Source organism: Helicobacter cetorum (assembly GCF_900198405.1).
Lineage (GTDB): Bacteria > Campylobacterota > Campylobacteria > Campylobacterales > Helicobacteraceae > Helicobacter > Helicobacter cetorum_C.
This window is the reverse complement of sequence record NZ_FZMR01000021.1, coordinates 1-57,671: the sequence shown is the minus strand read 5'-3', so window position 1 is coordinate 57,671 and position 57,671 is coordinate 1. Positions and strand designations below refer to the sequence as shown.

At 35.1% G+C, this 57,671-nt stretch carries 54 protein-coding genes, 1 tRNA gene and 1 pseudogene (1 of these 56 running past the window's edge); 32 read left to right on the top strand and 24 right to left on the bottom strand.

Features of this window, described 5'->3' with window-relative positions; all coding sequences use genetic code 11:
• The 5 genes in view from C6H25_RS06590 to C6H25_RS06570 are tightly spaced (at most 13 nt apart) and all read right to left on the bottom strand, a layout consistent with a single transcriptional unit that may run on beyond the window.
• Window positions 1–397 carry the beginning of an FtsX-like permease family protein gene (locus tag C6H25_RS06590; RefSeq protein ID WP_104748646.1) on the bottom strand. It extends 410 nt beyond the left edge of the window, so 397 of the gene's 807 nt are visible here — the first part of the coding sequence; its start codon is at window positions 395–397; its stop codon lies beyond the left edge, outside the window.
• 13 nt (window positions 398–410) lie between these two features.
• Window positions 411–1,091, bottom strand: a complete 681-nt coding sequence (locus C6H25_RS06585) for an ABC transporter ATP-binding protein (protein ID WP_104748645.1) — start codon at window positions 1,089–1,091, stop codon at window positions 411–413.
• Window positions 1,092–2,279, bottom strand: a complete 1,188-nt coding sequence (trmB, locus tag C6H25_RS06580; RefSeq protein ID WP_104748644.1) for a tRNA (guanosine(46)-N7)-methyltransferase TrmB — start codon at window positions 2,277–2,279, stop codon at window positions 1,092–1,094.
• Window position 2,280: 1 nt separating this feature from the next.
• On the bottom strand, window positions 2,281–3,540 hold the full coding sequence (locus C6H25_RS06575) for a fibronectin type III domain-containing protein (RefSeq protein ID WP_104748643.1): 1,260 nt from the start codon (window positions 3,538–3,540) through the stop codon (window positions 2,281–2,283).
• Window positions 3,491–4,483 carry an RluA family pseudouridine synthase gene (locus tag C6H25_RS06570; protein WP_104748642.1) on the bottom strand — a complete coding sequence of 331 codons (993 nt, stop codon included), beginning with the start codon at window positions 4,481–4,483 and terminating at the stop codon, window positions 3,491–3,493. The genes C6H25_RS06575 and C6H25_RS06570 overlap by 50 nt, the downstream gene beginning before the upstream one ends.
• Before the next feature lie 89 nt (window positions 4,484–4,572).
• Here C6H25_RS06570 and C6H25_RS06565 point away from each other — a divergent pair, with 89 nt between their 5' ends.
• Window positions 4,573–5,718, top strand: a complete 1,146-nt coding sequence (locus C6H25_RS06565) for an FtsW/RodA/SpoVE family cell cycle protein (protein ID WP_104748670.1) — start codon at window positions 4,573–4,575, stop codon at window positions 5,716–5,718.
• Window positions 5,680–5,756 (top strand) — tRNA-Ile (locus C6H25_RS06560). Before C6H25_RS06565 ends, C6H25_RS06560 begins: the two co-directional genes overlap by 39 nt.
• A 39-nt stretch (window positions 5,757–5,795) precedes the next feature.
• Here the strand turns inward: C6H25_RS06560 and C6H25_RS06555 are convergent.
• The 6 genes from C6H25_RS06555 to C6H25_RS06530 form a co-directional block, all read right to left on the bottom strand.
• The gene (locus tag C6H25_RS06555; protein WP_104748669.1) at window positions 5,796–6,725 is read right to left on the bottom strand and encodes a ribose-phosphate pyrophosphokinase; all 930 of its coding nucleotides are present in this window, start codon (window positions 6,723–6,725) and stop codon (window positions 5,796–5,798) included.
• 79 nt (window positions 6,726–6,804) lie between these two features.
• Window positions 6,805–7,296 (bottom strand): HIT family protein, encoded by a 492-nt coding sequence (locus tag C6H25_RS06550; RefSeq protein WP_104748641.1) that lies wholly within the window; start codon window positions 7,294–7,296, stop codon window positions 6,805–6,807.
• A gap of 9 nt (window positions 7,297–7,305) precedes the next feature.
• Window positions 7,306–8,787 (bottom strand): Mur ligase family protein, encoded by a 1,482-nt coding sequence (locus tag C6H25_RS06545; protein ID WP_104748668.1) that lies wholly within the window; start codon window positions 8,785–8,787, stop codon window positions 7,306–7,308.
• Complete coding sequence (locus C6H25_RS06540; RefSeq protein ID WP_104748640.1) at window positions 8,774–9,499, bottom strand: alpha/beta fold hydrolase; 726 nt, start codon at window positions 9,497–9,499, stop codon at window positions 8,774–8,776. Before C6H25_RS06540 ends, C6H25_RS06545 begins: the two co-directional genes overlap by 14 nt.
• Window positions 9,500–10,549 carry a D-alanine--D-alanine ligase gene (locus tag C6H25_RS06535; RefSeq protein ID WP_104748639.1) on the bottom strand — a complete coding sequence of 350 codons (1,050 nt, stop codon included), beginning with the start codon at window positions 10,547–10,549 and terminating at the stop codon, window positions 9,500–9,502.
• Window positions 10,550–10,628: 79 nt separating this feature from the next.
• A complete protein-coding gene (locus tag C6H25_RS06530) occupies window positions 10,629–11,105 on the bottom strand; it encodes a phosphatidylglycerophosphatase A (protein WP_104748638.1) in 477 nt (158 codons plus the stop codon).
• Between the two features lie 192 nt (window positions 11,106–11,297).
• Here C6H25_RS06530 and C6H25_RS06525 point away from each other — a divergent pair, with 192 nt between their 5' ends.
• The 12 genes from C6H25_RS06525 to C6H25_RS06470 all read left to right on the top strand — a co-directional run bounded on the left by C6H25_RS06525 (window position 11,298) and on the right by C6H25_RS06470 (window position 23,213).
• Window positions 11,298–12,407, top strand: coding sequence for a pyridoxal-phosphate-dependent aminotransferase family protein (locus C6H25_RS06525; RefSeq protein ID WP_104748637.1), 1,110 nt, complete (start codon window positions 11,298–11,300; stop codon window positions 12,405–12,407).
• An 8-nt stretch (window positions 12,408–12,415) separates the two neighbouring features.
• Window positions 12,416–12,877 (top strand): phosphoribosyltransferase, encoded by a 462-nt coding sequence (locus tag C6H25_RS06520; protein WP_104748636.1) that lies wholly within the window; start codon window positions 12,416–12,418, stop codon window positions 12,875–12,877.
• 1 nt (window position 12,878) lies between these two features.
• Window positions 12,879–14,198 carry a 30S ribosomal protein S12 methylthiotransferase RimO gene (rimO, locus tag C6H25_RS06515; protein ID WP_104748635.1) on the top strand — a complete coding sequence of 440 codons (1,320 nt, stop codon included), beginning with the start codon at window positions 12,879–12,881 and terminating at the stop codon, window positions 14,196–14,198.
• A gap of 14 nt (window positions 14,199–14,212) precedes the next feature.
• Window positions 14,213–15,244, top strand: a complete 1,032-nt coding sequence (gene tilS / locus C6H25_RS06510; RefSeq protein WP_104748634.1) for a tRNA lysidine(34) synthetase TilS — start codon at window positions 14,213–14,215, stop codon at window positions 15,242–15,244.
• A 60-nt stretch (window positions 15,245–15,304) separates the two neighbouring features.
• A complete protein-coding gene (gene gltX / locus C6H25_RS06505; protein ID WP_104748633.1) occupies window positions 15,305–16,624 on the top strand; it encodes a glutamate--tRNA ligase in 1,320 nt (439 codons plus the stop codon).
• Window positions 16,621–16,914 (top strand): YggT family protein, encoded by a 294-nt coding sequence (locus C6H25_RS06500; RefSeq protein ID WP_104748632.1) that lies wholly within the window; start codon window positions 16,621–16,623, stop codon window positions 16,912–16,914. The genes gltX and C6H25_RS06500 overlap by 4 nt, the downstream gene beginning before the upstream one ends.
• Window positions 16,915–16,924: 10 nt before the next feature.
• A complete protein-coding gene (locus C6H25_RS06495) occupies window positions 16,925–18,592 on the top strand; it encodes a lytic transglycosylase domain-containing protein (protein ID WP_104748631.1) in 1,668 nt (555 codons plus the stop codon).
• Window positions 18,589–19,410: a UTP--glucose-1-phosphate uridylyltransferase GalU gene (gene galU / locus C6H25_RS06490; protein ID WP_104748630.1), complete on the top strand. Its 822-nt coding sequence runs from the start codon at window positions 18,589–18,591 to the stop codon at window positions 19,408–19,410. The genes C6H25_RS06495 and galU overlap by 4 nt, the downstream gene beginning before the upstream one ends.
• A 3-nt stretch (window positions 19,411–19,413) precedes the next feature.
• Window positions 19,414–19,824: a hypothetical protein gene (locus tag C6H25_RS06485; RefSeq protein WP_104748629.1), complete on the top strand. Its 411-nt coding sequence runs from the start codon at window positions 19,414–19,416 to the stop codon at window positions 19,822–19,824.
• Between the two features lie 2 nt (window positions 19,825–19,826).
• On the top strand, window positions 19,827–21,095 hold the full coding sequence (gene murA, locus C6H25_RS06480; protein ID WP_104748628.1) for a UDP-N-acetylglucosamine 1-carboxyvinyltransferase: 1,269 nt from the start codon (window positions 19,827–19,829) through the stop codon (window positions 21,093–21,095).
• Window positions 21,096–21,164: 69 nt separating this feature from the next.
• Window positions 21,165–22,577, top strand: coding sequence for an aspartate ammonia-lyase (gene aspA / locus C6H25_RS06475; RefSeq protein WP_104748627.1), 1,413 nt, complete (start codon window positions 21,165–21,167; stop codon window positions 22,575–22,577).
• A gap of 6 nt (window positions 22,578–22,583) precedes the next feature.
• A complete protein-coding gene (locus tag C6H25_RS06470) occupies window positions 22,584–23,213 on the top strand; it encodes a uracil-DNA glycosylase family protein (protein WP_104748626.1) in 630 nt (209 codons plus the stop codon).
• On the opposite strand, the gene C6H25_RS06465 is transcribed toward C6H25_RS06470, so the two are convergent.
• Complete coding sequence (locus C6H25_RS06465; RefSeq protein WP_233707352.1) at window positions 23,210–24,727, bottom strand: HDIG domain-containing metalloprotein; 1,518 nt, start codon at window positions 24,725–24,727, stop codon at window positions 23,210–23,212. The genes C6H25_RS06470 and C6H25_RS06465 overlap by 4 nt on opposite strands.
• Complete coding sequence (locus C6H25_RS06460) at window positions 24,705–25,340, bottom strand: 5-formyltetrahydrofolate cyclo-ligase (RefSeq protein ID WP_104748624.1); 636 nt, start codon at window positions 25,338–25,340, stop codon at window positions 24,705–24,707. The genes C6H25_RS06465 and C6H25_RS06460 overlap by 23 nt, the downstream gene beginning before the upstream one ends.
• 128 nt (window positions 25,341–25,468) lie before the next feature.
• Here C6H25_RS06460 and C6H25_RS06455 point away from each other — a divergent pair, with 128 nt between their 5' ends.
• Both C6H25_RS06455 and ftsY read left to right on the top strand, forming a co-directional pair.
• Window positions 25,469–26,032 (top strand): hypothetical protein, encoded by a 564-nt coding sequence (locus tag C6H25_RS06455; protein ID WP_104748623.1) that lies wholly within the window; start codon window positions 25,469–25,471, stop codon window positions 26,030–26,032.
• Window positions 26,033–26,038: 6 nt separating this feature from the next.
• Window positions 26,039–26,926 (top strand): signal recognition particle-docking protein FtsY, encoded by an 888-nt coding sequence (gene ftsY / locus C6H25_RS06450; protein ID WP_104748622.1) that lies wholly within the window; start codon window positions 26,039–26,041, stop codon window positions 26,924–26,926.
• A 75-nt stretch (window positions 26,927–27,001) separates the two neighbouring features.
• Here the strand turns inward: ftsY and C6H25_RS06445 are convergent, their stop codons facing one another.
• Entirely contained in the window at window positions 27,002–27,829 is an 828-nt protein-coding gene (locus tag C6H25_RS06445) for a glycosyltransferase family 4 protein (protein WP_158653898.1), read from the bottom strand.
• A 612-nt stretch (window positions 27,830–28,441) separates the two neighbouring features.
• On the opposite strand from C6H25_RS06445, the gene prfB reads away from it, so the two are divergent.
• The 4 genes from prfB (at window position 28,442) to C6H25_RS06425 (ending at window position 33,513) form a co-directional block, all read left to right on the top strand.
• Window positions 28,442–29,533 (top strand): peptide chain release factor 2, encoded by a 1,092-nt coding sequence (gene prfB / locus C6H25_RS06440; protein WP_104748620.1) that lies wholly within the window; start codon window positions 28,442–28,444, stop codon window positions 29,531–29,533.
• Between the two features lie 80 nt (window positions 29,534–29,613).
• The gene (gene cheZ / locus C6H25_RS06435) at window positions 29,614–30,339 is read left to right on the top strand and encodes a protein phosphatase CheZ (protein WP_104748619.1); all 726 of its coding nucleotides are present in this window, start codon (window positions 29,614–29,616) and stop codon (window positions 30,337–30,339) included.
• A gap of 2 nt (window positions 30,340–30,341) precedes the next feature.
• Window positions 30,342–31,616, top strand: coding sequence for a peptidase U32 family protein (locus tag C6H25_RS06430; protein WP_418904554.1), 1,275 nt, complete (start codon window positions 30,342–30,344; stop codon window positions 31,614–31,616).
• Window positions 31,617–31,983: 367 nt separating this feature from the next.
• Window positions 31,984–33,513, top strand: a complete 1,530-nt coding sequence (locus C6H25_RS06425; protein ID WP_104748617.1) for an outer membrane family protein — start codon at window positions 31,984–31,986, stop codon at window positions 33,511–33,513.
• 41 nt (window positions 33,514–33,554) lie between these two features.
• Here the strand turns inward: C6H25_RS06425 and C6H25_RS08630 are convergent, their stop codons facing one another.
• A complete protein-coding gene (locus tag C6H25_RS08630) occupies window positions 33,555–33,698 on the bottom strand; it encodes a hypothetical protein (protein WP_158653897.1) in 144 nt (47 codons plus the stop codon).
• A gap of 163 nt (window positions 33,699–33,861) precedes the next feature.
• Between C6H25_RS08630 and C6H25_RS09095 the strand changes: the two are divergent.
• The 4 genes and pseudogenes from C6H25_RS09095 (at window position 33,862) to C6H25_RS06405 (ending at window position 39,311) form a co-directional block, all read left to right on the top strand.
• Window positions 33,862–35,330: pseudogene (locus tag C6H25_RS09095) on the top strand (outer membrane family protein).
• A 119-nt stretch (window positions 35,331–35,449) separates the two neighbouring features.
• Window positions 35,450–37,105 (top strand): outer membrane family protein, encoded by a 1,656-nt coding sequence (locus C6H25_RS06415; protein ID WP_104748616.1) that lies wholly within the window; start codon window positions 35,450–35,452, stop codon window positions 37,103–37,105.
• 22 nt (window positions 37,106–37,127) lie between these two features.
• The gene (locus tag C6H25_RS06410) at window positions 37,128–38,552 is read left to right on the top strand and encodes an outer membrane family protein (RefSeq protein ID WP_418904553.1); all 1,425 of its coding nucleotides are present in this window, start codon (window positions 37,128–37,130) and stop codon (window positions 38,550–38,552) included.
• Window positions 38,553–38,582: 30 nt separating this feature from the next.
• On the top strand, window positions 38,583–39,311 hold the full coding sequence (locus C6H25_RS06405) for a Fic family protein (RefSeq protein ID WP_104748615.1): 729 nt from the start codon (window positions 38,583–38,585) through the stop codon (window positions 39,309–39,311).
• Between the two features lie 79 nt (window positions 39,312–39,390).
• Here the strand turns inward: C6H25_RS06405 and C6H25_RS06400 are convergent, their stop codons facing one another.
• Complete coding sequence (locus tag C6H25_RS06400; protein WP_104748614.1) at window positions 39,391–40,395, bottom strand: SAM-dependent methyltransferase; 1,005 nt, start codon at window positions 40,393–40,395, stop codon at window positions 39,391–39,393.
• Between the two features lie 133 nt (window positions 40,396–40,528).
• Between C6H25_RS06400 and C6H25_RS06395 the strand changes: the two genes are divergently transcribed.
• The 5 genes from C6H25_RS06395 to C6H25_RS06375 are packed head-to-tail and all read left to right on the top strand — an operon-like array spanning window position 40,529 to window position 43,908.
• The gene (locus tag C6H25_RS06395; RefSeq protein WP_104748613.1) at window positions 40,529–41,146 is read left to right on the top strand and encodes an MBL fold metallo-hydrolase; all 618 of its coding nucleotides are present in this window, start codon (window positions 40,529–40,531) and stop codon (window positions 41,144–41,146) included.
• A gap of 4 nt (window positions 41,147–41,150) precedes the next feature.
• Complete coding sequence (locus C6H25_RS06390) at window positions 41,151–41,927, top strand: HesA/MoeB/ThiF family protein (RefSeq protein ID WP_104748612.1); 777 nt, start codon at window positions 41,151–41,153, stop codon at window positions 41,925–41,927.
• A gap of 12 nt (window positions 41,928–41,939) precedes the next feature.
• Window positions 41,940–42,713, top strand: a complete 774-nt coding sequence (gene motA, locus C6H25_RS06385) for a flagellar motor stator protein MotA (protein WP_104748611.1) — start codon at window positions 41,940–41,942, stop codon at window positions 42,711–42,713.
• Window positions 42,714–42,715: 2 nt separating this feature from the next.
• The gene (gene motB, locus C6H25_RS06380) at window positions 42,716–43,477 is read left to right on the top strand and encodes a flagellar motor protein MotB (protein ID WP_104748610.1); all 762 of its coding nucleotides are present in this window, start codon (window positions 42,716–42,718) and stop codon (window positions 43,475–43,477) included.
• Complete coding sequence (locus C6H25_RS06375) at window positions 43,474–43,908, top strand: hypothetical protein (RefSeq protein WP_104748609.1); 435 nt, start codon at window positions 43,474–43,476, stop codon at window positions 43,906–43,908. Before motB ends, C6H25_RS06375 begins: the two co-directional genes overlap by 4 nt.
• Window positions 43,909–44,597: 689 nt before the next feature.
• Here C6H25_RS06375 and C6H25_RS06370 read toward each other — a convergent pair.
• From C6H25_RS06370 to moaA, 7 genes are all read right to left on the bottom strand, one after another.
• Window positions 44,598–45,080 (bottom strand): ubiquinol-cytochrome C chaperone family protein, encoded by a 483-nt coding sequence (locus tag C6H25_RS06370; RefSeq protein WP_104748608.1) that lies wholly within the window; start codon window positions 45,078–45,080, stop codon window positions 44,598–44,600.
• A 28-nt stretch (window positions 45,081–45,108) separates the two neighbouring features.
• Window positions 45,109–45,174 (bottom strand): DUF3944 domain-containing protein, encoded by a 66-nt coding sequence (locus C6H25_RS09090; protein ID WP_104748666.1) that lies wholly within the window; start codon window positions 45,172–45,174, stop codon window positions 45,109–45,111.
• Window positions 45,175–45,184: 10 nt separating this feature from the next.
• Window positions 45,185–46,180: a hypothetical protein gene (locus C6H25_RS06360; protein ID WP_104748607.1), complete on the bottom strand. Its 996-nt coding sequence runs from the start codon at window positions 46,178–46,180 to the stop codon at window positions 45,185–45,187.
• Window positions 46,164–46,961, bottom strand: a complete 798-nt coding sequence (locus C6H25_RS06355) for a hypothetical protein (protein WP_158653896.1) — start codon at window positions 46,959–46,961, stop codon at window positions 46,164–46,166. Before C6H25_RS06355 ends, C6H25_RS06360 begins: the two co-directional genes overlap by 17 nt.
• Window positions 46,962–47,500: 539 nt before the next feature.
• Window positions 47,501–47,644 (bottom strand): hypothetical protein, encoded by a 144-nt coding sequence (locus C6H25_RS08625; protein WP_158653895.1) that lies wholly within the window; start codon window positions 47,642–47,644, stop codon window positions 47,501–47,503.
• A gap of 151 nt (window positions 47,645–47,795) precedes the next feature.
• Complete coding sequence (locus C6H25_RS06350; RefSeq protein WP_104748605.1) at window positions 47,796–51,389, bottom strand: hypothetical protein; 3,594 nt, start codon at window positions 51,387–51,389, stop codon at window positions 47,796–47,798.
• A gap of 14 nt (window positions 51,390–51,403) precedes the next feature.
• Window positions 51,404–52,369: a GTP 3',8-cyclase MoaA gene (gene moaA / locus C6H25_RS06345; protein ID WP_104748604.1), complete on the bottom strand. Its 966-nt coding sequence runs from the start codon at window positions 52,367–52,369 to the stop codon at window positions 51,404–51,406.
• 95 nt (window positions 52,370–52,464) lie between these two features.
• On the opposite strand from moaA, the gene mobA reads away from it, so the two are divergent.
• Together mobA and flhB are read left to right on the top strand one after the other, a co-directional pair.
• Window positions 52,465–53,070, top strand: a complete 606-nt coding sequence (gene mobA / locus C6H25_RS06340) for a molybdenum cofactor guanylyltransferase MobA (RefSeq protein ID WP_104748603.1) — start codon at window positions 52,465–52,467, stop codon at window positions 53,068–53,070.
• Window positions 53,063–54,139, top strand: a complete 1,077-nt coding sequence (gene flhB / locus C6H25_RS06335) for a flagellar biosynthesis protein FlhB (protein WP_104748602.1) — start codon at window positions 53,063–53,065, stop codon at window positions 54,137–54,139. The genes mobA and flhB overlap by 8 nt, the downstream gene beginning before the upstream one ends.
• A 76-nt stretch (window positions 54,140–54,215) precedes the next feature.
• Here the strand turns inward: flhB and acnB are convergent, their stop codons facing one another.
• Window positions 54,216–56,777, bottom strand: coding sequence for a bifunctional aconitate hydratase 2/2-methylisocitrate dehydratase (gene acnB, locus C6H25_RS06330; protein ID WP_104748601.1), 2,562 nt, complete (start codon window positions 56,775–56,777; stop codon window positions 54,216–54,218).
• Between the two features lie 128 nt (window positions 56,778–56,905).
• Between acnB and C6H25_RS06325 the strand changes: the two genes are divergently transcribed.
• Window positions 56,906–57,589: an MqnA/MqnD/SBP family protein gene (locus tag C6H25_RS06325; protein WP_104748600.1), complete on the top strand. Its 684-nt coding sequence runs from the start codon at window positions 56,906–56,908 to the stop codon at window positions 57,587–57,589.
• Window positions 57,590–57,671: the final 82 nt, after the last annotated feature.

Genomic DNA, 57,671 nt, shown 5'->3' with positions numbered 1-57,671 from the left:
TAGCAAAGACCTCAACTTTTTGAACTCCCGGAATTTTAAGTAATTTTGAGCGTATCGCCTCCAAACGCTCTTGACTAGGAAAGGTAGAAAACTGCAAGGAATAAAAAAAGGGCAAATTCTTTTTTAATTCTCTAAACTCCTCAACACCCAATGTCTTTTTAAGAGGTTCTAAAGATTCATTAGGATTAATCTCTTTTAAAGCAATCACTTCGCTAAAATTTTGAGTTAAAAATTCTAAATCTAATTTTTGTGTGCTTGCCAACACAACTGAATAATTTTCAATCAAGCTCTTTTCTTTTTGGGCTACTGACCTATCCATAAGCATAATACATTGCAGACCAAATAATAAAGCCACAAGTGGAACAACAAATGCCAAATGCTTTTTTAACGCTTTCATCTAAATACCCCCTCTAATATTCATAGGCTTCTTCATAGACTTCCCCATCTTCAATAAGTATTTTTCTATGATGAGCACCAAAAAATGTAGGAGTTCTATGTGTAACAACCACAACTGTAGCGTTTAATTGTGTGTTCATACCCTTTAATAAACTCCAAATTTTGTCGCTAGAATAAGGGTCTAAATTTCCTGTAGGCTCATCAGCTAAAATGAGTTCAGGGCAGTTTGCCATAGCCCTAGCCATTGCCACTCGCTGTTGCTCACCCCCACTGAGTTCTTTAGGATAGCGGTTAGCCTTATGGCGTAAATCAATATGACCTAAAAGCTTTTCTAATTGCGCATCGCATTCTTCTTTTCTAACCCCACGAATAAGCATAGGCAAGCGAATGTTTTGCTCAATCGTATAATCAGGAATGAGTTTATAATCTTGAAAAACAATACCAATATTTTTACGTAAATCTAAGATGGTAGATTTTGAGGCGCTATTCATATTGATATTACACACTTCCAAGCTCCCACTCACAATAGGCAAATCCCCATAAAAAGAACGCAAAAGCGTGCTTTTACCGCTCCCACTCACCCCAGAAATAAACAAAAAATCTTTACGCCTAATTTTTAAATTAGCATTTTTTATCACAGGCTCGCCTTGATGGTATTGCAAGCGTAAATCATTAGCTGAAATAATCAAACTCATTTAAACCCCCTCTTTTTGATTGAGAATATCTACAAGTAATTGATGAGCCTTATAGTTGGCTAAAGTTTTTAGGGGCATTCTACTTAAATAACATACTTCTTTTCCCTCTCTAGCAATTTTTATAAACAAACGCATAGGCCAATCAAAATCTCCCATACTCAATTCTACTAAAAAATCTCCATCATTCTCATAGATATTACAAACATGCACAAAATACCCTTTTTTTACTATCTTTGGTGCCTTTAATATACTCTCAATATTTTTTGAATCAATTTCAACATTAGAAAAATCAAATTCAAAGGGTTTTTTTGGGGTCTTATGCTCGCTTTGTTCTAAGGCACAAACTTTTAAATCATAAATATCTTTTTCAAGTTTATTCCAACGAGCCTCATACTTACTAATTACAGAACTTGGGGCATTCTTTTTGATTTCAACATGCACTCTAGGATTTTTTAAAGCTAATTTTAGGCTATCTTCAAAATACATTTCATCATCAGTGCGTAATTCTAGAACTCCACCTACTTTTAGCACTCTTAAAGCCTCATGCAAAAATTTTTCACTCAAAACCCTACGATGTTTTTTAGTGTTCCATGGCACAGGAAAATGCACAAAAATCTTCTCACACTTATGATGTGGCATGCTTTCTAAAACCAAACGCCCATCGCCTTGCAATACATGCAAATTCTTTAAATTTAGCAATTCAATTTGCTTTAAAACCTGAGCAATAGATGGGGTATAAATCTCTATACCTAAACATGTTTTATTAGGATTATTTTTAGCTAGTTCTAACAAATGCCTCCCACTTCCAAAACCAATTTCTATTAAAATAGGGGCTTGGCACTCTTTAATAAAGCTCTCAAATGTTTCTAAACTAAGAGCTTTTTTTTCGCTTGCGTGCCTAGAATTTTCTTCTAAATTATGTGAAATGACTTCAAAAAATTGCGAATAGGCTCTAAGGGCATGCTTTAACCTTTCTCTCTTTAAGGGCGTGGCTTTTTCGCTCTTAATTAAAAAATCATTAGAACGCCTAATTTTTTGTAGTAAAAAAATGTGGTCTTTAAAACTCGCATACACATAGCTCTTAGCAGGGTGCTTTAAGCTTAAAAATTCTCTATGAAAATAAAAATCACCATTTTCTAAGGGGTATTCTAAAGATTTTGGACTTAATTGGGCTAAAAAATGAGGCATATTAGCGTTCCAAAAACAACCGCACTTCTTTGCTTGGGTGTGATTCCAAGCCGTCCTTATCCACGCTTACTACTTGATAGCGATAAGCTGTGCCAACTTTCATATCTTTATCCACAAATTCGTTTTTTACAATACCTCCAAAGCGTAATGGAGTCCTTGAATTCCCCTCAAAGCGATACACCGCATAGCCATTAACTTTAGGACCAATGCTATTTTCCCATTGAATGAGTGCTGAAGAGTCTTGAATAAGGCCTTTAGTAATTATAGGTGCTTCAGGTCTAGCAGCAGTCTCTCCCATAACAGGATCTTTAGGCAATGCCCCCTCAATATGCGCTTTATCCATTGCCACAACTTTATAAAATCGTGGGTTATTGTCTCTGTCTATTTTATCTATATAAGAAGTTTTTGAGGTTTGGGCAATAAGCTTGTATTTATCCTTGCGAGCATTAGAAGCATAAATGCGATAAGCTATAACATCAGCTTGGGGCGATTTATCCCAGCTCAATTCAATTTGTCGTGTTAGATTTTGACTCACTCTAACATTAGTGAGCACTGGTGGCAAATTTTTAGTCTTACCCTCAATAACCATGCTAGGCTTAGATTTATCTCCTGTAAAATTTTCAGCAATCACACGATAATTATAACGCTGTCCATCTTGCAAATTTTTATCAAAATACTCCACATACAAGCGGTTTTTTACCATCGCTATATTAGAAAATTTGCCGTTTTTATCTTGGCGTTGGATAATATATCTTGCGATACTAGGATTAGGGTGTGGACTCCAAAAAACTTTCACCCCTTTTGGGTATTCTTGGCTTGCAAACACGCTTTCTACAGGGTTAATAAAAGAAGTTTTAGCGCTCACTGCCTCTGAAAGATTAGAAATTTTATCGCCTTTATAAGTGGCTATTTGATAAACATACGCATTTTGTGTTTCTAAACCATCATCATAATAATGAGTGGCATAAGGATTTTTAATCACAGCAATTTTTTTAGGCTTACCATCTTTTTTCAAGCGGTATAAAATAAAACCATCAATTTTATACGCCTCAGCAACGCTCGCCCACTCAAAGCCCACTGAACTCACATCATTGATAGTTTTTATAGAATGCACCACGGGTAGTTGTGTGTCAATGCTTTCTTTATTATCAAAAGCTAAAAATTTATGATTCTTTATAGAAGAACACCCTATAAAAACCCCTAATATAACGCTACTTGACAGAAAAAGCGTTAAGTATTTTGTCTTCGCCCAAAGCCTCATGCAAACTACCCTCATCAAAAATGTTTTTAAGATATTCTAACATATCCTTTAGTAGTGGAACTTTAAAGCGCATGTTTTCTTGTGTTCTTGGGTGTTTAAACTCTATTAAATAAGCGTGTAACATAATCCTTGTAGTTTCTTTTAAAAACGCTTGATTAAGTCCATAAACACTATCGCCCACAATATGCTTATTAATATATTCTAAATGCGCTCTAATTTGATGGGTGCGCCCTGTATATAGCTTAGCCCCAATCAAATCAAACCCTTTTTGTGCTATCAAGCTAATAAACTCGCTTTTAGAATAACGCCCCATAAGTTGCTGTCTAAACCCCTCTGTAGCGACCATTTTTAAGCGGTTGTTAGGGTTTCTTGTTAAATGACATTCTACTGAAATTAATTTGGTATTTTTAGGGGTTAAAAACGAATTGAGTAAAGCAATATAATAACGCCCCATAGCCTTTCTTTTAAGCTGTTCGCTCAAATGAGCATGGGTAAAATTATTCTTAGCCACTACAATCGCTCCGCTAGTGTCTTTATCTAATCTATGCACGATTCCATAGCGCTCTTTCCCACTTAGATTAGAGAGTTGGTAATTTTGTGTTTGCAACCAATCTACTAAAGTAGGCTCTTTCACACTTGGAGCATGATGAACAACCAAAAAAGGGGGCTTATTTAACACCAATAAATCATCATCTTCATAAATTACTTCTATATCTAGCTCAACCTCTCTGTTTAAGGGTTTTGGTGTAATTTTTGGAGCTAAAAGGGTGATTTCATCGCCTTCTTTTAAAGCTAACCCCCCTTTTTTCACCCCCTTTTTTTGACAAAATACAAGCCCTTCTTTTATCAAGTTTAAGACTTGATTTTTAGATATTTGTAATTCTTTGGCTAAAAATTCATCAATGCGTTTGGTATTTGTAGGCACAACCAAAATTTTTTCCATAAATTCGCTTTATTTTAGGGTAAAATTTCAATTTTACTCAAAATACACTTATAAAATAATAAACAAAAGAGGTAAAAGGCAGTAACACTATGGCACTAGATCGCAGAATTTGGATGCATTTTGACTTCTTACTCTTTGTTTTTTTAGTGCCTTTGTTGCTCCTATCCTCATTATTAATTTTTGAGGCTAACACCACTCTAAGCTTAAAACAAAGTCTCTATTATGTCTTGGGATTTATTCTATTTTGGATAGTTTTTTTAATTCCTTTTAGAAAATTAGACAGACTTTTTTTTGTATTCTATTGGGTATGTATCATTCTCTTATTGCTTGTAGATATTATAGGTTCAAGCAAGCTTGGAGCACAACGCTGGCTCTCCATTCCTTTTACTTCTATTACTTTACAACCTAGTGAGCCGGTAAAAATCGCTATTCTTTTATTATTAGCTCATTTAATCCGTTTAAACCCACCCCCTTCAAAAGGCTATGATTGGGGCATGTTTTTAAAACTCAGCTTTTATATTTGCTTACCTACTTTACTCATTCTTAAAGAGCCAGATTTAGGCACAGCTCTTATTATTGCTATCATGGGTTTTGGGATTTTATTGCTAGTGGGCTTAAGAATGCGTGTATGGCTACCCCTTGCTATCATACTTGCTATTGCCTCCCCTATCGCCTATCATTTTTTACATGATTATCAAAAAAAGCGTATCGCAGACTTTCTTTCTGAAAAACCTAATTATCATGTTAAACAATCTCAAATCGCTATTGGCTCTGGAGGGCTTTTTGGCAAACCTAAAGAAGACTCTACTCAAACGAAGTTTAAATTCCTACCTATTGCAACGAGCGATTTTATTTTTGCCTACTATGTGGAGCGTTTTGGATTTATGGGAGCTATGCTACTTTTTGCTATTTATATAGGCTTAACTTTGCATTTATTTTCCTATATGTTTGAGAATAATAGCGATTGGTTTTTAAAAATTGTAGCCCTTGGACTCTCTATTTTAATTTTTACTTATTCAAGCGTTAATATCGCTATGACATTAGGGTTAGCCCCGGTGGTGGGTATTCCCTTGCCTTTATTTAGTTATGGGGGGAGTAGTTTTATCACTTTTATGATAATGTTTGCAATACTAGAAAACTTGCTTGCTTTTCGTTATGTTTTTGGATACAATAGCAAATCGTCTTTTAACAAATTTGGATTCTTAGCTCAGCTGGTCAGAGTACTCGGCTCATAACCGATTGGTCGTAGGTTCAAATCCTACAGGATCCACCATTTTCCCTCCTTGTATATTTTTATAATAATTGTTTTTAATTAAGCAAAAAGCGACTGCACGCTTTCATTATGATAAATTCTTCTAATCACTTCTGCAAATAATGGCGCTACGCTTAGGGTTGTGATTTTATCGCATTTTTGAATCAAAGGAATAGAGTTACTTACTACCACTTCATCAAGCTTACTTTCTTTGATACGCTTTATGGCTGGCCCACTTAATACCGCATGCGTGCCTAAAGCCATTACAGAAATTGCCCCTTGCTTTTTTAAAGCCTCTGCAGCTTTACACATCGTGCCTGCAGTATCAATCATATCATCTACTAAGATTACATCTCGTCCTTGTGCTGAGCCTATAATATTCATCACTTCGCTTTCATTGGCTTTTTCACGGCGTTTATCTACAATGATTAAATCCATACCCATTTGATTAGCAAAATATCTAGCTCTTGCTACTCCGCCTACATCAGGGCTTGCAATTACAGGGTTTTTTAACGCTTTGGAGCGGATATAATCTCTAAAAACAATAGAGCCATACAAATTATCTACAGGCACATCAAAAAAGCCTTGAATTTGTCCGGCATGCAAATCCATAGTAATAATTCTTTCAATCCCTACTTTTTGCATTAAATTAGCGACCATTTTAGCCGTAATTGGCACTCTTGGAGCTGCTTTTCTATCTTGTCTAGCATAGCCAAAATAAGGCACTACCGCTGTGATAGAATTAGCTGAGCTACGCCTTAAGGCATCCACCATAACTAACAATTCCATTAAATTATCATTCACAGGCACACAAGTAGGCTGAATAATAAACACATCTTTCCCACGCACCGACTCACTAATTTGGATATTGATTTCGCCATCACTAAACTTTCCTATGACTGCTTTTGATAAAGGAATGCCTAAATGTTTCGCCACTTCTTTGCCAAACACAGGGTGGGCACTCCCTGAAAAAATCTTAAAACCACGCATTTTCATAATATTTTGCTCCCTAAAAACCGAATTAAAATAATTAATTGTAACATAGCCCTACTTGTAAGAAACTGATTTTTTAACCATTTTTTAACTCCCTTTCTAATAGGTGTTTTAATGCAAGAAAAATTTCATCAAAATTCAATCCATGCACTCTAGTTTGAGCTACAACACTCATAAAATTGCTATCCCCTAAAAATCTAGGCACTAAGTGCATGTGCAAATGTTCTGGGATTCCTGCTCCAGCACTCTTTTTTAAATTTAAGCCCATATTAATCCCTTGAGCCCCATAAGTATAAAGGGCCTTTAAAACTTTAGGCACAAGGCTATTCATACTGAGCCAAGTTTCAAGTTCTAAATTTTCAACACTAGCCTTATGAGCATGCGGAATGATTAATAAATGCCCCGGATTATAAGGGTAGGCATTCATCACAATAAATAGTTCATCATCTCTATAAAGCACCTTATTTTCTAAATCTTTTGTGGGGCTTTGAGAAATTTCACAAAAGACACAACTCTTAGTTTTTTTTCTCAAATAATTTTCTCGCCAAGGGGCATATAAATGTTGCATGCTTACTTCTTAAATGTAATTAGGGGCATCATTAGCAAATAAAATCAAATCACCTTTAAGCGTGGTAGCTTGTAAGATATTTTCTAATTGCGCTTTATCTTTTAGCAAGATTTTTTGGGGTTTTTTTAGTTGAGATGCAATCACTTTAGAATTTAATTCGCCTGTAATGATGGCAATATCAAAAACCCTATCAATTTCATCAGCTAGAGTTTCATTGCTTTCTATATTGCTCTCCACTAACCCGGGGGTTACAATGATTTTACGCCCTTGATATAAACTCGCTAAGCGAATGCCTTCTAGCATGCCCTTTAAATTCCCATTAAAGCCATCATCAATAATGATTTTTTGATTCACTTCTAAAAGTTGCAAACGATGAGCTACAGGATTGAGTGCAAGAACAAGGCGTTTAATCCTTTCTGTATTTAATCCTAAATGCCTAGCAATTAAAATAGCCAAAGCGATATTATAAGCATTAAACTTTCCTAAAACCTTAGTTTCAAAATGTTCCCAAACGCCATCTAAAAGCATTTCAAACGAAGTGCCTTTTAAATTAGATTGAATGTTTCTCACTACTTGTGAATAATCTATTAAAGAAATATTATTAGGGGCATAAGATTTAATTTTTTCACTTGAATAACAAAAGGCTTTTTCTAGGCGTTTTGAATATAGCAACTCCGCTTTGGTTTCACAAATATTTTCTAAAGTTTTAAAATATTCTAAATGCTGTTCGCCTACTTCTGTAATCACAGCAAGGTGTGGCTCAATCAAATGAGTGATTTCTGCAATATCGCCTTTGTTTCTGGCTCCAGCTTCAGCGATATAAATCTCACTAATTTCATCTAAATTTTGATTAATATCACTAGCTAAGCCCAAAAGGGTGTTTATGCTTTTAGCACTCGCATGCACATTGTATTTGGATTGTAAAATTTGATGCAAGAAATTTTTTGTGCTAGTCTTTCCAAAACTTCCGGTAATAGCAATGATTTTTAAATTTTTTAAAGAAATGATTTTATCTTTAGCGATTTGTAGGTATTGTTTGGATAAGACTTTTTCAAACACTAAAGATGTGCTTAAAACTAATAAGAATAGGCATAAATAAATAAGAGCAAGTAAAACCCCACTTAGAGAGACAAACGCTTCACTTAAAATTTCATGTAAGATTAAAAATAGTAATAAGAAGATAAAAAAGCGTTTCACTCTTGGCGTGAAAACTAAGGGCTTATCATTGTGTTTTGCCCAAATAACAAGCATAGGCAATTGAATGACGCCACAAAAGAAATAAAAAACAAGGGGCATTTTAAAAGCATACGCCCCCATAAAGACTCCCAAAGGCAATAAAAAATAAATCCCATGCCAACGCATCTTATGGTGCTTGGTTAAGACCCTAACGATACTATAATGATACCATTGTAATAAGGTCATAGCATAATAGCCAAGCCCTATTAAAAATAAAAAGCGCAACGCTAAATCTAGCCAACTAAGATTTTGCATTATCATAATTCTCCATTAATTTTTCAATCTCTTTTGCTTGGTTTAAAAAAAAGAAATGCTCCCCTTCTAAAACAAATAACTGACTGCCCTTAATCAACGCTTGCATGCGTTTAGCTGAGCTTAAGGGGGTAGCTTTATCATCTTTTCCCCAAAATAATAAAACTTCCTTATCACAATGTTTAAAATGCTCACTAAAGTCTTCGCAAACCACTTTTTTAAAGGTTTCATACATGACTTGATTTAATCCTATCGCATCTTTACTTTTCAAAAACCCTAAATTTAATCCTAGTTTTTTAAAGATTTTAGCTAAAACGATTTTACAACGCACTTTTAAAGGCTTAGGCTCTAAGATGCCTGCACTACTCAATAAAATAAGGCGTTTGTTCTCACATAGTGTTGCCACTTTCCCCCCAAAGCTATGCCCAAAGGCTAAATATATCTTTTTATCTAAGCTTTTTAATAATAAATTGATGATATTAGCATAATCTTTGCTTTCTAATACTTTTTCATCATTAGGGCTTTGATTAAAACCGGGTAAATCCACATACAAATGATTGTAATTTAAAAAAGAATGCTGAAACGCTTGTTGCATAATCTCTTTAGAACTCCCCCAGCCATGCAAAAACAAGGCGTTTAAAGAGCTATGATTATCTATAAAGGTGTAAGAAATCTCAAACTTGCTTCCTAAGTAAGTGATGCTATGTTTAGCCATTTACTTATTCTTTTGGATTTGCAATAAATAAGAGTTTTTAACTTGGATTTTAGGGGCTTTAGGTAATGAGTGAGCTAAGCATTCTAGTATTTTTTGAAAATCATCAAACAAATAATTCGCCAAGCTACCTGGAATGGGATTAATCTCGTTAATATACACTCCATCATTTATGGCAAAAAAATCACAACGAATGATTGAGCCATGAAACAAATCATTATAGAGTTTTTTAAAATTCTCTTTTAATTGTTCTTCTAGGGCGTTAGAAATACTAGCTTTAGGGGCTTTGGTGCGTGAAAAATCCAAATATTTTTGTTTAAAATCTAAAAATTCCTGTTTATTAGGCTCTTCAACATAAGAAAAACAAAAATTATCTTTTATTTTACAACCTGCTAAATTATATTCTTTCACTCCACTAATAAAAGGCTCTATCAAAACTTCTTTAGAGTATTCAAACGCACAATCTAAAGCATAAGCTAATTCTTTTTCTTCTCTAACAACACTCACTCCTAATGAGCTTCCAGCGTTGCTAGGTTTGACAATCAAAGGAAAGCTGATTTTGGGTTTGATGAAATCTAGGGCATTAGCGTAGTGGTTTTCATTCAAAAGCACATAATCTAAGGTTTTTATGCCCAAACTTTTTGCATAAAGCTTGGTTAAATGCTTGTTATAGCTCAATACACTCGCTTCAATTCTAGGTCCTATAAAATCAATATGATAAAATTCTAACAAACTCGCTAATTTTCCATCTTCACCATCATTTCCATGCACAAGATTAATAACTAAGGGCAATTCTATAGTTTTATTCCCCAAAAGAGTGCTTTTAAATAATCCCTTTTGAGTAAGAATTAAGGGGGGTAGTTTTTTTTCTTTAATTTGAGCGAAGTATTTTGAATGCATGTCAGATGGCTCAATCAAGTAAAAATGGTGGTTTTCATCTAAAAAAATAAAATATTTAATTTTATCTTTTAGCACTTCTTTAAGTGCAATCGCACTCACAATGCTGATTTCATGCTCGTAACTTGCCCCACCAAACAAAACGCAAAATTCCACAATAAAACTCCCTAAAAACTATTGAAGTAACAAGTCTATCTATATTTACCTAAAAAAAGGCTTTTAATTTTCTTATAAATTAAAGCTTAATGCCAAAAAGCCCTAAAATACTGACTATAAATAACACACTTAGTCCAGCTAAAATTCCAGCTAGAGCGTCATCTGCTACAACTCCTAAGCCCCCTTTAACCTCTTTGTCTATTTTACCAATCAATGAAGGCTTAGTAATATCATAAATTCTAAAAAAAATAAAACTTAAAACTACGCTCATTAGCGATAAACCACTAATAGCCATAGCAAGCCACATGCCCACTAACTCATCTATTACAATATAAGAGCTGTCATGGGTTTTACTTAGTTTTTCTTCTACATCTATTTGAGTGATAGCCACAAGCCCTATAAAAATCGCTCCTAAAAACAAAGTGTTAGCTGAAAAAACTAAAATAGGTAAGCCCAAAAACAAAGCCACTAAACTCCCTAGAGTTCCCGGAGCTTTTTTAGAATAACCCACAAAAAAGAGGGTTAAAAAACACGCACGCCATCCGTATCTATTCATTCTTTCCTTGTAATTGCACTAGCATTATTTATTGTGATTTTAAAAGTGCAATATTCTAGCATTTTCTCCTTAATTTTTCAAAAACCCTGCGTATAATAATCAATTAAAAATAAAACTTATTCAATTAAAACTTATTTTTAAGCACTTTTAGATTATGATTATAAAGTTATTTTGATTTTAATGAGGCTCTCAATGTTACTTTTTACCCCAGGTCCTGTGGCAATTAATGAAGAGATGAGAACAAGCTTTTCTCAAAAAATGCCCCATCATCGCACCAAAGATTTTGAAAATATTTTTCAAAGCGTGCGAGAAAATTTAAAAAAAATGATAGGTTTAGAAGAAATTTTACTTCTAAATAGTAGCGGAACAGGGGCTATGGAAGCGAGTGTGCTTTCATTGTGTCAGCAAGAATTACTTTTTGTCAATGCCGGTAAATTTGGCGAAAGGTTTGGAAAAATCGCCAAAGCTCATTCTATTAAGACACACGAATTAGTCTATAAATGGGACACTCCAGCTAAAGTAGATGAAGTATTAGATACTCTTAAAGCTAACCCTAATATTGATACCTTTTGTATTCAAGTATGCGAGTCTAGTGGGGGGTTACGCCATAATGTTGAAGAAATCGCTTCAATAATCAAAGAATACAATAAAGATATTTTTATTATTGTAGATGCTATTACTGCTTTAGGGGTTGAGCCACTGGATATAACGCATATTGACGCTCTCATAGGGGGGAGTCAAAAGGCTTTTATGCTACCCCCTGGCTTAAGTTTAATCGCTCTAAGTCAAAGAGCAATTGAACGCATAGAAGAGCGTAATGTGGGATTTTATTTCAATCTAAAGAGTGAATTAAAAAGCCAAAGGAATAACACCACCAGTTATACCGCTCCGATTTTACACACCTTAGGTTTAAAGCGTTATTTTGAGTTGGTTCAAAAACTAGGGGGCTTTGAGATTCTTTACAAAGAGACAAAAAAAATCGCCCTAGCCACTCAAATGGCTATAAAAGCTTTAGATTTAAAGATTTTTCCTAAAAATCCCAGCCTGAGCATGACAACTATCTTTAATGAGCATGCTAAAGAATTACGAAAAATTTTAAAAGAAAAATACAGGGTGCAATTTGCTGGCGGGCAGGATATTTATAAAGACACGCTTATTCGTATCAATCATATGGGAATGATTCCACTTTATGAAACTTGCTATGCCTTAAATGCCCTAGAATTAGCCCTAAATGACCTGAATTTAAGGGCTTTTAATGGCGTAGCTAACACAACCTTTTTAAAACAATACTATGAAATTTAAGGATTAAAATGCACTATTCTTACGAGACTTTTTTACATGATAGCCAAGAATTAGCCAAACAGATAGAACAAAATTGCGGTGTGCCAGAAGCCATTGTCTGTGTCATGCGAGGAGGCATGACTTTAGCGCATTTTTTGAGTTTGCACTGGGATTTAAGAGAGGTTTATGGCATTAATGCGATTTCTTATGACACCACAAATCAGCAAAACGCTCTAAAAATTGAAAATATTCCTACCATCAAAGAGCATTTAAATAAAATCTTAGTGGTAGATGAAATCGTAGATAGCGGTAATTCTTTAGAAGCGGTGCTTAAAGTCTTACAAGATAAGCACCCCAAGAAAAAGTTTTATAGTGCGAGTTTGTTTCAAAAGATAAGCGCTAAATACAGAGCTAGTGCGTTTTTAAAGGACGCTCCTGAGTGGATTGACTTCTTTTGGGAAGTGGATTTAAAAAACTTAAAAAGTCTTTAATATGCAAGTAAAAGAGAACAAACAACTTTGTTTGATTTCATTAGGTTGCTCTAAAAACCTAGTGGATTCAGAAGTGATGTTAGGTAAACTCTATAATTACACGCTCACTAATGACACTAAAAACGCTGATGTGATTGTGATTAATACTTGTGGTTTTATAGAGAGTGCTAAGCAAGAGAGTATCCAAAGTATTTTAAATGCCGCTAAAGATAAAAAAGATGATGCCATTTTAATTGCAAGTGGGTGCTTGAGCGAACGCTATAAAGATGAAATTAAAGAGCTCATTCCTGAAGTGGATATTTTTACCGGTGTGGGCGATTATGACAAAATTGATGTTTTGATTGCAAAAAAACAAAATCAATTTAGCGAACAAGTGTTTTTGAGCGAGCATTATAACGCCCGCATTATTACTGGCTCTAGCGTGCATGCTTACATTAAAATCTCTGAAGGCTGTAATCAAAAATGCTCTTTTTGTGCCATTCCTAGCTTTAAGGGGAAATTGCATAGCAGAGAATTAGACTCCATTTTAAAAGAAGTAGAAGATTTAGCTCTCAAAGGCTATAGTGATATGACCTTTATCGCTCAAGATTCTAGCTCATTTTTGTATGATAAGGGGCAAAAAGATGGGTTAATAAAGCTTATTGACGCTATCAATAAGCAACAAGCTTTAAAAAGTGCACGCATTTTATATCTCTATCCATCTAGCACTACCATAGAGCTTATTGAAACGATTGCAAATTCGCCTATTTTTCAAAATTATTTTGACATGCCTATACAGCATATCAGCGATTCTATGCTTAAAAAAATGCGTCGTAACTCAAGCCAAGCACACCATCTAAAACTTTTAAATGCGATGAAACAGGTTAAAGAAAGCTTTATAAGAAGCACCATTATTGTAGGACACCCGCAAGAATGTGAGAGCGAGTTTGAAGAATTAAGCGCGTTTTTAGATGATTTTAAATTTGATAGATTAAATATCTTTGCTTTTAGTGCTGAAGAAAATACGTATGCCTATTCTTTAGAAAGAGTGCCTAAAAAAATTGTGAACGCTCGCATTAAAGCCTTAAATAAAATCGCTTTAAAACACCAGCATTCTTCTTTTAAGGCGTTGTTGAATAAACCTATAAAAGCGTTAGTTGAAGGTAAGGAAGGCGAGTATTTTTACAAAGCAAGAGATTTAAGATGGGCGCCTGAAGTAGATGGCGAAATCTTAATCAATGATAGCGAATTAGATACCCCTTTAAAACCCGGGCATTATATGATAATGCCTAGTGAATTTAAAGATAATATTTTAATGGCTAAGGTTTTAAGCCCCTTTTAAAAATAGCTTAAAAAGTGCAAGATTTTAAAACTTATTTAGAGCCTTTAAGAGAGAGCAAGAATTTACTAGGTTTTTCTGGCGGGATTGATTCTAGTTTCTTATTTCATCTCTTAGTTAAAGAAAACATTGACTTTGACATCGCTTTAGTGGATTACAATACGCAAGAAAAACGCCTTAAAATCATTCAATACGCTCAAAAATTAGCTCAAACACACCATAAAAAATGCCACATTCATTACGCTTCTAAAATCACGCATAATTTTGAAATGCAAGCCAGAAAAGTGCGTTATGATTTTTTTGAAAAGCTTATTAAAGAGCATTCTTACAAACATTTGATTTTAGCGCACCACCTAAATGATAGGCTAGAATGGTTTTTAATGCAACTAAGCAAGGGGGCTGGACTTAATACGCTTTTAAGCTTTCAAGCACATGAAAAAAGAGCGTTTTACACCATTACGCGCCCCTTACTCTACACCCCTAAAGACAAAATTAAAACCCTTGCTAAAGATTTAAAATTTTTTGAAGATGATTCAAACACTTCTTTAAAATTCAAACGCAATTTTTTTAGAATGAATTACGCTAATTCTTTAATGCAAGATTACTCTAAGGGCATAATCCAAAGTTTTAAATTCTTAGATAAAGAAAAAGAACAGCTTTATCCTAGCATTGAGATTTCACAAATTCATGCGATTACTTTTTTTAAGCATTCACAAAATGCCCTTTTCACCCTAGATAAAATCTTAAAACAAAAGGGGTATTTACTCAGTTTTTCTCAAAAAGAAGAAATCAAACGCTCTTTTTTTAGCTTAGAAATCGCTCAAAAATTTATCATTGAAAATAATAACGAGCATGTTTTTATCGCCCATAAACCCCCTAAAATTTTAAGCATGCCAAAAGACTTTAAAGATAAAGCTAGAAAATTAAGCATTCCTAAACGCTTACGCCCCATTTTATATATGGAATTTCTTAAGCAGTCCTTAGATTTGCAAACCTTTTTTGCCCTATTCAAACAATCTTTAGAAAATACATTACAAACCAAACATTAAGCCTTATGAATAAAATTATAAGGTATAATGCCTATATCTAATTTCTAAAAAGGGTTTTTTATGCTTCGTTTTGCACCTTCGCCTACAGGAGATATGCATATAGGGAATTTAAGAGCGGCTATTTTTAACTACATTGTGGCTAAACAACAGAACAAACCCTTTTTAATCCGCATTGAAGACACGGACAAAGAACGAAACATTGAAGGAAAAGACCAAGAAATTTTAGAGATTTTAAAGCTTATGGGAATTTCTTGGGATAAATTAGTCTATCAAAGCCATAATTTAGATTATCATAAAAACATGGCAGAAAAATTACTGAAAGAAAATAAGGCGTTTTTGTGTTACGCAAGCACCGAATTTTTGGAAAAAGAAAAAGAAAAAGCCAAGAATGAAAAACGCCCTTTTAGGTATTTAGATGAATGGGCTACTTTAGAGAAAGATAAGCATAATAGCCCTGTTGTGCGTTTAAAAGCCCCAAAAATTGCCATGTCTTTTAATGATGTGATTAAAAAAGAAGTGAAATTTGAGCCTTATGAATTAGATTCTTTTGTGCTTTTAAGAAAAGATAAGAGTCCTACTTATAATTTCGCTTGTGCGTGCGATGATTTGCTCTATGAAATTAGTCTTATTATTAGGGGCGAAGACCATGTGAGTAATACCCCCAAACAAATTCTCATTCAGCAAGCCTTAGGTTCTAATAATCCTATTACTTACGCTCATTTACCCATTATTTTAGATGAGGTAAGTGGTAAAAAGATGAGTAAGAGAGATGAGGCATCGAGCGTGAAATGGCTCTTAAATCAAGGGTTTTTACCGGTTGCTATTGTTAATTATCTCATCACTATCGGTAATAAAGTGCCTAAGGAAGTTTTTACTTTAGAAGAAGCAATTGTTTGGTTTAATTTAGAAAATCTTTCTAGCTCACCGGCACATTTTAATTTGAAATACTTAAAGCATTTAAACCACGAGCATTTGAAACTTTTAGATGATGAAAAATTATTAGAGCTTACTCAAATAAAGGATATTAGTCTCTTAGGGCTTTTAAGATTGTTTATAGAAGAGAGCGATACTCTTTTAGAATTAAAAGAGAAAATTTCGTTGTTTTTAGAACCAAAGGATATTGTTAAAACTTATGAAAATGAAGATTTTAAAGAGCGTTGTTTAATGCTTTTTAACACCCTAAAAACCATGGATTTTCAAGCCTACAGCGATTTTGAAAGTTTCAAAAAAGATAGCATGAATTTAAGCGAGCTTAAGGGTAAGGACTTTTTCAAGCCCTTACGCATTCTTTTAACCGGAAGCTCACATGGCATTGAATTACCTTTGATTTTTCCTTATATTCAAAGCCATTATAAAGAAATCTTAAGGCTAAAAGCATGATATTTTCAAGTTTATTGAATGCGAGTGCGACTATTTTACATGGTTTGATTACAGCGTATGTATGGGTGGTTATTATCTATTCGCTTTTAAGTTTTGTGCAACCTAATCCTAATAACCCCATCGTGCAAATTCTTGCTCGCTTGTGTGAGCCAGTGTTTTATTTTTTACGCTCCAAATTTAAGCTTGTGTATAATGGACTAGATTTTGCTCCCTTAGTAGTGATTATTATTTTAAAGTTTTTAGATTTAACCTTAATTGAATGGATTTTTGCACTTGCTCAGGGGCTTTAAAAGAATTTTTATGCGTGTTTTTAGATTGTATCCACTCCTTATTTTACTGGTGCTTTCAACTAATTTTTTAGCATCTAAACCCCGCTTGACTCTCAAAGATTTAGAAAAAAAGCCCGCTGGAATTGCTAGAGACTACTACTTGTGGCGTTACATTAGTGATAAAAAGACAAGTTTAGAAAACGCTAAAAAAGCCTATGAACTAGCCCAAAATAAGAATACAACCTTGCAAAAGGCTATGCGAGACAAAGGTGCTTTAGATGAAATGCCTAAAGATATTTATTGCAAACAAACCGAGCTAGAGGAATTAGAACAAAGCGATAAACAATGTATTGCAAATGCACTCAAAGCTAAAATTGCTGAGTTTCAAGCTATCCCCCCCAGCACCCTCAAGCCCTTGCAAGAAAAAATCAAAGGCTCCTATCCTATTCTTTATGAAGAATTAGAAATCTTGCAAAGCAAAAATATTAGTGCCTCTATGTTTAAGGCTAACGCACAAGTCTTTAGCGCATTATTTAATCATTTGAGTTATGAAAAAAAACTTCAAATCTTTGAAGAGCCCATTTCTATAAAAGAGTTAAACCGCCTTTTAGATGAAGATTATCCAGCCTTTAATCATCTTGTTTATAAGGTTATCTTAGACCCTAAATTAGACAATTTTAAAGAGGCTTTAGCTAAGAGTAACGCCACTCATAGCAACGCCCAAACCTTTTTTATCCTAGGTATCAATGAAATTTTAAGAAAGAAATCTCAAAAAGCCTTAAAATATTTTGAACGCTCTGAAATAGCCGCTAAAGAAGATAATTTTTTAAGAGACAGAGCGATTTTTTGGCAGTATCTTATCCATAAAAAAAGAAAAGTCTTAGAGCGCCTCTCTAAGAGCGAAGCACTCAATCTTTATAGCATCTATGCTAGCCATGAGCTTAAAAGCTCGCCTAATTACCACATTATCTCAAACATTCAAAACTTGAGTTCTAAAAAACCTCCTTTTGACACCCACAACCCATTCTTATGGCAAAAGTTTAAAACCCATGCCTTAAGTTTGCAAGATGAAAAGGCTTTTCAAGAAACTCTTAAAACCTTGCATTATCAAAAAAGTGCTCCTGAGCTTACCTACCTTTTAAAAGAGCGCAATAAAGATAAAACTTATTATTATCTCTCTCCTTATGAGGGTATTATTGAATGGCAAAATACTGATGAAAAGGCTATGGCTTATGCGATTGCTAGGCAAGAAAGTTTCTTGCTCCCCGCTTTAATCTCTCGCTCTTTTGCTCTAGGGCTTATGCAGATTATGCCCTTTAATGTAGAGCCTTTTGCCAAAAATCTTGGTATCAGTCATATTGATTTAGACGATATGTTTAATCCAAACATCGCTTTTAAATTTGGTAATTACTATTTAAATCATTTAAAAAAAGAATTTAACCACCCCCTTTTTGTAGCCTATGCCTACAATGCAGGGCCGGGTTTTTTAAGAAGATGGCTAGAAAGCTCAAAACGATTTAGTGAAAAAAATCGCTTTGAGCCATGGCTTAGCATGGAGCTTGTACCTTATAGTGAGACTCGCCTATATGGTTTCAAAGTCATAGCAAATTACCTTGTTTATCAAGAGATTTTTGGAAATTTTGTTTCTGTTAACGATTTTTTACAACAAACCATTCAACTTAAAAAGGATAAAAAATGATAAAAAAATGTCTTTTTCCAGCTGCTGGTTATGGCACACGCTTTTTACCGATTACTAAAACCATTCCTAAAGAGATGCTACCCATTGTAGATAAACCTTTAATGCAATATGCCGTGGAAGAGGCTATGGAGGCAGGCTGTGAAATTATGGCGATTGTTACAGGTAGAAACAAGAGAAGTTTGGAAGATTATTTTGATACAAGCTATGAATTAGAACATCAAATTCAAGGCACTAGCAAGGAAAATGCCCTTAAGAGCATTCGTAATATCATGAAAAAATGTCGTTTTTCTTACACACGCCAAAAACAGATGAAAGGTCTAGGGCATGCGATTTTAACCGGAGAATCCCTTATAGGTAATGAGCCTTTTGCAGTGATTCTAGCTGATGATTTGTGTGCTAGTCATGAATATCCAAGCGTTTTAAAACAAATGACCACTCTCTATCAAAAATACCAATGCTCTATTGTAGCCATTGAAGAAGTGGCGTTAGAAGAAGTTTCAAAATATGGCGTGATTAAGGGCGAATTACTAGAAGAAGGCGTATATGAAATTAAGGATATGATAGAAAAGCCAAGCATAAAAGAGGCTCCAAGCAATTTAGCTGTGATTGGGCGTTATATTTTAACCCCTGATATTTTTGAGATTTTGCACGACACTAAGCCCGGCAAAAACGATGAAATTCAAATCACTGATGCCTTGCTCACTCAAGCTAAAAACCAACGCATTATCGCTTATCAATTCAAAGGTAAACGCTATGATTGTGGGAGCGTGGAGGGCTATATTGAGGCGACTAACGCCTATTATCAACAACGCTTATAAATCATGGGTAGCTTAAGTTATTATGCCTACCTTTACTTAAGCCTCTTTATTTGCTTGCTCCCCATTTTGTTGCTTGGTCTTGCCCTAAGGTTTAGTTTAGCCCCTACTAAAGTAAAACCTAAAGCAAAAAAACCTCTTACCTTAGAGGCTTTGCACCAACAAATCAAAGCTATTCAAAATGAGCAGAGCTTACAAGAGATTAAAGAGAGTTTTTATAAGTATTTTAAGCTTTGTCCTGAAGAAAAGCTGAATTTGTGGCTAGAAACTATACAAGAGCTTATTGCCTCAGAATTTTTTGAATTAGAAAGTGCGATTAAATTTGGGCAGGATTTAGAAGATGCAAACCCCAACCACCAACAAGAAATCTCTAATTCTGCAGGCTTAGCGCTTAAGAATAAGGAAAAGAAAGGATAAAAGTGGATTTTTTAGAAATTATAGGAAGAACCCCCCTAAAAGGCACAATCAATATTTCAGGGGCAAAAAATTCTGCGCTCCCTATTTTAGCAGCAAGTCTTTTGAGTAAACAAGAAGTCAAAATTAGTGCCTTACCCCAAGTGGCAGATATAAAAGCTATGGCATTATTATTGCAAAATTTAGGGGCAGAATTACAATGGCTTGATACTAACACGCTCAAATTACAAGCTAATTCTATCACTCATACAGAGGCCACTTATGATTTGGTGCGTAAAATGCGCGCATCTGTTTTGGTTCTAGGCCCTTTGTTAACGCGTTTTAAGGAATGCTTAGTGAGCTTACCCGGAGGTTGTGCTATAGGCACACGCCCTGTAGATTTGCATTTAAAAGCTATGCAACAATTAGGCGCTGAAATCAAAATTGAACAAGGCTATATCCATGCAAGCGCTAAAAAAGGCTTAATAGGCAAAGATATTTTATTTGATAAAATCACCGTTACAGGCACAGAAAACGCCCTTATGGCAGCAAGTTTAGCCAAAGGCACAACACGCATTATCAACGCCGCTAAAGAACCAGAAATTGTGCAATTATGCGAATTTTTACAAAGTGGGGGTGTAGAAATTGAGGGCATAGGCACAAGCGAATTAAAAATTAAAGGCACAGAGAGTGAGCCACTTGCCTTAAAAGATATTCAAATCATTCCTGATAGGATTGAGGCAGGCACTTATTTATGTGTGGGTGCTATCACTAATCATCAAATTAAAATCAATCATGTTGTACCCAATCATCTTCAAGCTATTTTAGACAAACTTCAAGAAATTGGTTTTAAATTCAACACAACCGATACTTCTGTTGAAATTCTTCCTAGCCAAAAACGCCACGCCTTTGAAATCACTACACAAGAATATCCGGGTTTTCCAACCGATATGCAAGCACAATTTATGGCACTAGCTACGCAATGTGAGGGAGCGAGCATTATCCAAGAAACACTTTTTGAAAACCGCTTCATGCATGCGAGCGAATTGCAACGCTTAGGAGCAAATATCAGCTTAAAAAGCCATATTGCCACTATCAATGGCCCTACAGAGCTTACAGGAAGTGATGTAATGGCAACGGATTTAAGAGCCTCTTCTGCTCTAATCTTAGCAGGTCTTATCGCACAAGGCGTTACAAAAGTGCATAGAATTTATCATTTAGATAGAGGATATGAGAATTTAGAAGAAAAAATGTGTGCTTTAGGAGCAAAAATTAAACGCTTAAAAGAAAAGTAACTCAAAGTTTGATTATAATACGATGATTTTTATCAATCATTCTAATTAAGTTCTTTAAAGGAGTTTTTTATGCCAAAGCGTATTGAACATGATTTTATCGGTGAAATGGAAATTAGTAACGATGTTTATTACGGTGTTCAAGCTCTAAGAGCGAGTGAGAATTTTTTCATTACTAATGACAAGCTCTCTAGTTACCCTATTTTTATTAAAGCGTTTGCTCAAGTTAAAAAAGCGGCTGCCTTAACTAACGCTCAATTAGGGCTTATTGATGAAAAAATTAAAACCGCTATTTGTCATGCTTGTGATTTATTGATTGATGGAAAATACCACGACCAATTCATCGTAGATATGATTCAAGGGGGAGCTGGCACAAGCACCAATATGAATGTGAATGAAGTGGTCTCTAACTTAGCCCTAGAATACATGGGGCATAAAAAGGGCGAGTATGAATTTTGCCACCCTAACGACCATGTTAACCGCTCTCAATCCACTAATGACGCTTATCCTAGCGCTTTAAAAATTGCTATTTATGAGCGTTTAACCAACTTAGTTACCCCCATGAAACTCTTGCGTGATGCGTTCTCTAAAAAAGCTAAAGAATTTGCCCATGTGCTTAAAATGGGGCGCACCCAGCTTCAAGATGCTGTGCCTATGACTTTAGGGCAAGAGTTTGAAACTTACGCTTTGATGATTGACAAGGATATTGAGCAGGTTTTAGACGCTAGAAATTGGGTAAGAGAAATCAATCTTGGTGGCACTGCCATTGGCACCGGAATCAATTCGCACCCTGATTATCGCATGCTCATTGAAAAGAAAATCCAAGAAGTAACCGGTCGCCCCTTTATTGTAGCGCACAACTTAATTGAGGCTACTCAAAGCACCGGAGCTTATGTGCAAGTGAGTGGTGTTCTAAAGCGTGTGGCTGTAAAACTCTCTAAGATTTGTAACGACTTGAGATTGTTAAGCTCAGGTCCTAGAGCCGGATTAAATGAAATCAATTTACCTAAAATGCAACCGGGAAGTTCTATTATGCCCGGTAAAGTTAATCCGGTCATTCCAGAAGTAGTCAATCAAGTGTGCTTTGATGTGATTGGAAATGATTTAAGCGTGGCATTAGCAGCAGAGGGCGGACAATTACAGCTCAATGTCTTTGAACCAGTAATTGCTTATAAACTTTTCCACTCTTTTGTGATTTTAGGGCGTGCACTTGAAACTCTTGCAACCAAATGCGTGCAAGGCATTACAGCTAACGAAAAGATTTGTAGCGATTATGTGTTTAATAGTATTGGTATTGTTACTGCGCTTAACCCTCATATTGGCTATGAAAAATCTGCCGCTATTGCTAAAGAGGCTTTAAAAAGCGGACGCTCTATCTACGACATCGCTTTAGAAAAGAAAATCTTAACCAAAGAACAGCTAGATGATATTTTCAAGCCTGAAAATATGATTAACCCCCACACTTTCAAAAAACACAAAGACTAAAACGCTTTGGAGCTTTCATATCTTAAAACCTTACGCTCCCTTTATACGGAGCGTCTTTTGGGGGAGACTTATACCAACACAACCTATAAGCCATCATCTCAAAAGCCCTTTTTAAAAGAGGTGCATGAGAGTATTGAAACTTGCACCTTATGCAAGCGTCATCAAGGCACCACACCAATAAGCGGGCAGTTTAGCCCTAAAGCTAAGCTAACTTTTATCACGCTCACACCCCTACTCAATAATCAGCTTGTTTTTTCAGACAATCTTAAAGCCTCCATGCTCAAAAATATCATTCAAAAGGTTTTTTCTATCGCATTAACAGAATGCAATATCTTATCGCTTTTAAAATGCAATTCTAAAACCTTGAATTTAGAACAAGAAATAAAAGCTTGCCTTCCCCATTTACTATGGCAACTAGATAAAAGCCCCTCAAAACTATGCGTGCTATTTGGCGAAACTTCTTTGCATCACTTGCTTAATCTTTCTAAAAAAGAATCTTTTGGGCGTATCATTAACTATCGGTCAAAAAATTTTCTTGCTACCCATGCTTTAGAAGACATGCTCAAAAACCCCTCGCTTAAAAAAGAAGCACTAACGCATTTTAAAACAGCTTTAAACTTTTTAAATACCCTTTAGTCTTGGCTATTCATAGTTGCAATCGCCTTAGAACGGCTTTCACGCACCACTTGCACGCCTACTTCGCCTAAATATTGCGTGCTTTCTTCAATCTTTTTAGCGATTTTTTTAGCTATTAGTGGCACTTGGTTATCTTTAACTTGATTAGCTCGCACAATCACTCTTAGCTCCCTGCCACTCTCCATAGCATACGCCTTTTCAACACCTTTAAATTCCATAGCGATTTCTTCTAAGATTTGCATGCGTTTGGCGTATTCTTCATCACTCTTTCTTCTTGCGCCGGGTCTTCCTGCAGAGAGTGCATCAGCAGCACATACGCTCGCGCATTCTATGCTCATAATCTCTTCTTGTCCATGATGAGCATAAATAGCATTAATCACTACTGAATCTTCCTTATTGCGCTTGCAAACTTCAGCTCCCAAGCTCACATGGTCAGCCCCAAGCTCTTGAGTGAGTGCCTTTCCAATATCATGCAAAATGCCAGCTCTTCTAGCCAACTTCTTATCCCCCCCTAGTTGCTCAGCAATCAGTCCTGCCAAAAAGGCGACTTCTTTAGAGTGTTGCAAAGCATTTTGTCCAAAACTAGAGCGATAACGCATTTTCCCTAATAAGATTTTAAGTTCATCTGCCATAGCTCCAAGCTCTAACTCTAGCATCACGCCATGTCCTTCAGAAAGCAAGTTTTTTTCCATGTTATGCGAGACTCGTTGATAGACTTCTTCAATTCTATTGGGTTGGATACGCCCATCTTCTACCAAAAGTTTTAGCACTTCACTCGCTACTTCACGCCTATAGATATTAAAGCTTGAAAGATAAATCGCATTTTCTTCTTCATTGATTTCTATATCCACCCCACTAACTTTTTTAAAGGTTTCAATATTTTTACCCTCTTTGCCAATCACACGACCAATATAGCCTTGATAAGGTAGTTCCACACGACTTGTTAAATTCTCTATAGCATAATTGCCTGCAAAACGAGCTGTCGCCTCTGCTAAAATTTCATAAGACTTTTTCTTGCCTTCTTCTTTAGCCTCTTTTTCATAACGCCTAATTAAAGCGCTCTTTTGCCCCTCTAGTTCCTCCTCTAACTGCTCTAAAACCATAGCCTTAATTTCATCTTTGGTATAGCCAATATAATTAAGCATAATATCTAAAGCCTTAGCTTGAGCCTCTTTGCAAATTCTAGCATGCTCTTTAGCATTCTCTATTTCTTTTCCTAAACTTTGACGCTCTTTTTCAAGCTCTTGTTTTTCCTTTTCTAAATAACGCCTCTCATCTCTAGCAAATTCTTTGTATTGCGCCTCTAAATGCCTTAAATGAGCCTCTTTCTTGTCAAACTTAGTTTTGAGTTGTAATCTCTCATTCTCATTTTGTTGGTGGAGCTGACATTCTAAATTTTTCATGCGTGCCTCTTCAGCCTCTACAAAAGACTTCGCTTGAAATTCCATAAGTTTAGCCTTAGCTGCAGCACCTTTTAAAAGCTCTTTCCCCTTAGCATGATAAATTCTTTTCATAACCAGATACACAATGAGTGCGGTTATCAAACAAGAAACAATGACTTCTAATGAAACATAAATTAATCCGTTGTGACCCATAATGTGCCCCTTGATTCTTTTTCATTACGATACGAGAGTTTATATAAAGATTGGCTTGAGTGTCATAGGCATTTGTAAGAGGCTCTGATGCCATTACTAGCTCCCTACTCACAAACGCTACTAGAGGTTGCTTTCTTTGGTATTTAAGCAACTCAGGCAAGCTTCTATCATACATGCCAGCACCAAACCCAATGCGCCTGAAGTCTGTATCCATTCCTAAAATAGGAATAATAATGCAATCTAATTCTTTCTTATAAAAATAAGAAAGCCTAGGCTCATCAAATAACTTCAAACGCCTTAAGGGCAATCTAAAAGGAGCGATAGTAAAACGCTCCTTGCAAAAGCTATTAGCTTGTTTTAAGCTTTGAGGCAACCACACACGCTTATGGGCTTTTCTTAGCTTAAAAACCAAAGGCAAAAGGTTTAACTCATGCTTTAAAGGGCAATAAAGTAACACATTCTTATAGTGCTTGAGTTTAGGGTATAAAAGCCTACAAACAAGCGTATCTCTAGTGTTTCTAGCCCTTTTCAAGCGTTCTTTACAAAACTCTCTAAAAATCGCTTTAATGGTTATATTCCTTAAATTTTAAACATCTGCATTATAATATAATTTTAAGTTCTTATAGTTAATTTTAATTTATTCTTAAGGATATATTTATAATGAGAATTATTACGCCTCCCTTTTTAGTTTTATTGCTTGCTGTGGCATTAGGTTTTAATGCCTGTAAAAACTCTAAACCAAAAACCCAAAAAACACAAGAAACCCACCAAGAAGTTTATATCTATAAATACGCCAAGCAACCTACAAAAGGTGTTTCTTTGATAGGCAATCTCAATTCTTTAGAATTAAATATTTTAAATGAAAATAAAGCTCCTACGCTATTTTTTTTAAGCGATTTAGAAAACCATCTCTTTAAGGATTATATCCCTGCTCTTAATTCGCTTAAAGAAACCTTTAAAGAGCGTTTGAATATCGTTGTTTTATTAAAAAATCCTTATCTCACACATGAGTTAGAAACTTTTTTAGAGCGTTTTCCAATAACTTTCATGCTTTTAAATCCTACTAGCCCCTCTTTTTATCGTGCCATATCAAAAGAAAATAAAAACTTAGAAAAAACTCCAAGCATGCTCTTGTATAATGACAAGCACAAACTTGTCAATATTTATCAAGGCATTGTGCCAGCAGAAATGCTTCAATTTGATATTTCTAACTTAAAGGACTAGAATTTAATGTTTAATTTTTTCAAAAAAATTGCCAATAAAATTAAGGGTGAAGAGTCTAAACCCATAAAAAAAAGGCGTGAAAATATTCTTAAAGATGAGCTAGAAGAAATTCTTATTAGCTTTGATATTCAATACGACTTAATAGAAACTTTGCTATCTAGCTTGCCTGAAACAATCACTGCTAAACAGCTTGAAGTCGCTTTGTTACGCTTTGTGCGTGGGGAAAGCTACTATGATAAAACCCGCCTTCAAACTATTAGTACAAAGCCCCTAGTGCATCTAATTGTAGGGGTTAATGGTGCGGGCAAAACCACTAGCATCGCTAAATTAGCCAAGCTCTCTTTAAAACAGCATAAAAAAGTGCTTTTAGGGGCGGGCGATACTTTCAGAGCTGCCGCAGTTAAACAGCTCCAATTATGGGGTGAAAAACTCAATATTCAAGTTATTAGTGCTAAAGAAGGAAGCGACCCAAGCTCTCTAGCCTATAACACCATAGAAAGCGCGATAGCTAAAAACATTGATGAAGTCTTTATAGACACCGCTGGAAGATTACACAACCAAACCAATCTCAAAAACGAGCTTTCTAAAATCGCGCGCACTTGTTCTAAAGTCTTAAAAGACGCTCCTTTTTATAAATTTCTCATTTTAGATGGTACACAAGGAAGTTCAGGACTCACTCAAGCTAAGATTTTTCATGAAACTCTAGCCTTAGATGGCGTGATTATGACTAAGCTTGATGGCACTTCTAAAGGCGGAGCGATTTTAAGCGTGCTGTATGAGTTGAAATTACCTATCCTTTATTTAGGCATGGGCGAAAAAGAAGATGATTTAATCCCCTTTGATGAAGAACGCTTTATAGAAGACTTAGTTGATGCGGTATTCATAGAAGAGTAGCTACCCCCCCCCCTTAAAATCAAAATTTAAGGCTTAAAAATAACTTGATTTTAAGCCCTTTTGTTTTTATCAAGTCTACATGTTTTTAGCCTCTAAAACTAAGCGTTTGATTAGGGCTAAATGTTTTTGCAAGGATTCTTCTTCGCTAAAAAGGACTGAACGCTTTAATCCCTTTATGCGTAAATGTTCTCTTAATGTTCCATCTTCTAGCAATTCTTCTAGTGCATTCTTAATATCTTCTATATCATAAGGATTGCAATAATACACCGCATTGCCCCCAATCTCAGGGCTACAAGAAGTGCAAGAGCTTAATACAGGTAGTCCGCATGCAAACGCCTCTATCATAGGATAACCAAAGCCCTCTTCTAAAGTCCCCCACCATAACAATGTAGCTTTACTATAAAGATAACGCAATTCATCATCATTGACATACCCCAAACTCATTATAAAATCTTTTTCTAACAAGCTATCAATTTCATCATTACGCATGCCATGCGTGCCTGTAAGCACAATTTTATAATTCTTTCTCAATGCTAAAGGGAGTTGCTCAAAAGCTTGAATCAAGCGGATTGTATTACGCCTAAAACTCCTATACCCCACTACAAGAATAAAATTTTTAGGCAAATCAAAACGAGTTGTTTCTAAAAGTGGGGGATTTTTAAAAATCTCTCTTACGCCATGATAAATCACATGCACTTTATTTTCATCATAACCCAAATAATTGATAATCTCTCGTTTAACATAGTGTGAAAAGCATATAATCTCATCAAAAGATTTCATATTCTTTGCCATATTCTTTGCCATATTCTTTGCATATTTCTTATCGTATGTCAAGTAAAAGAAAGTTTCATAATTATGCAAATGGTGCAAATCATGGATACAACACAAACGTTTTCTACTCAAAATCCCCCTAGAGTTTTCGAAAAATCCACTGTAAGGGTGCGTTTGAACATATAGTTCAATACTCTTACCTGTATTATACCATAATTTTTTATTTATGTTGTAACATTCTAAAAGTTTATATTTATTAATGAAAATTTCATAAAATTTTCTATAATTTTCTAAAAAACTTCTATACAAAAAATAAGGTGGAGTTTTTTTGAGCAATTTTTTAATTTCACTCTTAATACTTTTTTGTAATGAACTACTAGTACCCAAATCAACCGTAGTATTTTCATAAGCACACTCTTCGTTAATGGTGTTATTCTCACCCCCCCCCCCGACAAAATGGACAACAAAGTAGAACTAATCAGTGGATTCTTGAAATCCAAATTATAGAAAAAACCTATTTCAAAACCTTCTTGCTCCTCTTGTGCCTTAAGAAAATTTCCAAGGACATAGGTGTAGTATTCACACCCAGTAAACGGTCGCATCAGTATATTCGAATCCAACAAAACCACTCTAATCTCCTAATAATTTGAAATTTATTTTTGAATTCTAAGAATATTTTTTAATTATACACTCAAAATGGTATAATCAAATAATAAGATTATCTCAAAAGGCTACACTATCTTCATGGATAACTACACCTATAGTGAATTATTAAAAAGCTTACAAAATAAATGCGATAATATCGCTTTAATCATCAAGCCTGAAAAGATTAAGCAAGAATTAGAACGCATTGAAAAAGAGCAAGAAAACCCTAATTTTTGGCAAGATGCTTTGAAAGCTAGAGATATTAATAAAGAAAAAGTGCGTTTAACTCGTTTGTTAGAAACCTATCAAAAAACTAAAAATGCCTTAGATGAAAGCATAGAATTATTTGAACTCGCTCAAAACGACAACGATGAAACCACCCTCTCCTTACTCTATGAAGAGGCAAGCACCCTAGAACACAGCGTTCAAAAAGTAGAAATTGAAGTCATGTTAAGTGGTGAAAACGATTCTCTAAATGCTATCATTACTATTCAGCCGGGTGCTGGGGGAACTGAGAGCCAAGATTGGGCAAGCATTTTGTATCGCATGTATTTGAGATGGGCAGAAAGAAGGGGTTTTAAAAGCGAGATTTTAGATTATCAAGATGGCGAAGAAGCAGGTATTAAAGGGGTAGCTTTTATTATTAAAGGCGAAAACGCTTATGGCTATTTGAAAAATGAAAGTGGGGTGCATAGGCTAGTTAGAATCTCACCCTTTGATGCGAATGCCAAACGCCATACGAGTTTTGCGAGCGTTCAAATTAGCCCTGAGCTAGATGATGATATTGATATAGAAATTGATGAAAAAGATGTCCGTTATGATTATTATAGAGCTAGTGGAGCAGGCGGTCAGCATGTCAATAAAACCGAGAGTGCCGTTAGAATTACGCATTTTCCAACAGGCATTGTAGTGCAATGTCAAAATGACAGGAGTCAGCATAAAAACAAAGCGAGCGCTTTAAAAATGCTTAAATCCAAGCTTTATGAATTAGAATTAGAAAAACAACAAAGCGTTACAAAAAATGAAGAAAAAAGCGAAATCGGTTGGGGACATCAAATTAGAAGCTATGTTTTAGCCCCCTATCAGCAAGTCAAAGACGCTCGTTCAAATGGTGCTTATAGTAATGTGGAGGCGATTTTAGATGGCGATATTGATGAAATTTTAGAGGGTGTTTTAATTGCTAAAGCTTAAGTATGCTAGAATTACGCTTGAAAAACGCCTTAAACGATTTTTTATTTTAAATACGCACAACTTAATTAAAGGGAATTAGAATGACACAAGAAGAATTAGATGCATTGATGAATGGTGGCGATTTAGAAAACATAGAGGCTCTAGATACCAAAGAAGATACGAATAAAACAGAAGAAGTCAAAGAAAAAGAAGAAAACCCTCAAAACAACGAAAAGATGACCGTTAAAAAAGAAGACGCTGAAAAATATGGCAAAATTAGCCCCAATGAGTGGCCACCCCCACCCCCCACTGAAGAGCATAAAATTGTGCATCAATTAGATGATGTTACAAAAGACTCTGAGGCTAAAGCGACACAGATTTTTGACCAGCTAGATTTAATAGGAGCTAGCTCTGATAAAATTGCAAAAATGGTTAAAAAAATCCAAGAACCTCTAAAAAAACACCAAGAAATTTTTGAAAATTTGCATGCTAATTTCCCTAGTATTGAGGCGTTTAAAATCGCACTAGATGAACAGCAAGAAATGCTATCTTCGCTTAAAACTATTAAAGAAGAGGCTGATAATTGCTCAGATAGTTCCATGCAAGCGATGGATATTATGCAGTTTCAAGATATTCACCGCCAAAAAATTGAAAGAGTGGTTAATGTCATGCGAGCGCTTAGTCAATACATGAACTCCCTTTTTGAAGGCAAGATTGACGATTCTAAACGAGTGAGTTCAGCGACTTATATCGCTGGCGATGACAAAGAAGATTTAGCCAGCTCTGATGATATTGAAGCCTTAATTGCTTCTTTTGGAGCCAAGTAATTTTGAGTAAAAAGACTGAATTACTCTCTCCAGCCGGTAATTTAAAAAAACTTAAAATCGCTTTGAATTATGGTGCAGACGCTGTTTATGGAGGGGTAAGCCATTTTTCCTTACGCAATCGTGCGAGCAAAGAATTTAATTTAGAGACCTTTAAAGAAGGGATTGACTACGCCCATGCCTTAAATAAAAAAGTCTATGCTACTATCAATGGCTTTCCTTTCAATTCACAACTCAAACTTTTAGAAGAACATATTTTTAAAATGGCAGAATTAGAGCCAGACGCTTTTATTATCGCCACTCCCGGCGTAGTGAAATTAGCTCAAAAAATCGCTCCAAGCGTTCCTATCCATTTATCCACCCAAGCTAATGTGCTTAATGTTTTAGATGCACAAGTGTTTTATGATTTAGGGGTCAAACGCATTGTGTGTGCAAGAGAGTTAAGCCTAAATGATGCGATTGAAATTAAAAAAGCTTTGCCTAATTTAGAATTAGAAATCTTTGTGCATGGGAGCATGTGCTTTGCCTTTTCAGGGCGTTGCTTAATTTCTGCTTTACAAAATGGGCGTGTGCCAAATCGTGGGAGCTGTGCGAATGATTGTAGGTTTGATTATGAATATTATGTAAAAAACCCTGATAATGGCGTGATGATGAGACTTGAAGAAGTTGAGGGCGAGGGCACGCATATTTTTAACGCTAAAGATTTAAATCTCTCTAGTCATATCGCTGAAATTTTAAATTCAAATGCTATTGATGCTCTAAAGATTGAAGGGCGCACCAAGTCTGATTACTACGCCGCACAAACCACGCGTATTTACCGCCTAGCCATTGATGATTTTTATAACAACACTCTCAAACCTAGTTTTTACACCGATGAATTAAACACGCTTAAAAATAGGGGTTTTACTGATGGCTATTTAATGCGAAGACCTTTTGAAAGACTTGATACACAAAACCATAAAACCGCCATTAGTGAAGGCGATTATCAAGTCAATGGCGAAGTTACTGAAGATGGGCGTTTTTTTGCATGCAAATTCACTACAACTACTAATATTGCCTATGAAATCATCGCCCCCAAAAATACGACTATCACGCCCATAGTCAATGAAATCGGCAAAATTTATGAGTTTGAAAAACGCTATTATTTAGTGCTATATAAAATCCTTTTAGAAAATGACACCGAGCTAGAAACTATCCATAGTGGGAATGTGAATTTGGTGCAATTACCCACGCCTTTACCTGCTTTTAGTTTTTTACGCACTCAATTAGATAAAAAATAAGCGTAGGGTAAAATTTTCAGCATTCAATAAAATCAATAGTATATTAAAAAATTTTGCAAACTTGTAATGAGTATTTTTAAACAAAAATCAAAACCATTTAAAAATAACTATTAAATAGCCCCCCACTCTCTCTCATTATTTACTTAAGAAATTTTTAAGTATTAAAGATAAAATCCTTTTCATATCTTAAAATTTCACAAGAAAACGCTATAAAATCTAATCAATCCTTAAATCTTTGTAACTTATAACAACACTAAGGCGTATTAACCCTTATAAAAAACCCAAAATTCTCAGCATATTCTCAATTTTTAAGAATTTTAGCTATTGTAAATATGTATAAACGACATTAGCCACTAAGGAGGACACCATGACCTACATTAAACGCCCCTTTTTTCTTAGCTATGCCCTTTTAGCACTCAGCTCTGTTAGTCTCAAAGCGTTTGATTATCAATTCAGCGGTCGTATGGAAAACTTCTCTAAAATTGGTTTTAACAATTCTATTATCAATTCTAAAAAAGGGATTTACCCCACTGAAAGTTTTGTAGATGTAGTTGGCATGGCACAAGTAAAGCTAAACTTGCTCCCTAAGCACACAATCAATCATAAATTATCCTTTTCTCTAGGTGGCACGGTGGCTGGCATCGTCTTTGATAAAACCAAAGATGAGATTGACCAAGCTACAGGAATGCCTTATGGCTCTATTGTATATAACTTCATTGGCGGTTATCATGGATATTTTTTCAATAAGTTCCTTGACCCAGCCTATGCATGCAATAAGGGCTTATGCAGACCAGACCCTAACTCTGGCGCTGCTCATGCAAGACCTTATGTATTAGATACCGCATTCTTGCAATATGACTATAAGAATATTTTTGGTTTTAAATTAGGTCGTTATGAGGCAAACATTGATTTTATGAGCGGTAGCAATCAAGGTTGGGAAGTGTATTACCAGCCTTTCAAAACCAAGAATCAAAGCTTGAAATTCTGGTGGTGGAGCTCTTATGGAAGAGGCTTAGCGTTTAATTCTTGGATTTATCAATTTTATGCTACAACGCCCTATCTCCAATCTAATGGCAAATTCATCAACTACGGCTGGCATGGCATTACAGCCACTTATAATTACAAAAGATTCAGCGCACAATTTGACTACTACTTTTCGCCAAAGACCTATAACGCACCGGGTTTTAAGCTCATTTATGACACTAACAACGACTTTAAATATGTAGGTTTTCGCTCTCAAACCATGGTCATGGTCATGTTTCCTATGTATTATTCAGGGTGGAAAAACGATAAAGGGCAATACAGCATTTGGGATGGCGCTCAGCATGGCTCTCAAATTGGTAAAAACGCCGTTTCGCTCAATATCCGCCAAATCTTTTGGTGGGATAAATGGACGGCAATTCTTGGTATTTACAACACCTTTGGCAATGCGGACGCTTTTTTAGGAAGCCATACCATGCCCTTAGGGAATAACAACTCCTATGTAGGCGATGGCGTAACCGGAAGTATCCTAGCTTTTGACTTTTGGGATAACACCGCTTATGATGGTCTAGCAGACGCTGTAACGAACGCCAACACTTTCACTATCTATGGCTCTATAGGCAGTATTATCCGCCGTTTTGCATGGCATATTGCTGGGCGTGTGAGTAATGCCAACAGAAACTCTAGGGGACAAATCGCAAGAGCGAACGAATATTCTCTAGCCCTCAATCTCAGTTACGCATTCACTCATACCATTTTTGCCAATGTTAAATTCCAATATTATGGCGTAGAAATGCATGAGGGCTATCAAGTAGGCTATTTTGGCTTACCACAATTTAATAATCCTAATGGCGACTATTCAGCCAATTACCAAGATAGAAGCAACATGATGACTAACATCACCTTAAAATTCTAATTCAGCTCTGTTCTAATGGATAGCCAAGAAATAAAACGCTTTTAAGCGTTTTTAAGAATAAACATAAAAGAGCTTGACAAAGTCAAGCGATAACTTCTTAAGGCGCTATTAGGGGGATAAGGGGGGGTATTATCAGCGAGCGTTTTTAAAAGTGCTAAACTCACTTTTAGTAAAACAGCGAACAAGGCGATAGCCTTTACTACCCCCCCCCTACACCCCCTTAAAAAACGAAAGCGTTTTTTTAATTAAATGCAACTAGAAAAAACAAGTCTAAGATTTACTATTTCTTAAGATTAGCAGTATTATAATAATAAATGAGTAGAAACGCAGACTAACTGCACTATCTACATGGGTTTTTGTCGGTTCTTTATCTTTGTTTGCTATTTATTTAATAAGGAATATCTAATGATAAGTCTTAGAAAAACCATCGCCCTTTCTTTTTGTTTTGCTAACTTTTTAAGCGCTTTTAGTTATAAAATCAGTGGCTCTATGGCAGAGTTCTCTAAAGTAGGTTTTAATAACCGCCCCATTAACACTAAATTAGGCTACTACCCCACTGAAACTTTTGCAGCAGTAACCGGATTTTTAAATGTCAAAGCAGATTTACTCCCTAAAAATGTCTATAACCATTCTTTCACCGCTAAAATCGGCTTTATGGGAGGCGGACTTGCTTATGATGGCACCAAAAACCTAATAGACCAAGCCACAGGCAAGCCCTTTGGCTCTATGATGTGGATGTATTATGGCGCATGGCATGGGTATTTAGGAGCTGGAGGCTGGGGCACTGATGCAGCTAATGGCATGAATAATCCCGGCAATGGTGGCTATTTAGGAAACCGCTGGATGAGCCAGCATGTCCATGACATTATTTTAAATGAGGCGTATGTAGAATACGGCTATAAAAAAATCTTTCGTATCAAAGCAGGCCGTTATGCAGGTAATGCGTATTTTATGGACGGCTATACAGAGGGCTTTGAGGCCACGCTCAATCTTAGGAATTTCACCTTTTGGTGGTTTAGCTCTTATGGCATGAGCTGGACTTATGATGAATGGATTTATGATTATTTCGCCCCCATTGTTACCACTAATAAACATGGTAAGCATATCAATCTAGGTATCCATTCTGGTAGTATCACTTGGCATAAAAAAGGGCTTTCCATCACGCCTTTTTTTATTTCTCGCCAAACACTTATATCGCTCCAGCAGTGCAAGTTACCTATGTGCGTAACATTCCGCTCAAACACCATAGAAATTTATCTATCTATACGACCGCTATGGGTTTTTTCCCTTTCTATAACCCTAAAGACGCGCACAACATTTTTTACAGCTCCTATGCAGGCACAAGCGCTCAAATGTTTCTTTTCAAGCAAAAATTCACCATTAATGGCAAGTATTTTGGCTATGGCATTTATAAAACTTGGGGCAATGCCAACGCCTACACCCCTTATACTGACCCTGACTTAATTGGCTTTAATTTTTGGACAAACACCGTTTATGACTGGCTAAGTGCAGCTAATATGAACGCTAACGCCTTCACTTTTCATGCCAAAGTAGGCGGGCATATTAGAAAGCTCTCATGGGAAATTTTAGGGCGTATTACCACAAGCCCTAGAGCCAATGAAGGGGCTGTGAATTTAGATTTGAGCTATAATTTCAGCCGTTTTGTAACAGCGTCTTTAACTTTAGAATGGTATCGCGCATGGATACATCATGGCTATCAAGTAGGACAAACTTTTAGCTCTGTTTATAACCCCGCTTTTAAGGCAACCACACAAGACAGAAGTTTTTTAATGACGAATTTACATTTTAAATTCTAAAATTTGATAAATTTTTATAAAAACTAGCATAGTTTTAAGCAAATTATGCGTTCTTTTATGCTAATATTCCAACTCATAGAGTAATTTTAGTCCATTTCAAGGTAAAGTAAGGAAGAGGAATGCCAAAGAAACTTAAGAAACGAAAAATTGCAGGTGCATTGTTGAAGCGTATAACGCTCCCGCTCTTGTTCACTACAAGTTCGCTCAGTGCACTTACCTATGAGGTGCATGGGGACTTTCTCATGTTCTCTAAAGTAGGTTTCAACCACTCGCCTATTAATCCTATCAAAGGTATCTACCCACAAGATACATTTGTTAACATTGCTTTTAAGCTAGAGGGAACCCTACATATGGGTAGAGGGTGGTCTGTCAATCTAGGTGGTGCTTTAGGTGGTCAGCCCTACGCCAGCACTAAACACGATAGATGGGCACAAGACTTTAGACCCCCAAGCTATTGGCTAGGTCAAGGTGGAGATGGTGGCGATGCGGCAGCTGAAGCGGCTTGTGCTGGCGTTGTTGGTGCTGTAGGTAGCCTTACCAATCCTAATAGCACTTGTATTTCCGCTAGAGACTTAATGGATGCGAGTGGTGGTCCCGGTTCTGTCATTGACCCTCGTGGTTTCCAATACATGTATATGGGCGAGTGGAACGGCTCATATCCTAACTACTATCCGGGCAGTGCGTATCTACCCGGTCATTCACGACGCTATTCAATCTATAAGGCTAACTTAACCTATGATAGTGAGAGATGGCATGCCGTAGCAGGACGCTTTGATGTAACCGAGCAAGAGCAGATTGACTGGATGTATCAAATGCTAACCGGTTTCTATGGAACATTCAAAGTCAATAATAAATTAAAACTCCAATTACTCAGCTCTTGGGGTCGTGGTATTGTTGATGGTCAGTGGTTCTTTGCGAACTATCGCGAAAAGCCTTGGGGTATCCATAAAGCCGGTATTATTTATCGCCCTACCAAAAATTTGATGATTCACCCCTATTTGTATCTTATCCCAGAGGTTGGCACTTTACCCGGTATTAAAGTGGAATATGATACTAATCCTAATTTTGCCGGTAGGGGCATTAGACATAAGACTACTTTTTATGCCATGTATGACTACCGTTGGAACAACTCTAGCTATGGTCGTTACGCACCCGCTCGTTATAACACTTGGGATCCATTCCTAGATGGCGGTAAATGGCGAGGCTTACAAGGTCCCGGTGGTGCAACACTCTTATTACGACACCATATTGACATTAACAACTACTTCGTTGTAGGTGGTGCGTATCTTAACATTGGTAACCCCAACATGAACTTGGGAACATGGGGTAACCCAATCGCCATTGATGGTATCGAGCAATGGGTCGGTAGCGTTTATGGACTAGGATTCGCATCTATTGATAACATCACCGCAGCTGATGCATTCACTGAATATGTCAAAGGTGGTGGTAACCATGGCAAGTTTAGTTGGAGTGTCTATGAGCGTTTCACAACTTCTCCAAGAGCGATTGAATATGGTATTGGAACTTACCTAGACTATCAATTTGGTAAGCATATTAAGGCTGGTTTGAAACTCGTATGGCTAGAGTTTAGAGTTCGTGCGGGTTACGACCCCGGGACTGGTTTCCTTGGGCCAAACGGACAACCGCTTAACCTTAATAACGGCTTATTTGAAACCGGTGCGTTTATGCAAGGTCCTCAAAATATAGGCGGTATCGCAAAGAGTATTACAAACGATATGAGCCACTTGATGACACACTTCTCTTATAGTTTCTAAGGAGTATTTTTGCCTTTTTGGCATGCCTTTTATCATATCTAAATCTTCTAGGAGTAGGGCTTTGAAAGCATTACGAAACTTTTCTTACCCCTTATCTCTCCTTTACTTTGTGCTTTCTCCTAGTGCTGAGGCATTTAACATGACTCTCACAGGAAAAATCAGTAGCTACACCAAATACGGCTTTAACAATCAAAAATACCAGCCCTCAAAAGACATTTACCCTACAGGTAGTTACACCTCCTTATTAGGCGAATTTGACTTGAGCATGAATTTATACAAAGGCTTAAGAGCAGAAGTTGGAGGCATGGTAGCTACTTTACCCTATGACTCCACTTCCAAGCAAGGCAATAATATCCCTAATGGCCAACCCGGATCTAGGACTGACCCTTATGGTGCAGGAATATTTTGGGAATATATCGGTTGGTATGCTGGTCATAGCGGTTTGCATGTGCAAAAGCCTCGTTATTGGATGTTTCATAACGCCTATTTGAGCTACAACTATAAAAAAGACAAATTCAGCTTTGGTGTGAAAGGTGGACGCTATGAGGCAGAAGACTATGATTGGTTCACTTCTTTTAGCCAAGGGGTTGAGGGCTTTGTCAAATATAAAGACACTAAATTCAGAGTGATGTATTCAGACGCTAGAGCCTCTGCCTCAAGCGACTGGTTTTGGTATTTTGGTCGTTACTATACAAGCGGTAAAGCGCTAATGATTGCTGATTTGAAATACCAAAAAAAAGGCTTGAAATTCAACCCCTATTTTTATGCTATCTTTGAGCGTATGTTTGCTCCGGGTTTTAATCTCACTTATGACACTAATCCTAACTTTAATAATAAGGGCTTTCGTTTTGTAGGAACTTTCGTAGGATTTTTTCCCTTTTTTCCTGTAACAGGGCGTGGGAATGACATCATCTTATTCCAGCAACAACCTATGGGAAAAAACGGACAAACCTACTTTTTGCGTGCACGCTTTTTTTATAATCAATGGCAGTTTGGAGGCAGTATCTATAAAAATGTCGGCAACGCTAATGGCGATATAGGTATCTATGGAGACCCTTTGGGCTATAATATTTGGACTAATAGTATTTATGACGCAGAAATTAATAATATTGTTGGTGCAAATGCTACCAACGGCTTTTTATATGTTGGCTCACATAGTAAAAATTTCAGTTGGAAAGTCTTAGGACGCTGGACTGATAGTCCAAGGGCTGATGAAAGGAGCTTGGCACTCTTTTTAAGTTATTTTTCAAACCGCTTTAATGTTAAATTAGATTTAAAACTAGAATACTATGGCAATATCACTAAGGCGGGCTATTGTATAGGCTATTGTAATATGTATGTCCCCACAGACCCTAATGGCCCCGGCACTCAGCCCTTAAAACACAATGTCTATTCTGATAGAAGTCATATCATGTTTACAGCAACCTATGGCTTTAGAATATACTAACACACCTTTTAAAATATTCAAAGAGACCTTATGACCTATAAAGAACTACTAGAATTTAATGATTACGCTATGGATTTAACCATTCGTATGGCACATCACAACTCCGCTATGGAAGGCAATAGTCTGACTTTAGGCGATACGATGAGTATTTTGCTTGATAGAAAAACCCCCATTAAATCCGTAAGCTTAGATGAAGTGTATGAGATAGAAAATTATCGTAATTTTGTTCCCTTTATTTTAGATATTTTAGAAAGAGATAAAGCTATAGATGAGCATTTAATCTGTCATTTTCACTCTGTTTTAATGCGTAATATCTTGCCTGATTATGGAAAATTTAAAAGCACTTATAATGAAATTATAGGGGCTAAAAAGCCGACCGCAAGTCCAGCTATGGTGCAACCTAGAATTAATGAATTGTGTTTAAAAATACAAAATGATTTAACATTAAATTTGAGTGATGAAGAGAAATTAAAAAAGATAGTAGAACACCATATAGAATTTGAAGAAATCCACCCTTTTACAGATGGTAATGGTAGGACAGGAAGAGCTTTAATGTTTTATCAAAGTATAAAAGCAAATTTAACGCCCTTTGTGATTGAAGTAGCTACTAGAAGTGAATACATGAATGCTATGAGAGAGCAAGACACTAATGCCTTGCTTAGTATTATCAAGCATTGCCAAGAAGTAGAGTTAGAAAAGATTGAACGCTACACTACTATCTTTAAAGAAAGACAAGCCCAACTCAACCCTAAACTATAACAATACCAATGATTTAAACAATTCTAATAAAGACACCCCCTAAACATAAGCAACCTATCAAACTACCCATTAGCCCCTTTTAAGTTTTTTTGACAAATTCTAATGCCTTAAAACGCTCTCCTAAGCCTCCGGGGCTAATCAAGGGCTTGATTTTTGCAACTTCTTTTAAATACCTTTCATAACTTGTGCTTTGAGAAAATTTTTCTAATAATTCCATAAGTCCCATATCAAGCAACGCTTTAGCCTGTGATTTAAAGAATGAAAATTTTGCTTGATATTTTTCAAATAAAAACCGCACCAAAGAAAAATTGACATCATAGGTCAAATCGCTTTGCTGATACAAACTAGAAAGATTGTCTAAAATATCCTTAAAATCTAGCACCTGATGTTCTTTAAAGGCTCTTAAATGCGTATCTACTCTCTGTAATTCATCGCCATAATCAAAGCTTAAAAACACCCAAGATTGAGCCTTATTCAACTTTTCTAACAAATCCTTAATAAAAGCGTTCAAAAATAATGGCACACACCCAACTTGCAAATTCAAGGTTTTGAGAAGTTCTTTTGTAGGTTCATTGATATTATCCCAAACACTCTGATGCTTAGGGGTAATAAAAAGCATTTGATTGTCTTTGATAATCTCACAAGCAAACGCATCAAACAATTCATTAGAGATAACAAATACATTTTCACATTCTTTAAAATCAAGCCCTTCTAAGCTATAGCTTGTTAAATCTAGTTGCGTAGCTTGTTTAAAAATTGTTTTTTGAATGCTTTGTAATTCTTTTAAAGGCTCACAGCTAATAAATTCGCATTTTTCTATAACACCCACGCTTAAAGCTTTTAAAAAATTAGCAATATCACTTAAAAAATACCCATGATGAGAGCCAATTTCTACAATTTTTAAAGGCAAAAATAATTTTTCTTCTTCTAAAAGTTTGATGATATAAAATGCAATCGTGCCACCAAAAAACTTGCTTAAGGACACTGAAGTATAAAAATCCCCTTTTTGACCAATTATTGCCTTTCTGTAATACCCTTTTTTTCCATAAAGCCACTCTTGCATGTAATTTCCAAACGAACGCACTTCTTTCCTTTAATCCTTAAAAATTCATCTTAGTTAAAAACTACAAACGACCATTCTAGTAAAAATTACCTTATTTTTGTGCTATCATACGAAGTAATGATGATTTTTTGAGCTAGTTTAAATGGAGTGCGAGTTGAAGATTTTAAGGCGAGCGTGTGGGGTAGTGGAAGAAAATGCTTACATTATCCAACTATCTAGTGGGGTAGATTTTATTATAGACCCCGGATTTTCTAGTAGCGAGTGGATATTGGAAAACGCTAAAAACCCTAAAGCCATTTTAATCACGCATGGACATTATGACCATGTCTGGGATAGCGCTAATTTACAAAAACTTCTTAAAGATACTCCCATTTATGCCCCTAAAGACGATGTTTTTATGCTAGAAAATGATATTTTTAATTTAGGCGTGCCTACTTTTAGCCCCACTTTTAGTGTGCCTTGTAATAAAGGTTGTGCGACTTTAAATATAGAAGGCGTTGAAATTAAATATTGGCATTTTCCCGGACACACACCGGGCTGTTCTATCATAGAAATAGAAGGAGTGATTTTTAGCGGAGATTTTATTTTCTATCGTAGCATTGGGCGTTATGATTTCCCTTACTCTAACCCAAAGGATATGAAAGAGTCTTTATTAAGATTTCAAAGTTTAGATTTTTCTAAAGACTTAGATATTTATCCCGGTCATGGGGATAAAACAAGCTTTTTTGCTGAAAGAGAGCATTCTAAAGTTTGGGTTTCAAGGATAGCTTAAAAACATGTTAACTCCATTACAAAAAGAGCGTTATTTACGCCATATCATGCTAGAAGATGTAGGCGAAGAAGGGCAGTTAAAGCTTTTAAAATCTAGCGTTCTAGTGATTGGGGCTGGGGGGCTTGGTTCGCCCATTTTAATGTATTTATGTGCTGCTGGAATAGGAAAAATAGGTATTGTAGATTTTGATGTATTGGATATAAGCAATTTACAACGCCAAGTTATCCATTCACAAGATTTTTTGAACCAACCTAAAATCCTTTCAGCCAAAGAGCGTTTAAACACTCTCAATGCTGATGTTAAAATAGAGACCTTCAAGGAACGCTTTAATGCTAGTAACGCTCTTTCTCTCATAGAACCTTATGATTTTATCATAGACGCTACAGATAATTTTAGCGCTAAATTTTTGATTAATGATGCTTGTGTGTTAGCCAATAAGCCCTATTCACACGCTGGGGTTTTAAAATATAGGGGGCAAAGCATGACGATTTTACCCACTAAGAGCGCTTGTTTTGCATGCGTGTTTGATAAGCCTCCTAAAAAAGAATTAAACCCTATTTTTAAAGCAGGGCTTTTTGGGGTCTTACCCGGAATTTTAGGGTGTATCCAAGCGAGTGAAACTATCAAATACTTTTTAGGGTTTGACACTTTATTAACAAACGCTTTGCTTAGCGTGGATACCAAAACCATGGATTTTAAAAAAATTCAAGTGCTAAAAAACCCTGAATGTAGGGTTTGTGGCACGCATAAAATCACGCATTTACAAGATTACGAAATATAAAAGGGGTAAATTTTGGATTTATCATCAATCTTAGGTTTAGTTTTAGCAATCGCCTCCATTTCATTAGGCGATATTTTAGAAGATGGTAACCCATTACACATCATTCACTTAAGTTCATGCATTATCATTATCCCTACTTCACTTTTTGCTGCAATGACTGGAACACACGCAAGAGCGATTAAGGCTGCCTATAAAGAAATTAAAATCGTTTTTTTAAACCCTAAAATCATTTTAAATGAAACTATCAAAAACTTAATAGAATTAGCCACGCTCGCTAGAAAAGATGGGGTTTTGAGTTTAGAAGGGCGAGTCGCTCAAATTGAAGATGATTTCACTCGCAATGGTTTGTCTATGATAATAGATGGTAAAGATTTGAAATCCGTTAAAGAGAGTTTAGAAATTAGCATTGAAGAAATGGAAGAGTATTATCATGGAGCCGCTCATTATTGGGAAACAGCTGGTGAAACTGCCCCTACTATGGGCTTGGTAGGTGCGGTTATGGGTCTAATGCTTGCTCTTCAAAAACTAGATAATCCCGCAGAAATGGCAGCAGGAATTGCTGGAGCGTTTACAGCAACGGTTACGGGAATTATGTGTTCTTATGCGATTTTTGGCCCTTTTGGGCATAAGCTTAAGGCAAAATCTAAGGATATTATCAAAGAAAAAACCGTTCTTTTAGAGGGGATTTTAGGTATTGCCAATGGCGAAAACCCAAGAGATTTAGAAACTAAGCTCTTAAATTACATCGCTCCGGGTGAGCCTAAAAAGTCTCAATTTGAGGGCTAAAAATGGCTAAAAAAAATAAACCCACCGAATGCCCCGCCGGCGAAAAATGGGCGGTTCCTTATGCGGACTTTTTGTCTTTATTGCTCGCGCTCTTTATCGCGCTCTATGCGATTTCTGCGGTTAATAAATCTAAAGTAGAGGCTTTAAAAACAGAATTTATTAAGATTTTTAATTACGCTCCTAAGCCAGAGACTATGCAACCGGTTTTACCTATCCCCCCTGATTCTGGGCAAGAAGAAGAACGCACCATTGATGAAAAGTCTCTGCCCTCTTCTCAAAACACCCAAACTAAAGTTACTATCACTCGCAAAGGCGAGGGTAGCGTTTTAGAACAGATTGACCAAGGCTCTGTTTTAAAACTCCCCTCTAGCCTACTTTTTGAAAGCGCTACTTCTGATGCGATTAACCAAGATATGATGCTTTATATTGAACGCATCGCTAAAATCATTCAAAAACTTCCTAAAAGAGTGCATATCAATGTAAAGGGTTTTACTGATAACACCCCCTTAAAAGGACAAACTCGTTTTAAAAGCCACTACGAACTAGCCGCAAATCGTGCCTATCGTGTCATGCAGCTTTTAATGCAATATGGCGTAGACCCTGAGCAACTATCCTTTTCTTCCTACGGCTCAACCAACCCTATCGCCCCCAATAATTCCATAGAAAACAGAATGAAAAATAATCGTGTAGAAATCTTTTTTTCCACCGATGCGAATGATTTGAGTAAAATCCATTCTATTTTAGACAAGCAATTCAACCCATGAAAGAATCTCTTTTCTGGCTCCTTTTATGCCTAGCAAGTCTTATGGCTAGAGAAAAAGACGCCTCTGAAAAACTCTTTGATTTGATTGATAAAGCCCCTAGACAGCAAGAAATCCTTGAGAGACAAAAGCAAGCCCAACTAAAAATCGCTAAAAATCCTTTAGTCGCCCTAGAGATAGTCCCTCAAAGCACCCCTTATTTAGAATGGAAAGGGGCTAGAGAGTCCTATTATCTAAAAGTCATCGCCGTGATTGATAGTGTAACCATTTTAAATATCAATATTAATCAAGGGCGTTCTTGCTCACTCTATCCCACGCCTAAAAATGTCTCTTTGATTAAAAATCAAAGCGTCGCTTATGAGATTTTATGCGAGAACCAACCCCTATGGATAGAAGTAAACACCAATTTAGGCAAACGCACCTTTCAATTCTAAAAGCATTTTACAATCAATTTGCCCTAAACCAACAGATTGTTTCTAATCATATCAAGGCTTATTTTTATTGATGATGTTAGGCGGTTTTTAATAAGTTCTATTCTAATCACACTAAAACTCTCTTAACAGAATGATTTCATTTCTTTTGCTTATAACCCTTTTATCATTCTTTAATTTTTTTATAAGAAAGCTTATTTTTAAAACTTTGTTTTAGGTTTTATTTTTATTATAAAAGTCATTTTTATTCAATAGGACTTTTTAAAAGGCTTTTCGTATTAGCTTGTTTTAAAAGTGTGTTTAGCACTTTTTTAAAGCTCAAAATTGGTGTCTTTGTCCTACTTTTACATCTAATCTTTGTAAATACTAGCCCAAGTGCTTTGCAGAAGTTATAAGAATAATGCAATTTAAGCGTTAAGCTTTTTTATATTTTATTATCAGCGTTTAATTAGAATATATCTCTAATCATTGAATATGCTTAAAACACAAGATAACTAGCCAATCTCTTAGATACAAATACTTTAACAAAATACCACGAAATTCTTCTCAAAAAGTGCTTTAATTATAGGGTGGGGTGCTACCCCCTATTTTTAACACACCTTAGTCTAAAATTGACATTAGGTTTAATCAATACCAATCATAAAATAAAGCCTTTAAAAATTTTCTTAACATCTCCAATCAACTCAATCTACTTAAAAAAAAGGTAAAGAAAAAAGAGATTTTTTAGCGCTCGCTTTCAATCTCAAAGTAGCCACCACAAAACATGCCGGAATAGTTACTCTAAAAGCGGGGTCGCTCAGTAATTTTGCAACCACCCCTATACCTAGCACCCAACCTGCTGGCCCTCTTAGTGCATTAGGTGCTAATGCGCTTAAAAACTCAGCGCCAACCCCTGCCCCAACAACCTTAATCACATCTGCTGTAATAAATGAAGTAAGCTTTAAAATAAAATCCATATCTTTTGCTTTTTTACTCACAAAAATATGGATAATATTAGCAATCAAAGCTTGCTTATCCAAGCTTTCAAAATCAAAAACATGCTTTTTAGAAATTTCACAACACATCTCTTTAATTTCACTCTCACTCATTTTTTCAAAGCCTTGTGCTATCACACTCTCTAGCATAGCCCTTTCAATCTCTTCAATAGGTGCGTTTTCATCATACCCTACTTTCATTTTATCGCATACTTCAGTAAGGATTATTCTATATTAAATCTTCTGATTTCAACTTCCCTAAAAACTCTAAATCGTTATCTTTGATGTATGCCATCTAAAACTCCTTAATTAAAATGCTTTTCTAAAATGCTTTTTTTGGATAGTTTAGAAATATCTTCATAAGCGCTTTCATAGTTATTTTTAGCTAGGTTGATAAGGATTTGCTTTTGCTCATTGAGAGCCTTTAAAATATCTTTTTTAAAACTTTCTCTATTTAACATTTCATCACCCTTAATCACCACACTATCAGTAGCAAACCATGCCACTACAGCTCCTATGGGTGCACATATCCAAGCAAACGCACCACAACTTAATCCTACACTAGCTCCCGTTAAGGCACTCGCCCCCTTACTAGCCACTTTTGCTATCCCTTTTAATGCGAGTTTGCTTGCCAATTTAGTGCTAACAAAGCTAGATATTTTAGCCACACCTATCATAGAAGAAAGCGCTATAGTATGAGTTAGCATAAAGTCTAAACGCTTATTGATTTCATAATCCATACTTTGCATTATTTGTTCGCTAAGATTATGATTTAAACCCTTTGTTGCTATGCCACCAAGCGTATTAACATATCTTTTTGTGCTGTTTTGAAAAAAATGATAAATTTGATTAAAAGTATCTTGACTTTGATTGTCAAAATCATTTCCAAACATCTTTTCTTGGAGCATTTTTTCAAAGGCATTTTCAGCTTTCAAGCCCACTTTACCCCCTAATTTTAATCCAATCTCTGTATAATCCCCTTTCAAAGAGTAATGAAAATCCAAAAAACTATCTATATTTTCTTCAGCCTTTTTAAAAAGTTTGTTAATCTTTTTTTCAATCACGCTATCTATTTCGCTAATATTTTGATTTAAAAGGGTATTGAGGCGTTTTTCTGCTTCGCTTAGATTGTCCCCAATAGTCATTAAGACTTTTTTAGTGTATTGCACGCTAAGGGGTTTTTTATGCGTTGAACCCCCAGAAAATGCCACCACTCTCGCCACAATATACAAAATAAAAAGGGCAATAATAGTCCCCCAAAAAATACGCCAAAACTTTGATGTTTTACTCTTTGTTTTCATTCGCTTTCCATCGCTTATCTAGCCAATAAATCACTTGCATAACCACTCTATTAATTCCCAAACTACTAAGGATATTAAGAGCGACAAAAATACTCCAACCCAAAACCCTATAAGAGCCTAACCTAGCATCTATTAAATTCATGCCCCACCAAGACAAAGCGTCCAACTCTCTTTTAAGTCTTAAAAAATAGTCTATATATTCACAACTTGAGCCAATAGAATTAGTTGCTACTTCTAAAGTTTCATTAAGATTATCTCTCAGATAAGATGGCTCATAACCATAAATGGTAATATAAAAATAGATTAAAAAGAATATGCATGAGCAAATGTTAATGCCCCATTCCCTACTTAAAAGGGCTAAATAATCTTGTTTGACAACTCTTCTTAAACTTCTATTTAAAAATTGAAACACTAGCATACAAATAAAAATTTGCAAAATCACTAGAATCCATAAAACAAACGAATATTCTAAAACGCTATACATAACAGACAAAGTCATCATTATTGAGACAATAAAATAAACTAAACTAACCATAATTTTAGAAGACAGAAGTTTTGCCAAAAAGGAATTATCATTCAAATAGCATTTAATAAAGCATTTTCTTTCACGCATTTTTAAAGAAATATAGCTATAAGCAATGATGCCTAAAATAATCAGCACAAACACTAATGAAAAACAAGTCGCTTGATAAGACAAGCGCCACAAACCTAATAATCCCCCTATAATTGTGGTGGTAGCTATAACTATCCTAATGAAATGATACTGCCTTAAGAACACCATGTCTCCTTATATGTTATTACACAAAATAGAATAAATCTCTTATTTTAATAATTTTGGTATGATTTTTGACGGACCCGCTTTTTAAAGATAATACTTATTGTTTTAATCTTAATTATCCTTTTTAATGATTTTGACACTTTCTTTTCTCTTTAATAATCTCTATGGCTATTCTTAAAAAAGATTTTTAAACTCACTGTTGGACATGCTTAGATTTTTCTTGCCATCAAAATATCTCTTAAATTTTACAACAATAACACCTATGATAGTTATAGTAATAATCCACTTTTTTCAAATCTATAACTATTTAGATATGTTACAATCTCATTTAATTCTAGATGGGCTTTGCTAACTTTTTTCTGCTCCATAAAATCCTATTTAACACTCCACAATATCTATCCTTTGCTATTTATCTTCTTCCTAATTATAAAAATCTTAATCCTCATTTAATGCCTTCTACATTAGGGATATCCTAGATTTTTCAAAAATCGTTCAAGTTATTGTAACCCCTCGCTTAAGTCTTGTTGCCGAAAGCTAAGTTTTTATAATAACTGAGTATTCTTATCCACCTCCATTGATAAGTCTAACAATATCTTTATTTCTTTTTTATATTCCCCAAAAACTTCAAAATTACTTTCTGTAAGATATTCTACAGCTCTTCTAAAACTCTCTTTTGAACTATCCACACTCGAGAAAAACTCTCAAACTATCCTTAAGAAACACTACCAATATGAAGTCTTGTATCTGCTAAAGTATTAACATGTACAAGCAAACCAAGTAAAATATCTTTATTAAAGAAATAAATGGCAATATGAAAACTATTTAAACCTATTATATTTAGTTTTTAATTAAGCTCACAATCCATGTAATCCACTCAAATAGTTTTAAAAAATTGCTTTCTGTTTGCTTGCCTACTACATCTTGTCCGCCATATAAGAGCTTGGTTTTAAAAGCCATGGCTAATTCCATACGCTTATTTTTGGCGTATCTTTCTTTGTCGCACACACTAAACAAGTCTTCAATTTGTTTGAAATTTTTATTACATCTTGGACATATGCATTGTGAGAGTTGTAAAATTTTGATAGGATACCCTAACTCTTTATTAGCCTGTTTAAATTTTTCACTATTTGCTTTTTGTGGGTCAACACCACTTTTTCTATCATCATCTATTAAGACAACGGGGTTGCTATCTAATTTTTGAAGTGCTTTGATGGTTTCTTGCATAGCTTTCGGATTGTCTTTAAGCCCAGAAATTGGCAAGAAAGTAATGTTTCTTAGCTTTTCTTTAAAATTGCTAGGTTCGGTATTTGTTAATTCTTTTTCAAGCTCATTATCATCAAGTTTATTAAAATATATTTTAAAAGCAGTGAGATAACAATAATCTGTAATCCCCTCTACAAAGATAATTTGATGCTCCATAGGGTTATGAAAAACATGTTGGCCTACCCCCAAAGAGCGTTTGATTTTATCTAGGGCATCGGAGTTTCTACTTGCATTGTTTAGAGAGTAGTTAAATTCATTATAAATTACTGAGCCTTGTTTCATTTTTTCTACAATTCTTATTTCATCTAAATGGTCAGTATCCACTAAAAAAGGGTCATGGGTAGCTAGAATAAAAGTAAGACCCCTTTCTTTACCAAATTTTTTTAATTCATTTCTAAAATTTTGCCTAACTGGCACACTTAGATTGGTAGCTGGTTCATCTATGAGTATAATATCGCCTTCACTAAGTATCTTATTGCAATTTTGCGTATAATATCTGTAACGATAAACAAAATTGAAGAAAAAATTAAAAAACCATAAAAACCCTGTGCTTTGTTTAGTAAGCTCTAATTTTTGTTTCATAATGTCATAAATTTCTAATTCTAAGCTACATTGTTTATCTTTTGGTGTTAGTTTAATTTTAAATTCATATCTATTATTTGAATACTCCGATTTGGCATACATTTCATTAAACCAATGCGTTAAGTTTTTATCTATGAGTGGTTGCAAAAAATTTTGCAAGGCTTGTAAAATATCTGTTTCTATAACAAAAAATTCTATACCATTTAAATCATAAATTTTAAAAGATACTTTAAAACTGCTTTTATCATTTGTGATAATCTCTGTTTGAAATTTATATTCTTGATTATCTTTGCTAGATAAACTTTCAATTTTGTTGAGATATAAAATTTTATGAACACCCATATATTTTTTTAAGGTTATATTATTATTTTTAGAAATTACTGACAATACAAAATCATCTTTGTAAATTTCGTGAAAAATTTTTAATTCAACACTCAAATCTTGCTTTATCTCAATTTCAAAATAGAATTTTTTGTTAAATGGTTCTAAATAATTACCTTTATTCACATTTTCTATATACGATTTAAAACAAATAAAATCATATATAGCTGTATGAGCTTTATTAAAAGCATATCCAAGGGGATTATGAAAAAGAATTTGAAAAAAGCTATTGAGTTGTTGGGTGCTTCCTTCATTTGGAATGATTTCTATACACAAATCTTTATCGCTCAATTCAAAAGAATTATCACAATAGATGATTTGAGGTAAATAATTTTTTTGGATAGCTTGCTGAGTGGGAGTGCCTTTTATAGAGTATTTTTCAGCACTAGGCATAAAAAGCTTGCTCTTTTCTCGCACAAATTCTAAACCCCAAGTTTTATCAAATTCCTTGCAACATTTAACAACTTCTACAATACTTTTAGATTTCTTAACATTTTCTTTAAAATATTTGTATTGTTGCCATGTAAGAGTAATACTACTAAAAGGATTCTCTTTATTATCATTTAGTTTAGTTTGCTCTTCATCGTGTGTTTTATTGAATGAATTTTTTAAACAATAAAATATTTTTTTTAAAAAATTTGGCTCTTTAATTTCTGTTGTTGTAAAAATGCATTCTTTACCTATCGCTGCTCTACAAACTTCATTAAAACAATCCCAAATCATAGACCAAAACTGATTATAAGCACTTTCTTTATTATCATACATCAAATTTTCAGATATGTTATTTTCTCTTATTTTAAAATTTTTATCATAAAATTTATCTACTAATTCTTTGATACGCTCTTTTTGTTTAGAAATTTGAAAGTCTTGCATCATTTCTTTGCAAATTTCATTAAAACAATCTAAGGTCATAGAATAAAATTCATTATAAGAATTTTCTTTTTTATCATCCACAATATAAGAAATAATAAAATCTTTGAGCGTGTTATGCGTAATTTTATACGATTGATTCAAAAATTCTTCAATATGTCTTATTGCAATGTTTCTACAATATAGTTCATTGTGTTTTAAAAAATATTCAACTTCTAAGAGAAAATTTTCCTTATCTTTTTCAAATTTGGCTTTTGTTTGTTCAAATTTTTCACCTCTCTCTTTTATTTTTAAATCACAAACGCTTCCTCTAAATTGATTGAATTGTTTTGTAAAATCTTTATTGATAGGGTATTGATTTTCTATTGCTTGCTTAATTTTATCAATAAGTTTTTCACACTTTTCTTTTTGATAATCATCTTTTAATTCTAAAATTTTGCTCCCAAATAGTTTGTCAAAATTATTCCCAAATACTTCAATATTTAAAGTTTTGATAATATTCTTGAGTTCTCTTGTGATTTCATTAGGATGCTTTTTTGGATTATCAAATATTTTTTGCAATTTCATACTTATTTCTTGCAACTTATTTTGTTTGGATTCTTGAAATAGATAAAACTTATTTCTTTCGCATTTTTTATTAGGAGTATTACACTTTATAATCTCTCTTATACAACGACAAAAATTTTTAGTAAATTCTTTATCTCCACTCAAATTTTTAACTAATTCTTTAAAAAGTAAATGATTGGTTACTCCAGCATGTGTGGTAACAAACTCACTTAATTTTAATTTTTCTTTGTAAAAATCTATGAATGATTTTAGCTGATTGCAAGAAACGATAAGGTCTATAAAATACCCTATAAAGGTGCAAATGTTTAAATAGTTGCTATCAATCACACTACTAATATTATATGGGGAGTAATAATCTGTCTTAAGTTGTAATTCTGATGCCTTTACATGTTTGTTAAAAGGACAAAAAGCTATTTTTTTTAAATTCTCATTATTTTTTTCACACCGAATATCCACACAAGAAAAATCTGTAATTTTGTTATCAACACTTGTTTCTTCTTCCAGGCTTAAAATAGTGTCTTTGAGTGTATAGGGTTTGAAATAATCTTTTTCATTGCAAAGTTTAATATCCACATCATTAAAGGTTTTCAAAGCTTCCAAAACTCTGCTCTTACCCACATTATTTTCCCCCACTAAAATCACTAATCCGCCTTGCTTATCGCCACTAAAATGTGTGTTTAAGAGTAGTTTTGTAGGCGAGTTTTCGCCTAAAGGTTCAAAATTGCAAAGTTGTAAAAAACGAGTTTCTAATTCCATGTTATGCTCCATATTTTTAACACCCCTTATCCCCCCGTGTAATAAAACGCCCTTGTAGAAGTTTCACTATTTTCATCACTCCACATGTTTTTTTCAGGTTTATTGATTACAGATTGTTTTAAAAGCTTTTTCATGCCTATTCTATCCTTATTTTTAATCGCATCTCTAACATCTACAGCGTCTTGGTAATATAGGCATGGACAAATCTTGCCATCAGAAGCCAAGCGGATACGATTACAAGATTTGCAAAAATCATCGCCATGCGGAGCGATAATGCCAAATTGATAGCCATTTTCTAGCGTGTAGATTTTAGAAGGTCCCATGGGGTTTTTTTCCATACCAACAATTTTGTATTTTTGACTAATCAAATCTAAAATTTCTTGCTCTTTTAAGCCTTTAACAAAGCTTTTAGCATGCGAATTTTCCATAAATTCAATGTAGCGGATTTGTATATTTCTATCTTTTGAATACTCTAAAAGCTCTAAAATTTCATCATCATTAACGCCTTTCATAGCCACAGCATTAAGCTTGAGTTTTAAACCCACTTTCAAGGACTCTTCAATGCCTTCTAACACATTTTTAAGAGCGTCTTTTTTAGAGATTTTAATAATCCTATCGCTTTTTAAAGAATCTAGCGAAACATTCACTCGTGATAATCCGGCATTTTTTAAATCCTTAGCCATTTTTTTGAGTAAAAAGCCATTAGTCGTTAAAACTAATGCCACTTCCTTGTTATAGGCGTGTAATTGAGCGATAAATTCATCTAAGCCCTTGCGTAATAGTGGCTCTCCACCGGTAATTCTAATCTTTCTAATGCCTTCATCAATTGCAATTTTAAGAAATTCTAAAACATTATCTAAAGGCAATAATTCTTCATCATCAAAAAAATCTAATGGCGTATCTGGCATGCAATATTGACACCTAAAATTACATTGCTTGGTTACAGAAACTCTAATGTAGTCAATAACCCTATCAAAACTATCTACTAACATTCACTCCCTTTAATTCCCCCATATTCTTATATTTAAGCTTTTAGTGTAACATAATAAACAATAACTTAATCAAGCTTTAAAAATGGATAAAGTATTTGAAACTACCTTTTATTAGTAATATTCCTTGTGTTCTACTTGCTGGGGGTAAAAGCTCTCGTTTTATTGTGAATAACACCCAAACAAATAAGGCTCTTATGCCTTTTGAATCTTATTCTAGCCTTTTAGAATATCAATACACACGCCTTTTAACGCATTTTAAAGAAGTATTTATTAGCGTTAAAAAGCCTTTCAAACTAAACACCCCTTATCTTTTAGAAACAGAGAATGGAATTTTTTCACCCCTTTTTGGCATTCATAACGCTTTTTTAACATTGCAAACCACCTATATTTTTTTCATCACTATAGACACGCCTTTAGTATCCTTTGAGAGCATTAACGCTCTTTGTGAAATCCAAAACTTTAGCGTGGCATATGCTAAAAGCCCTAATAAAGAGCATTATTTAATCTCTTTGTGGCATATCAATTCCCTTGATATTCTTGCTAACGCTATTAAAAATAAAAATTATCGCCTTAGCACTCTTATAAAGAATACCCATTCAATCGCTATAGATTTTGATAATGAAGAAGAATTTTTAAATCTCAACACCCTAAAAGACTATGAACTAGCCTTAAAAATCCTAAAAGAGAGAAATCATGGCTGAAGAAGAAAAAACTGAACTCCCTAGTGCGAAAAAAATCCAAAAAGCCAGAGAAGAAGGCAATGTGCCTAAGAGCATGGAAGTGGTGGGGTTTTTAGGATTATTAGTAGGACTATTAAGCATTTTTATATTCTTTATGTGGTGGGTAGATAGCTTTAGCGAAATGTATCGCCAAATCTTAAAAGATTTTTCTTTAGATTTTAATAAAGAAGAGGCTTACAAGCTTTTTTATCAGCTTGCCAAAGACGCTTTTTTATTGCTCCTGCCTATTTTAATTATCTTAGTTATTGTGGCGTTTTTAGCTAATGTTTTGCAATTTGGCTTGCTCTTTGCCCCCAAAGCCATTCAACCCAAATTTTCTAAAATCAATCCCATTAATGGCGTTAAAAACCTTTTTTCTTTTAAAAAACTCCTTGATGGAAGTTTGATTACTTTAAAAGTTTTTTTAGCTTTTTTTCTAGGATTTTTTATTTTTTCCTTATTTTTAGGGGAGCTAAACCATACAGCCCTTTTAGGTTTGAAAAGTCAATTATTATGGTTTAAAAACAAGGCGTTACTACTCATTGCTTCGCTTTTATTTTTATTTTTTATCATGGCTTTTATAGATTTAATCATCAAACGCCGCCAATACACTAACTCTTTAAAAATGACTAAGCAAGAAGTTAAGGACGAATACAAACAGCAAGAAGGAAACCCAGAAATCAAAGCCAAAATCAAGCAAATGATGATGAAAAATGCCGCTAATAAAATGATGCAAGAAATTCCTAAAGCCAATGTCGTTGTAACTAACCCCACCCACTATGCCATTGCTCTAAAATTTAATGAAGAACACCCCGTGCCTATAGTAGTGGCTAAGGGGACTGACCATTTAGCTATTAGAATTAAAGGTATTGCTAGAGAGCATGGCATAGAAATTATAGAAAATAAAAAGCTTGCTAGAGAGCTTTATAAAGATGTGAAATTAAATGCTACGATACCAGAAGAATTGTTTGAGGCGGTAGCGATTGTCTTTGCTCAAGTGGCTAAGCTAGAAGAAGAGCGCAAAAAACAAAGGATTTTTAAATCTTTTTAAAATATAAGCACAAATGTTTTTCTTATGAAAAAGGAAAGCAAGCTCTCCTTTTTAGCCCCCTCCTATCAAAACCAAACTAGAGCTTAAAATTCTCCATTAGGTTAAAGTTCATATAGCGATAAACTTTATCTTTTTGATTCTCTAGTTTTTCATTCACTAAATTAGCGTATTCTTCTTTGGTAGGGATTTTTCCTAGTAAGGCACACACAGCCCCAAGCTCCGCACTACCTAAATACACTCTAGCCCCCTTACCCATACGATTATCAAAATTTCGTGTGGAAGTAGAAAAGACTACCGCATTATCTCTTACTCTTGCTTGATTGCCCATACACAAACTACAGCCAGGAACTTCAGTCCTTGCCCCTGCAGCTCCAAAAATCGCATAGTAACCTTCATTAATAAGCTCTTTTTCATCCATTTTAGTCGGTGGCACTACCCAAAGGCGTGCTTGACTAGCCGGAGCGTTTTTAACAATTTCGCCAAAGGCTCTAAAATGCCCAATATTAGTCATACAAGAGCCAATAAACACTTCATCAATTTTGTGCGGTCTTTTACCGGTTGTATCAGCTAAAATCTCACTCAAAGTGGCTACATCATCAGGGTCATTAGGACAAGCTAAAATAGGCTCTGTAATTTCAGCCATATCAATTTCAATGATAGCAGCGTATTTTGCATCACTATCTGGCTCTAATAACACCGGATTAGCTATCCAAGCTTGCATAGCGTCCTTACGCTTTCTCAAAGTCTCTTTGTCTTCATAATCGCTTGCAATCATTTCTTCAATGAGCTTAATATTAGATTGTAAGTATTCAATCATAGGCTCTTTATTCAGACGCACCACACAAGCTGCGGCACTTCTTTCTGCACTCGCATCGCTTAATTCAAAAGCTTGCTCCATTTTTATGTCTGGCAAACCTTCAATCTCTAAGATACGCCCATTAAAGATATTGATTTTACCCTTTTTCTCAACCGTGAGTAACCCTTGCTTAATCGCATAGTAAGGAATCGCATTAACCAAGTCTCTTAAGGTAATTTCAGGTCTTCTCTCGCCCTTAAAACGCACTAAAACTGATTCTGGCATATTTAATGGCATAGTGCCTGTAACAGCCGCAAAAGCAACTAGACCGCTCCCTGCAGGAAAACTAATGCCTAAAGGAAAGCGAGTGTGGCTATCTCCCCCTGTGCCTAAAGTATCAGGTAATCCCATGCGGTTCAACCATGTATGAATCACGCCATCGCCCGGATGTAAGGCTACGCCCCCTCTTTGAGTGATAAAATCAGGTAAAGTCGCATGCAAACTCACATCGCTAGGCTTTGGATAAGCGGCGGTATGACAAAAGCTCTGTAACACAAAAGGTGCATCAAATTTTAAACTCGCTAATTCTTTAATCTCATCTCTTGTCATTGCTCCTGTGGTGTCTTGACTACCCACAGTAGTAACCTTTGGCTCACAATAAGTTCCGGGTAATACCCCCTCTACTCCACAAGCACGACCCACAATTTTTTGTGCCAAGGTATAGCCTTTAGCATTACTTTTTGGAGTGGCTGGTTTTTTAAACACTTCAGATTCGCCTAGTCCCAAGAACTTGCGTGCTTTATTGGTTAAGCCCCTACCGATAATTAAAGGAATACGCCCCCCAGCTCTCACTTCATCTAATAAAGTTTCAGGCTCTAATTTAAAGGTGCTAATTACCTTATCATCAAGCGTGATTTCGCCCTTATAAGGATAGATTTTGATAATATCGCCCTCTTTCATTTCTTTAACATCAGCAATAATGGGTAATGCCCCACTATCTTCACAAGTCGCAAAGAAAATCGGAGCGATTACGCCCCCTATCACTAGCCCTCCACTTTTTTTATTAGGCACAAAAGGAATGTCTTTACCAAAATGCCACATGATAGAATTAGTCGCGCTTTTCCTAGAGCTTCCTGTGCCAACCACATCACCCACATACGCTACAGGAACGCCTTTAGTCTTAATCGCCTCTATACGCTTTTCATAATTTTCAATCCTATTTTTCAACATCGCTTTTGCATGCAAAGGAATATCGCTTCGTGTAAAAGCATCACTAGCAGGGCTTAAATCATCAGTATTGGTTTCACCATCAATTTTAAACACGCACGCCTCAATACATTCACCTAAAGGCTCTTTATTCAAAAACCACTCCGCATTCGCCCAAGACTCTAGCACTTCCTTAGCTAAAACATTGGTCTTACTCAAATCAGCGATTTTATCAAACGCTCCATAAACTAAAAGGGTGGATTTTAGAGCTTTTGCGCTCTCTTTAGCAATGTTTTCATCTTGACTTTCTAAGCCTACAATTAAAGGCTCTACATTATAACCCCCAAGCATTGTGCCTAAAAGAGTGGTTGCCTCTAAAGCACTAAGGTGCGGACATTCTAATTTTTTTTGAGATAATTGAGCTAAAAACTCCGCCTTAACTTTTGCCCCTTCATCTACACCTGGACTTACTCTGTGAATAAGCAAGTCCTTAGCAAAAGATGCCTCTTCATCATCGCTAGACATTAAAATCTGCACAACACTTTCTACTTGCTTTGCATTTAAGGGTAATGCTGGAATACCCTCTTTTTCTCTCTCTAAGACTGCCTGTCTATATTTTTCCAAAAAATCTTTCATTACTTCTCCTATTTTTGGTAACACCACAATAATATGCTACAAACTAAGGCATGATAACAAAACTATTTTTACTTTTAGTTAAGTTATAAGAAACTTTAGCTACTATAAGAGATAAAAAAGGAAATTTGGTGCGTTTTGGCAAAATTGATTATTTGAACATGCTCCCTTTTGATGTGTTTATCAAATCCTATCCTACCCCTTGTTTTTTCAAACAATTTTTACGCCTTAAAAAAACTTACCCTTCTAAACTCAACACAAGCTTTTTATTTAAGCGTATTGATGCAGGCTTTATTTCTTCTATTGCTGGTTTTAAATTCGCTCTCAATTCTCACTCTCTAGGCATCATCGCTCATAAGGAAGTGATGAGCGTGTTACTTTTAGCTAAAGAAAATGCCTTTGATAAAGAGTCTGCCTCTTCAAACGCCTTATCTAAAGTGCTAGGATTAAAAGGCGAAGTGCTTATCGGTGATAAAGCGTTGCAATTTTATTATGCTAATGACAAAAAAGATTTTATAGATTTAGCGTCTAAGTGGTATGAAGAAAAACGCTTGCCCTTTGTTTTTGGGCGTTTGTGTTATCATAAAAATAAAGATTTTTATAAGCGATTGTCTTTAGCTTTTAAACATAAAAAAGTTAAAATCCCTTACTATATTCTTAATGAAGCGAGTTTAAAGACTAAATTAAAACGCCAAGAAATTCTAAACTATTTACAAAGAATTTACTACACTTTAGGCAAAAAAGAGCGATTAGCCCTTAAAGTATTCTATCGTGAACTATTATTCAAGCGCATTCAAAAACCCAAGCGTTTTTGACACACCCTAAAGAATTACAAAATATCTATAAAACACCTTATCAGCTACATCCTTAATCAATCCCCCTAAAACCCCCACAAAT

Excerpts from the sequence above, each read along its gene's own strand:
- C6H25_RS06495 (WP_104748631.1), top strand. The coding sequence starts at position 16,925 with ATGCGTGTTTTTAGATTGTATCCACTCCTTATTTTACTGGTGCTTTCA.
- C6H25_RS06375 (WP_104748609.1), top strand. The coding sequence starts at position 43,474 with ATGAAAGAATCTCTTTTCTGGCTCCTTTTATGCCTAGCAAGTCTTATG.
- C6H25_RS06360 (WP_104748607.1), bottom strand. The coding sequence starts at position 46,180 with ATGAAAACAAAGAGTAAAACATCAAAGTTTTGGCGTATTTTTTGGGGG.
- C6H25_RS06455 (WP_104748623.1), top strand. The coding sequence starts at position 25,469 with ATGAGAATTATTACGCCTCCCTTTTTAGTTTTATTGCTTGCTGTGGCA.
- C6H25_RS06415 (WP_104748616.1), top strand. The coding sequence starts at position 35,450 with ATGCCAAAGAAACTTAAGAAACGAAAAATTGCAGGTGCATTGTTGAAG.
- C6H25_RS06425 (WP_104748617.1), top strand. The coding sequence starts at position 31,984 with ATGACCTACATTAAACGCCCCTTTTTTCTTAGCTATGCCCTTTTAGCA.
- C6H25_RS06545 (WP_104748668.1), bottom strand. The coding sequence starts at position 8,787 with ATGCAAAATCTTAGTTGGCTAGATTTAGCGTTGCGCTTTTTATTTTTA.
- C6H25_RS06355 (WP_158653896.1), bottom strand. The coding sequence starts at position 46,961 with ATGGTGTTCTTAAGGCAGTATCATTTCATTAGGATAGTTATAGCTACC.
- C6H25_RS06530 (WP_104748638.1), bottom strand. The coding sequence starts at position 11,105 with ATGAATAGATACGGATGGCGTGCGTGTTTTTTAACCCTCTTTTTTGTG.
- rimO (WP_104748635.1), top strand. The coding sequence starts at position 12,879 with ATGCAAGTAAAAGAGAACAAACAACTTTGTTTGATTTCATTAGGTTGC.
- C6H25_RS06405 (WP_104748615.1), top strand. The coding sequence starts at position 38,583 with ATGACCTATAAAGAACTACTAGAATTTAATGATTACGCTATGGATTTA.
- C6H25_RS06550 (WP_104748641.1), bottom strand. The coding sequence starts at position 7,296 with ATGCAACATTTATATGCCCCTTGGCGAGAAAATTATTTGAGAAAAAAA.
- C6H25_RS06520 (WP_104748636.1), top strand. The coding sequence starts at position 12,416 with ATGCACTATTCTTACGAGACTTTTTTACATGATAGCCAAGAATTAGCC.
- prfB (WP_104748620.1), top strand. The coding sequence starts at position 28,442 with ATGGATAACTACACCTATAGTGAATTATTAAAAAGCTTACAAAATAAA.
- C6H25_RS06485 (WP_104748629.1), top strand. The coding sequence starts at position 19,414 with ATGGGTAGCTTAAGTTATTATGCCTACCTTTACTTAAGCCTCTTTATT.
- C6H25_RS06410 (WP_418904553.1), top strand. The coding sequence starts at position 37,128 with ATGCCTTTTATCATATCTAAATCTTCTAGGAGTAGGGCTTTGAAAGCA.
- ftsY (WP_104748622.1), top strand. The coding sequence starts at position 26,039 with ATGTTTAATTTTTTCAAAAAAATTGCCAATAAAATTAAGGGTGAAGAG.
- cheZ (WP_104748619.1), top strand. The coding sequence starts at position 29,614 with ATGACACAAGAAGAATTAGATGCATTGATGAATGGTGGCGATTTAGAA.
- acnB (WP_104748601.1), bottom strand. The coding sequence starts at position 56,777 with ATGAAAGATTTTTTGGAAAAATATAGACAGGCAGTCTTAGAGAGAGAA.
- galU (WP_104748630.1), top strand. The coding sequence starts at position 18,589 with ATGATAAAAAAATGTCTTTTTCCAGCTGCTGGTTATGGCACACGCTTT.
- C6H25_RS06465 (WP_233707352.1), bottom strand. The coding sequence starts at position 24,727 with ATGAAAAGAATTTATCATGCTAAGGGGAAAGAGCTTTTAAAAGGTGCT.
- gltX (WP_104748633.1), top strand. The coding sequence starts at position 15,305 with ATGCTTCGTTTTGCACCTTCGCCTACAGGAGATATGCATATAGGGAAT.
- aspA (WP_104748627.1), top strand. The coding sequence starts at position 21,165 with ATGCCAAAGCGTATTGAACATGATTTTATCGGTGAAATGGAAATTAGT.
- C6H25_RS06555 (WP_104748669.1), bottom strand. The coding sequence starts at position 6,725 with ATGCGTGGTTTTAAGATTTTTTCAGGGAGTGCCCACCCTGTGTTTGGC.
- C6H25_RS06370 (WP_104748608.1), bottom strand. The coding sequence starts at position 45,080 with ATGAAAGTAGGGTATGATGAAAACGCACCTATTGAAGAGATTGAAAGG.
- C6H25_RS06570 (WP_104748642.1), bottom strand. The coding sequence starts at position 4,483 with ATGGAAAAAATTTTGGTTGTGCCTACAAATACCAAACGCATTGATGAA.
- flhB (WP_104748602.1), top strand. The coding sequence starts at position 53,063 with ATGGCTGAAGAAGAAAAAACTGAACTCCCTAGTGCGAAAAAAATCCAA.
- motB (WP_104748610.1), top strand. The coding sequence starts at position 42,716 with ATGGCTAAAAAAAATAAACCCACCGAATGCCCCGCCGGCGAAAAATGG.
- C6H25_RS06500 (WP_104748632.1), top strand. The coding sequence starts at position 16,621 with ATGATATTTTCAAGTTTATTGAATGCGAGTGCGACTATTTTACATGGT.
- C6H25_RS06540 (WP_104748640.1), bottom strand. The coding sequence starts at position 9,499 with ATGGCTAAACATAGCATCACTTACTTAGGAAGCAAGTTTGAGATTTCT.
- C6H25_RS06585 (WP_104748645.1), bottom strand. The coding sequence starts at position 1,091 with ATGAGTTTGATTATTTCAGCTAATGATTTACGCTTGCAATACCATCAA.
- trmB (WP_104748644.1), bottom strand. The coding sequence starts at position 2,279 with ATGCCTCATTTTTTAGCCCAATTAAGTCCAAAATCTTTAGAATACCCC.
- C6H25_RS06525 (WP_104748637.1), top strand. The coding sequence starts at position 11,298 with ATGTTACTTTTTACCCCAGGTCCTGTGGCAATTAATGAAGAGATGAGA.
- C6H25_RS06575 (WP_104748643.1), bottom strand. The coding sequence starts at position 3,540 with ATGAGGCTTTGGGCGAAGACAAAATACTTAACGCTTTTTCTGTCAAGT.
- C6H25_RS06350 (WP_104748605.1), bottom strand. The coding sequence starts at position 51,389 with ATGGAGCATAACATGGAATTAGAAACTCGTTTTTTACAACTTTGCAAT.
- C6H25_RS06390 (WP_104748612.1), top strand. The coding sequence starts at position 41,151 with ATGTTAACTCCATTACAAAAAGAGCGTTATTTACGCCATATCATGCTA.
- C6H25_RS06565 (WP_104748670.1), top strand. The coding sequence starts at position 4,573 with ATGGCACTAGATCGCAGAATTTGGATGCATTTTGACTTCTTACTCTTT.
- moaA (WP_104748604.1), bottom strand. The coding sequence starts at position 52,369 with ATGTTAGTAGATAGTTTTGATAGGGTTATTGACTACATTAGAGTTTCT.